This window comes from Streptomyces hokutonensis, assembly GCF_042751305.1.
Taxonomy (GTDB): Bacteria; Actinomycetota; Actinomycetes; order Streptomycetales; family Streptomycetaceae; genus Streptomyces; species Streptomyces hokutonensis_A.
The window spans coordinates 79554-135686 of record NZ_JBHYWD010000013.1 but is presented as its reverse complement, the minus strand read 5'-3'; the positions used below and the strand labels follow the sequence as shown (position 1 = coordinate 135686).

The window sequence follows — 56133 nt, the reverse complement described above, 5'->3', positions numbered from 1 at the left end:
TTGGCGACCGGCCTGGTCGCGGGCGCCGCGATCGTCTGCCTCGGCCTGATGCTCGACCGCGTGACCCAGCCGACCGAACGCCGCACCAGGAAGGGAGCCTGACATGCGAGTCCGTACGACCGCCGCCGTGGCGTCGCTGGTGCTGCTCACCGGTTGCGGCGCCGCCGACATGACCAAGCAGGCCTCGCCCTTCGCCAACGCGCAGGGCGCCAAGACGGTGACCCTCTCCGTCCAGTCCTGGGTGGGCGCGCAGGCCAACGTGGCTGTCGCGCAGTACCTGTTGGAGCACAAGCTCGGCTACCGCGTGGACACCGTCCAGGTCGACGAGGTCCCCGCCTGGGACGCGCTCAGCCAGGGCCGGGTCGACGCGATCCTGGAGGACTGGGGCCACCCCGACCAGGAGAAGCGCTACGTCGACGACAAGAAGACGATCACCCGCGCGGGCGGCCTCGGAGTCACCGGGCACATCGGCTGGTACGTCCCGACCTACCTGGCCAGGCAGCACCCCGACATCACCGACTGGAAGAACCTCGACAAGTACTCCTCGCTGTTCCGCACCGCCGAGAGCGGCAACAAGGGCCAGCTGATGGACGGTTCACCCTCCTACGTCACCAACGACAAGGCCCTGGTGACCAACCTGAAGCTCGACTACCAGGTGGTGTTCGCCGGTTCGGAGGCCGCGCAGATCACCCAGATGAAGCAGTTCGCCAAGGAGAAGAAGCCCTTCCTCACCTACTGGTACGCACCCCAGTGGCTGTTCAAGAAGGTCCCGATGACCGAGGTGAAACTCCCCGCCTACAAGGAGGGCTGCGACGCCGACGCGGCCAAGGTCGCCTGCGCGTACCCGCACACCCCGCTCCAGAAGTACCTCAACACCGACTTCGCCAAGAGCGGCGGCAAGGCGGCGGCCTTCCTGAAGAAGTTCAGGTGGACGACCGAGGACCAGAACGAGGTCTCCCTGATGATCGCCGACCAGAAACTCTCCCCGGCGGACGCGGCGGAGAAGTGGGTGGACAGCCACCCCGCCACCTGGAAGGCATGGCTGTCCTGAACCCGGTCACCGCTTCAGCTGCCGGGCCATCCCTTCCAACGCGCGTGCCGCCCACCGCTGCAGCCCCGGGCCGAACGTGACGCGCGTGGCCCCGAGTTCACCGAGTTCGGTGGGCGAGGGGCCCTCGGCGTCCAGCCGCGCGAACACGTTGAGCGGCCCCTGGATACCGGACCGCAGCAACGGCAGCACAGCGGTGGGCGCCTCGATCGGATAGACGCAGTCGGCACCCGCCGCGACATACAACGCGGCCCGCTCGATGGCCCGTTCGGGATCTCCGTCGCCGTGGAGGAAGGTGTCGACCCGCGCGTTGACGAACAACCGGTCCGCCGCCGCGGCCCGCACCTCGCCCAGCCACTCCGCGTGCTGCCGTGGGTCCTTGAGGACACCCCCGTTGGAGTCCTCAAGGTTGCACCCCACGGCCCCCGCCTCCAGGAGCCGTTCCACCAACTCCTTGGCAGGGAGGCCGTATCCGCCCTCGACATCGGCCGACACCGGCACGTCCACGGCCCGCGTGATCCGCGCGACCGCCGCGAACATCTCGTCCGCCGGAGTCTCCCCGTCCTCGTATCCCAACGAGGCCGCGACCCCGGCACTGGGCGTGGCCAGCGCCGTGTACCCGGCGTCGACGAACGCCCGCGCACTCGCGGCGTCCCAGGGCCCGGGCAGCACGAGCGGATCACCGGGCAGCCGCCGCAGATGCAGACTCCGGAACAGCTCGACCCCGCCGGCGTCCAACCCCCTTGTCCGCAAGGTCACTTGTGCTGTCCCGCCTTGTAGTGCCCCGGCACCATCCGCGCGCTGACCCCGAACCGGTTCCACGCGTTGATCACCGTGATCGCGGCGATCAGCTGGGTCAGTTCGGCCTCCTCGAACTGTGCGGCGGCCCGGTCGTAGACCTCGTCCGGCACGAAGCCGTCCGTGAGGACCGTGATCGCCTCGGTCAGTTCGATCGCCGCGAGCTCCTTCTCGGTGTAGAAGTGCCGCGACTCCTCCCACGCCCCCAGCTGGATGATCCGCTCCACGCTCTCGCCCGCCGCCAGCGCGTCCTTGGTGTGCATGTCGAGGCAGAACGCGCAGTGGTTGAGCTGCGAGGCGCGGATCTTCACCAGCTCCAGCAGCTTCGGGTCGAGCCCCCGGCGGGCCGCCGCGTCGAGACGGACCATCGCCTTGTAGACCTCGGGGGCGTGCTCGGCCCAGTTGAGACGGGGGCTGTGTTCGGGGGCGTATCGGGGGGTTTCGTCAGCGGTCATGCCTCGACCCTAGGCGAGTGGCGGCCCATGAGCATGGTCCAATTCGAGGGCGTGATCGTGTGCCAATTCGGGCAGGTGCGTCTCCCGGACGCCGGGTAATCGCACCGTTTCCCATTCCTGAATACAGTGAGTGCGGATAGAGTCGGGCCATGAGCAACAGTGATGCGATAACCCGTGTGGGACTGAAGAAAATAACCCCTGACGTGTCCGCCGCGATGGGATCCCTGCACGGCGCCGCCGTGACCGCGGCCCAGGACGCCAAGGTCGAACCGGAAATCCTGGAACTGATCAGGATTCGCGCCTCGCAGCTCAACGGCTGCGCCTTCTGCCTGGACATGCACACCAAGGACGCGCGTGCCGCCGGCGAGACCGAGCAGCGCCTCTACGCCCTGAACGCCTGGCGGGAGACCCCCTTCTTCACCGAACGCGAGCGCGCCGCACTGGCGTTGGCCGAGGCCGTGACCCTGGTCCACGACGGACATGTACCGGACGCGGTCTACGCCGAGGCGGCGGCGGCCTTCGACGAGGCGCAGGTCGCGGCACTGATCTGGGCAACGACCGTCATCAACGCGTACAACCGGATCGCGATCGCGACACGGATGGTGCCCGGGGGTTATCAGCCGGCCTAATAGGGGCTGTGCGGTAAAGGGAATACGGTAAACGACCCGGTAAAGGGAAATGGCGAATACGGGCATCGGCGGTAGTGGCCGATGCCCGTTCTTTTTCCGCTCGCCGCGGTTCGCTCGCCGCGTTTGGCCTGTCCTCGCGGTTCGCTATTTCTCCGGCAGTGCCTCCGCGGTGTTCTCCAGCCACCGCTGCCATTCCGGCGCCCGCTCGGCCGGTGCCGTCCGGAGCAGCCCGCCCATCCAGGCCGTGACCGGTCGGATGCCGTGCAGCGCGTTCACCAGCCACACCTCGCGGCCGTCCAGCTCGGCCACCTTCCGCTCGGGGTGGGCGACGCGGATGCCGGTGCGCAGGGCGCGTTCCTGGATGAGGGCGGCGGTCACTCCGGGCAGGACCGGCAGCTGTGGCGAGGGCAGGCACAGCGTGTCGTGCTCCCACCACAGCACGCTCGCGGTGGCCGCCTCCAGGACGAAGCCGGAGGGCGTGACGAGCACCGCCTCCTCGGCGCCCTCCTCCGACGCCCGCCTGCGGACCTCGCCGAGGGCGTCGAGGTCGGGACCCTTGCGACGGGGGACGATCCGGGGATCGTGCTGGCCCGCCGCCCAGACCCGCACACCGGACCCGAGCGGTGGCGCGGGCCGCAGCAGGAATCGCAACTCCAGTGAGCCGGCGGTGAGTTCGACACGAGGGAACCAGTCGCCGGTGCGTGGCAGCGCGCCGGTCATGTCCCGCCAGAACTGGAGCAGCCAGCTCAGCGGTGGCCCGCCGGCCTCGCCGCAGGCGTGCAGGAACCGCTCCTGATGCCGTTCCAGGTCACGCACCCTGCCGTCCCGCACCAGCCAGGAGTCCGCGGCGAGCAGTCGCCCCCCGGACGCCCCGGCAGGAGTCAGACCCTGACCCGGCGACCACGTCGACAGACCTTCCACGATGACGGATTGAGTCACAACTGCCCTTTCTGTTCTCAGTACTTGCGGCCCGCAGCGGCCGGCGCCCCGTGCCGCGGTCCGTACGGCGCGTGCTCCAGCCACGATCCGCACCACGGCAGTACGGGCGCGAGCGCCGCGGCCGTGCGCTGCTTCACCCGGACGATCCGGCGCCGGGGACGAAGGTGGTCCAGGGCGGCTCCGGCCGCCGCGCTGTTGAACAGCGCGGCGGAGCGTCGTACCTCGGAGAAGGGTTCGACCGCCCCGGTGGCGATCGCCTCCGCCGCTGCCGCCGCGTCGGCGATCCCGCTGTTCATCCCGCGCGCCCCGAACGGCGGGAAGAGATGCGCCGCCTCGCCGACGAGCAGCACCCGCCGGTGGCGGTCCGTGAAGGTGGCGGCCACCTTGCGCAGGAAGCGGTACGTCGACACCCACAGGACACGCTCGGCGTACCCCTCGCCCACGACCGCCGGGAGCCAGTCCCGTACGGCCTCCTCGGTCCCGAACTCCTCCTGCGCGTCGTCGTCCCGGCACTGGAGGTCGATCTGGAAGCCCCCGGTGAACGGCACCCGCATCACGCTGCGTCCGCCGACGCCGGGATGCTCGTAGTGGAAGACGCGCTCCAGCGGCAGTTCGGCGCCGGGGACGTCGGCCACGTCGACGACCACATGGAAGCCCTCGCCCCTGCTGCCCTCCATGGCGATGCCCAGCGAGCCCCGGACGGTGGAGCGGGCGCCGTCGGCGGCGACCGCGTAGGAGCACTCCCGCTCCCGTCCGTCCGCGCAGCTCAGCGAGACGCCCGTCGGTGTCGTGCGGACGTCCGTCACGCGCGCGTCCCAGGCGAACTCCACCCCGGCCTGCTCGCAGGCCGCCCGCAGGAAGCGCTCGGTGTCCACCTGGCGCAGACTGGTGAAGGGCGGCGGACCGGACGGGGACGGAAAGGTGCGGGAGTACACCTCGCGGCCCCGGTAGAGGGTGCGGCGCGTCTGCCAGGTCCGCCCGTAGGAGGTGATCTCGGCGGCGAGTCCCGGCAGCATGCCGTCGAGCAGCGCGAGGGTCTCCCGGTGCACGAACAGGGCCCGGCTGCCCGGGCGTTCGCGGTCCTTCGCGTCCGACTCCAGCAGGACGACCGGCAGTTCACGCGCCCGGAGCGCGAGAGCGGCCGAAAGACCGACCGGTCCCGCGCCGACCACCACGACCGGGTTCACGCGCGCACACCCGCCGTCAGCATCCGGGTGATCTCGACCCGCTTCACCTTCCAGGTCGCGGTCATCGGCAGCTCCTCGAACCGCCACTGCCGGGGCTCGGCCATCGCCGGCAGGTCCGCCGTGGCCTTCCGCCAGCGCTCGGGGTCCAGGGGCTTCTCGCCGCGCACACACACCACCGGCACGGGCTCCCGGTCCGCGCCGGGCACGATGACCACCTCGCGCAGCTCCTCCAGCCGGTCCATCAGGACGTCCTCGACCTCCAGATTGCTGTGCACGGAGTCGATCCGGTCGATCTCACGGTCGATCAGGTACAGCGCGCCCAGTCGGCTGCGGTAGCCCATGTCGCCCATCTCCCACCAGCCGTTGTGGAGTTGACGGTCGTAGCGGTCCTGCAGGCCGAGGTAGGTGAGGATCCGGCCCCGGGTACGGGCCTCGATCCGGCCGGGTGTCCCGGATGCCGCGGGCCGGCCGTCGGCGCCGGTGACCCGGACGCGCGTGAAGCCCGGTATCCCGATGCCGACCCGTCGCCCGTCGGCCCGCGCCGCGCTGCGCCGGGTGAACCACTGGAAGGCGACGGGGCCCGTCTCGCTCTGCCCGTAGAGCTGGAGCAGCCAGGGGGCGCGCCGGGTGGAGGCGTCCAGCAGCCGCCGTACCGTGCGCGGGTGGATCGCGTCGAACGTCGAGCCGTAGGACCGCACCCGCGACAGCGGTGCGCCGGGTGCGTCGGCCAACTCCTCCCACAGGACGAAGGTGTTGGGGTGGGTCTCGACGATGCCGGGGCGGTGCCGGGCCAGCAGCGGTGCCACCGCCGCCGGGTCCGGGTCGGTGATGAGCACCAGCGGGCTGCCGAAGCGCAGCAGCACGCCGAGTAGATGGTAGAAGCGCGAGTGCACGAACGACATGTGCAGCGCGGCCGTCTCCCCGCGCGTCGGCCAGCCCATCGCCTGCTGCGGGATCAGCCGGTTCCACATGGTGTTCGCGCAGTGCACGGCGAGCTTGGGCAGGCCGGTGGTGCCCGAGCTGTGCGTGATCAGGGCGGGCTCGCGGGGGTGCAGGCGTACGGCCTCGGGCCGCTCGGCACCCGCGTACTTCGTGAGGGACTCGGCCCCCGGTGCCTCGTCCACGGACAGGACGCCCCGCACCGGGAGTTCCGACTCCTGGAGCGGTCCGTCCAGTTTGGCCCGGTCGGTGATCAGCCACGGACGGCGCAGCGTTCCGACCAACTGGGCCACGACCGGTCCGGCCAGTGCGGGGGAGAGCAGCACAGGTACCGCGCCGATCCGGGAGACCGCGCAGGTCAGCAGCACGATGTCGACGTTGTCGGTCTTGTGGACGACCACCCGCTCGGAGGGCCGTACGCCCGCTTCCCACAGCCGGCCGGACAGGTCCTCGACGATGTCCGCGAGATCGGTGTAGGTGAGGTCGACGCCCCGTGCGGGATGGGTGTCCAGGGGGCGGTCCAGGGTGACGTGGACGGCTCCGTGGCGCTCGGCCGCGCGCCGGAAGATCGGGCCCAGGTAGAAGCCGCGGTCGGTGAGCGGGGAGTGCTGCTCGCGCATCTGGCCGTTCCTTTCTGTCGTGGTCACCAGGCGCCCTGGCGGACCAGGTGGCGGCGGAGCTTGCCGGTGGAGGTGCGGGGGAGGGACGGGACGAGGCTCACGCTGCGCGGCACCTTGAAGGCGGCGAGTCGCGCGCGGGCCAGTTGAAGCAGGTCGTCCTGGAGGTGTTCGGGGGCCCGGGCGACCGGGACGACGAAGGCGCGCAGGCGGCTGGCCCCGGCCCCGTCGGTGACGGCCGCGACGGCGACCTCCTTCACCGCCGGATGGGTGCGCAGTACGGCCTCCACCTCCAGCGGGGAGACGGTGATGCCGCCGACCATCTCCATGTCGTCGGCGCGGCCCAGATGCCGGAAGGATCCGTCCGGCTCGCGGACCGCCCGGTCGTGGGTGGCCAACCAGCCGCCGACCAGGGTGCGTTCGTTCTCCTCGGGCCGGTGCAGATAGCCGGGGGTCACCGTCGGGCCGCGCACCCACAGCTCGCCCTCGGCGCCGTCGGGCACCGGGCGGCCCGCGCCGTCGCGCAGCTCCACCTCGAAGCCGGGCACGGGGCGGCCGACGGTGCCGGGGTGGTTGTGCCCGAAGCTGTTGGCGCAGAAGGCGTGACCGGCCTCGGTGGAGCCGATCTGCTCCAGCACCGGTGCCCCGAGCAACTCGGCCATCTGTGCGCCGAGTTGCTCCGGAAGGCCCTCGCCCGCCGACACCGCGGCACGTACCGAGGCGAAACAGGCCTCGTGCCCGCTGCCCCGGTCGGCCACCAGCGCGGCGTACGCGGACGGCACGGAGTAGAGCAGGGTCACCCGGTGCCGGGCCACCAACTCGTCCACGGCCGCCGGGTTCGGGCGCCGGTCCACCAGGACGGCGGAGGAACCGGAGAAGAGCGGGAAGACGAAGGCGTTGCCGAAGCCGTAGGCGAAGTACAGCTTGGACACCGACAGCGTGACGTCGTCCTCGGTGATCCGCAGCAGCCGCCGTCCGATGAGGTCGTGGTAGGCCTTCGGGTCGCCGTGCGTGTGCACGGCACCCTTGGGAGTGCCCGTGGTGCCGGAGGTGTACTGGACGTACAGCGGCGCGTGCGCGTCGACCGGGTGGGCGGGGGTCGGCCCGGTGGTGGCGGTGAGCGCGAGCAGTTGATCGGCTCCGAGACGGGGCCGGTCGGGGAAACGGTTCTCCAGGCCCGGTCCGGTCACGCAGAGCACGGCCTCGGCGTCCGCGGCCATGAACTCCTGGTCGGGCGCGGGGAGTTCGGGATTGACCAGTACCGCGACGGCCCCGAGCCGGGCGGTCGCGAGGAACGCCGTCACCCAGGCGATGCCGTCGGGCAGCGCCAGCACCACCCGGTCACCGGGCCGTACACCGTGACCGGCGAGCACGGTGGCGGCCCGCGCGGCGAGCGCGTGCACCTCGCCGTGGGTCCAGGTCCGGTGCCCTTGATGGAAGGCGGCGCGCCCGTCCCAGCCGCGCCGCTCGGTCAGCCCGGCGAGCTGGGCGGCGAGGTTGCCAGGGGCCTCGGCGTCGGCCGGCGGGAGCACGGTCTGCGGAGTCGTCATCGCACGGGCTCCTCAGCGACGGTCTGCTCGCCGCGGACACGCTCGGCGCGCAGGGCGGCTCGGGTCGCCGTATGGTCGCCCTGCTCGCGGATCCGGTTTCCGGTGTACTGGTGCAGGGCCCGCATCTGGGCCGCGGTCTTCAGGAGCATCTCGTCGTACTCGTCGGCCGGATCGGAGTCGAGCACGATCGCGCCCCCGGCGCCCAGGTGCATCAGCCCGTCGGCGAGAACGGCCGTACGGATGACGATGTTGAGATCCGCTCCCCCGCTGCACCCGAGATAGCCGAGGGCGCCGGAGTACGCGCCTCGCGCCTCGGTCTCCAGTCGGTCGATGATCTCCATCGTGCGCAGCTTCGGCGCCCCGGTCATCGAACCGCCGGGAAAACAGGCCCGCACGCATTCCACCGCGTCGGTGTCCTCCCGCAGGCGGCCCTCGACGGTGGAGACCAGTTGATGCACGGTCGCGTACGTCTCGGTGGCCATCAGCCGGGTCACGCGCACCGACCCGGTCCGGCAGACCTGGCCCAGGTCGTTGCGGAGCAGATCGACGATCATCAGGTTCTCGGCGCGCGTCTTGGCGTCCGAGGCGAGCGCCTCCCGCAACCGGGCGTCCTCTTCCGGATCACCGCCGCGTGGCGCCGTGCCCTTGATGGGGCGTGCCTCGGCGATGCCGTCGCGGGTGATCCGCAGGAACCGCTCGGGGGACGAACCGGCCACGTCCACGTCGCCCAGCCGCAGGAAGGCCGCGTACGGGGCCGGGTTGACCCGGCGCAGCTCGCGGTAAAAGGCGAAGGGGTCCGGCGGTGCGGGTAAACGGGCCGCGTTCGTGAGGCAGATCTCGTAGCTGGTGCCCGCCCGCAACTCCCGCTGACAGGACTCGATGTCCGTTAGATACGTCTCCCGGTCCCGCACCAGCCACGGCTCGGCGGCGCCGAGGTCGGACTCGGCCCGGGTGGGCAGTGGCGGGCGTCCGGTCCCGGTGGCGACGAAACTGAGCTGGGTCAGCGCGCTCTCCAGCCAGTCGGCGGCCTCCCACGTGGCCGACGGGGTGTCCTCGGCGAGACAGACCGCGTACGTGAACCCCTTGAGATGGTCCACCGCGATCAGCCGGTCCGCGAACAACCAGCAGGCGTCCGGTATTTCGGACGAGTGCCGGTTCGGTGAGCCGCAGTCGGCCTTGGTCTCGTACCCGAAGTAGCCGACGTATCCACCGGTGAAGTCGAAGGGCAGGTCTCCCGCGTCGACATGACGGGTCGTCAACTGTCGTTTCAGGTAGTCGAAGACGCTCGCGGTGACCTTGCGGGTGGGCCGCCCCGCCCGCTCGATCTCACAGGTGCCGGCCTCGACGTCGTAGCGCACGAACTCCGCGAGCGGACCGCTGTCGTCCCCGAAGAACGAGAACCGTGCGAGGCCCTCCTCGACCAGGGCGCTGTCCAGCCAGAAGGCGCGGCGCGACGCTCCGTACATCCAGGCGAAGGCGGCCTCCGTGTCGACCGCGCCGGCGATGCGCCGGGTGTGCAGCCGGTAGGTGGGGCGGGGCGCTTGCCGGGGACGCGGTATCGCGGCGACGGTCGGCGTGACGGCGGTGTTCTTCGTGCGGGGTCTGCCGGCTCGTTCCGCGGTGAGATTGCGGAAGTTGACGAGCATGCGGTGGCCGTACTCGGTCAGCACGGACTCCGGGTGGAACTGCACGCCCCACAGCGGCCGGTCGCGGTGCCGCAGCCCCATCAGGACGCCGTCCTCGGCCCAGGCGGTGGCCTCCAGGGTGTCCGGCAGTGGCTCGGGCACGGCCAGCGAGTGGTAGCGGACGGCGGTGAAGTCCTGCGGCAGCCCGCGGAACAGATCACGTCCGTCGTGCCGGACCGTGGACATGTGCCCGTGCCGGGGTTGCGGTGCGGCCGTCACCCTGGCGCCCTCGCCGAGGGCGATGCCCTGGTGGCCCAGGCAGACGCCGAGCACGGGGAGCGGGGAGTCGGTGAGCACGGCGGTGGCGATGCCGAAGTCACGTGGCTCGCCCGGGTGCCCGGGCCCGGGCGACACCACGACATTGTCGAAATCCGCGAGATCCGGAATTCCGTCCGGCGCGTCATTGCGGATCACGACCGGTTCCTCGCCGTTGACCTCGGCGATCAGCTGGAACAGGTTGTACGTGTACGAGTCGTAATTGTCGATGAGCAGGGTCTTCACCCGCCCACCTCCCTTGGTTCGCGGCGGACCTATGCAGTCCGTCTTTTATGCCGTCCACGAAATGCCTGGAGCGGTGGATACAGCCATTTCTTGAGGAAACGCTGGAGCCGTGGCATGAGAATCCAGGTGACGAGAGCCGTCACGCAGAGACACAACAGAAATGTACGGACGAGCGGATTGAGGCCGCCAAGATAAGGAAGAATGATCAGATTGAACAGGAGTACCGGCGGAAAGACCGCGCTCATGTTCACGAACCACAGCTTCCATTTCGCCGGCGGAGTGAGTGTCTTCGGTGCGGCGGTCTGTGAGTCGAACCACACCTTGGAGCCCTGGACGCTCCTGCGTCCCGTCTGTCGGGCGAAGTCCGCGGCCCGGACGTCCCATTGGGCCCTGGCGGAGGAGTCCTCCCAGGCCAGGGCTGTCCCTTCGCTGGCGAAGCGGTAGACGACATGCCACTCCGCCTCTCGGTCGACAAGGACACCACCTCCCATGAAGCCCGGCTGCTGAGCGCTCGCGTTCAGCATCGACCACCCCCACGAATGGAAGTCGGGTTCACGGCCCGACGCCACGTGATAAGCCACGGTCACCGTGACGGGATGACTGGTCACGGGGACAAGTACGCAGCTTCTTCACAGCACGTTCAAATCTTCAACGAATTTTTTTCGATTGCCCGTATCGTTACCCTTTATCATCCTTTCAGTCGCCTTTGCGCATTCTGTCGAGACGTACTCGGGGTAACCTTTCCTAAATCTCGGGAAGCGCTTGCGGGCTGGACTTGAATTGCTGCACGATCGCTCTCCCGATCGAAGGAGAATCATGTCCAGGTACGACTGGGATATGCGGCACGAGGGAATCGACAAGGCTCGTTCGGTGATCGAGCAGGCGCGGAAAGAAGTGACCGCGCACCCGATTTACCATCGCATCGACAGTCGCGAGAACATGGCGACGTTCATGGCGCACCACGTCTTCGCGGTATGGGACTTCATGTCCTTGCTGAAGTCTCTGCAACGTGAACTCACCTGTGTCGACGTCCCTTGGGTGCCGCGGGGGTCGGAGGTCAGCCGACGACTCATCAACGACATCGTGCTGGTCGAGGAGAGCGACGAACTCAACGGTGGTTTCACGAGTCACTTCGAGCTGTATCGCGCCGGCATGACCGAGGCGGCTGCCGATACGACCCGGATCGACGCGTTTCTCGCCCTGCTGATCGAGGGTCACGGCGTGCCGGCGGCACTGCGTGGCGCCCAAGTCCCGGGCCCCGCCTCCGAGTTCGTCCGCACCACCTTCGGCATCATCGAGGACCGCCCACTGCACTGCCGCGCCGCCGCCTTCGCCTTCTCCCGCGAGGACCTGATCCCGGACATGTTCGACCAGGTGATCAAGAAGGAGGGCACGGAACGCTTCCCGCTGTTCTGCGACTACCTCGCCCGCCACATCGAGGTCGACGGCGAGGAACACACCCCTATGGCCATGCAGATGGTCGCCGACCTCTGCGGCACGGACGACGCCCGCTGGGAGGAGGCGGTGGAGACGGCGACAGCGGCGCTGGAGGCGAGGGTACGACTGTGGGACGGGATCGTGGAGGCGATGGACTGAGGGGGGACGGGGTGGGGCATGGCGGGGTGGGGCGGGAACGGGCGCGGGTCAAGGGAGCGCCGAGACGGCCGGTGGTCGGCTGCCGGCGGCCAACGGGCAAGGACGGCCAAGGCGTGGCAGAGCACTGGCGCCGATGGTGTGCTGGACGGGCATCGTCCCTGGGTAACGGCCGGCGTACGCGATCGGCCGTGCTGGACGCCGTGTGCGCGCGGATCGAGCTCTGGTCAGGGGCGAGAAGGGGGGCGACGGGGCGAGACGGGGCGTCAGGACGAAGGGGCGAACGGGCGTCGGGGTGCGGCTGACGACCCTTGCGTCGAGTCGGCGACCGGGGCGCAGGCCGCCAGGACTCAGCCCGTCCGGCGTTTGAGGACGAGGCCCCTTGAGGGTCGAAGCCGGGGTTTGGGGGCGCGGCCCCCAGGGACGCTCACCCCAACTCACCCGCACCAGCACCCGCTTCACCGCCGGGGGCAGGTTCACCAAACCGCGCCAATGCCAACGCTCCGGCCACCGCCACCAGAAACCCCAACACCGCCAACCACTCCAACCCGCCCCGCGTGCGGTCCCCGAGCCACACCACGCCCACCGCCGCCGGCCCGATCGTCTCCCCGATCACCAGCCCCGCCGTGGCCGTCGTCACCGACCCCCGCTGAAGAGCCGCCGTCAGCAGCAGGAACGCGGCGCCCCCACCAACGAGCAGCGCGTACGTCGCCGGATTGGCGACCAGCGACGACGGGGACAGCGAGTCGATCAGCCGCACCGCCACCTCGACGACCCCGAACCCGAACCCCGCCCCCAACCCCAGCGTCAACGCCCGCCCCCGCTCCGGCAGTCGCCCACCGACCAGCCCGAGCAGCAGCACCGCGACGGCCGTCCCCAACATCGCCCACTTCAACGCCGTGGATCCGGCCCGGTCCCCCTCCGCCCCGGACGCCAGTCCCAGCATCGCGAGGCCCGCGCACACCACCCCGACGGCCGCCCACTCCACCCCGCTGAGCCGCACCTTCAGCAGCCGCGCGGCCACCACCGCCGTCACCGCTAGGCTCGATGCCAGGGCCGCCCCGACCGCGTAGATGGGCAGCGACCGCAGCGCCGCGATCTGGAACACGAACCCCAGCGCGTCCAGCGCGAGCCCCGCCATGTACCGCCACTGCCGCAGCGCCCGCAGCAACAGCGCCGCGTCCCCGCCCCCACCCGTCGTCGCCGCCCGCGTGGCGACCGCCTGAAGGACCGTCGCCGTACCGAAGCAGATCGCCGCGCCGAGCGCGCACACCATTCCAAAGAGCACAAAGGGACTCTAGGGGAGGGGAGATCGCCACCCGCCTCCCGTGCAGGCCCCCTCACCGATCTCTAGGCCCCCAACACCGAGCGCAGCCCGGCCAGTCCCCAGTCCAGGTCCTCCTCGCTGATCATCAGCGGCGGCGCGATCCGGATCGTCGACCCATGGGTGTCCTTCACCAGGACGCCCCGCTCCAGCAGCCGCTCCGAGACCTCCCGGCCGGTCCCGACCGCCGGAGCGATGTCGACCCCGGCCCACAGCCCCCGCCCACGCACCGCCGTCACCCGCCCGGTGGCCGTCAACTGCCTTAGCTCCCTGTGCAGATGCTCCCCGAGCTCCGCCGCCCGCGCCTGGTACTCGCCGGTCCGCAGCATCGCGATCACCTCCAGCGCCACCGCACAAGCCAGCGGATTCCCGCCGAACGTCGACCCGTGCTCCCCGGGCCGGAACACCCCCAGCACCTCCGCGCTCGACACCACCGCCGACACCGGCACCACCCCGCCGCCCAGCGCCTTGCCCAGCACGTACATGTCGGGCACGACCCCTTCGTGCTCGCACGCGAACGTCCGTCCCGTCCGCCCGAGCCCCGACTGGATCTCGTCGGCGACGAAAAGCACGTTCCGCTCCCGCGTCAACTCCCGTACCCCCGCCAGATATCCGGCCGGCGGCACCAGCACCCCCGCCTCGCCCTGGATCGGCTCCAGCAGCACGGCCACCGTGTTCTCGCTGACCGCCGCCCGCATCGCGGTGAGATCCCCGTACGGCACGATCTCGAAGCCCGGGGTGTACGGTCCGAAGTCCGCCCGCGCCTCCAGGTCGGTCGAGAAGCCGACGATCGTCGTCGTACGGCCGTGGAAGTTGTTGCCCGCCACGACGATCTTCGCCCTTCCGTCGGGCACCCCCTTGACCTGGTACCCCCACTTCCTGGCCGTCTTCAGCGCGGTCTCCACCGCCTCCGCGCCCGTGTTCATCGGCAGCACCAGCTCCATGCCGCACAGTTCCGCCAACTGCTCGCAGAACGCGCCGAACCGGTCGTGGTGGAACGCCCGCGACGTCAGCGTCACCCGGTCCAACTGGGCCTTCGCCGCCGCGATCAGCCGCGGGTTGCCGTGCCCGAAGTTCAGCGCCGAGTACCCCGCGAGCAGGTCCAGATAGCGCCGCCCTGCCACGTCCGTCATCCACGCGCCCTCGGCGGTGGCGATCACCACCGGCAGCGGGTGATAGGTGTGCGGGGTGTGCGCGTCGGCGGCGGCGATGAGTGCTTCCGTACTGGTCACGGCGTCTCCCGGGGGTGAGGGTGCCCCTTTCCTATCCTCGCCCGCATGGTGGACGCGGGAGCCGCACCGTCAGGCCCGCCCGGTAGGCTGACCGGCGGGCCGTGACTGGCGCGCTGGGATGGGACCGACCATCGGGGAGCGGCCCGAGCTGCAATGTGTGCCGTGCGCCTGGGCCGTACCGTGAACGCCGAACGCCACGTCCGGAGGTCCCCATGCCCGAGAATTCCGCGCCCCTTTCGAACGAGTCCACCGCCTATCGCGCCGCCCTCGACGTGATCCGTGCCGTCGAGCCGCGCGTCGCCGACGCCATCGGCCAGGAAGTCGCCGACCAGCGCGAGATGCTCAAGCTGATCGCCTCCGAGAACTACGCCTCCCCGGCCACCCTGCTGGCCATGGGCAACTGGTTCAGCGACAAGTACGCCGAGGGCACCATCGGCCGCCGCTTCTACGCCGGCTGCCGCAACGTCGACACGGTGGAGTCGCTGGCCGCCGAGCACGCCAAGGCGCTGTTCGGTGCCCGCCACGCCTACGTCCAGCCGCACTCCGGCATCGACGCCAACCTCGTCGCCTTCTGGTCGGTCCTCGCCGACCGCGTCGAGGTCCCCGCCCTCGCCAAGGCGGGCGTCCGCCAGGTCAACGACCTCTCCGACGCCGACTGGGCCGAACTCCGCCAGGCCTTCGGCAACCAGCGCATGCTCGGCATGTCCCTGGACGCCGGCGGCCACCTCACCCACGGCTTCCGCCCGAACATCTCCGGCAAGATGTTCGATCAGCGCTCCTACGGCACCGACCCGGCGACCGGCCTCATCGACTACGACGCCCTGCGCGCGTCGGCCCGCGACTTCAAGCCGCTGATCATCGTCGCCGGCTACTCCGCCTACCCCCGCCTGGTGAACTTCCGCATCATGCGCGAGATCGCCGACGAGGTCGGCGCGACCCTCATGGTCGACATGGCGCACTTCGCGGGCCTGGTCGCGGGCAAGGTCCTGACCGGCGACTTCGACCCGGTCCCGCACGCCCAGATCGTCACCACCACCACCCACAAGTCCCTGCGCGGCCCGCGCGGCGGCATGGTCCTGTGCGACGACTCCCTCAAGGACCAGGTCGACCGCGGCTGCCCGATGGTCCTCGGCGGCCCCCTCCCGCACGTCATGGCGGCCAAGGCCGTCGCCCTCGCCGAGGCCCGGCAGCCCTCCTTCCAGGACTACGCCCAGCGCATCGTCGACAACTCCCGCGCGCTGGCGGACGGCCTGATGCGCCGGGGCGCGACCCTCGTCACGGGCGGCACCGACAACCACCTCAACCTGATCGACGTGGAGACGTCGTACGGCCTCACCGGCCGCCAGGCCGAGTCCGCGCTGCTCGACTCGGGCATCGTCACCAACCGCAACGCGATCCCGGCCGACCCGAACGGCGCCTGGTACACCTCCGGCATCCGCATCGGCACCCCCGCGCTGACCACGCGGGGCCTGGGCACGGCGGAGATGGACGAGGTCGCCGCCCTCATCGACCGCGTCCTCACGACCGCGGAGCCCGGCACGACGAAGTCGGGCGCGCCGAGCAAGGCGTCCCACGTCCTGGACGAAAAGGTCTCCGACGAGATCTCCCGCAGGGCGACGGACCTGGTGTCCGGCTTCCCCCTGTACCCGGAGATCGACCTCGGCTGACAGCCGGCACAAGCCCTCTGTCGAGTTGTCAAAGATCGGCGACTCTCAGAGATCGATGAGTTCCTGTCGTGGTTCCTCGCGCGGCGGTCCGGCCTCACGCCGGCCCGCCCCGCGGCGTATCAGCAGCGTGCCGCCGGCTCCGACGGCCAGACCCGCCGCCGCCCACCAGACAGGTGCGGGCGTACCCTTCCCGGCTCCCGCTCCGGTATCGCCCCCGACCCCACCGAGCAGCCCCGCCCGCTCCATCCGCGTGAAGACAGGGAGCGGTACCCGATGCCAGCGGATGTCGTCGTCCGCCACCTCCGGCGCCGGATCCGTCCGCACCCACGGTGTGCCGTCCCCGGCGACGAAGAGCTGGTCCTCCCGCTCCACCGCCACATCACCACCCGGAGCCCGACTCGTCCGAGGCCAGCCCCCGACCCCGGTCAGCCCCCACACCACGGTGATCCGCACCGCCGGATACCGGCCCGCCTCCCACTCCTGCGGCACCCGCTCCGTCCCCGCGTACGTCGGCTGCAACAACGTCCACAGGCGCCCGAACGACGGCTCCCCGGAGTGCCACGCCTCCGTCCGGCCCGTGTCAGCGGTCACGACCAGCGCCAGATCCGGGATGTCCCGGCGCGGATCCTGAACCTGCGCCTGATCCATCCCGACAGCCTGGACCCGAGCCGATCCGGCCAGAGCCATCACCACCGACGCGCCCACGAGCAACGCGCCCCGCAAGCTCCCGCGTTCCATCCCGCGCCCGCCACCCCTCACACGTCCCGCAACTCCTGCCTGGGCCCCGGCTCCCGCCCCTTCCACCACCGGTTCGGCGGCAGCCGCACGGCGAACGACCGCAGCACGAGGGCCAGTACCGCCCCGGTCGCCGCGCCCGGTATCGCCCACCACCAGTCGGTGCTGTCGTCGTCCTTGTCCCTCAGGGTCACCTGTATCGTGCTGGTCCCCGTGTCGGGGTCAGGTACGGCGATGGCCGGAGCGGACGCGGTCGGCTGCCACGGTGCCGGGAAGACGCCCGAATAGCCGCCGGACCCTGTGCCCGTGCCCGTCACTCCCAACTTCCGCAAGAGAGCACGCAGTTGGGCCGGATGCTCGGCGCGATGCCAATAGCCGTTCAGATTCGCGTTCCCCGGTACATCGGCCGCCGTGTGGATCCACACCGCCTGCGGACGGGACTCGACGGGAAAGACCCGGTCGACCCGCCACGGCGATATGTCGTGCGCCAGCCAGGTGACGTTGATCTGGCGGGCGTGGGTCAGATCGGCCTCGGGCGGCTTGTCGCGGGTGCCCCTGCCCTCGGGGCCGAGCAACTCCTGGAGCTTTCCGTACCGTTCGTCCGAGTACTACAGCGCCGCGGCCTGTCCGCTCGTCGGCGAGGTGACGAGCACGCTGGTCGGGCCGCCCGCCGCCGCCTCCGACGAGCCCCACACCATCAGAGACAGCGTCATCGCCAACGCCCCGCCCAGAGCTGTCAGTTCGCGCATCCCGCCCCCGCTTGTCCTGACCGCACTTCCGACTCCGGACATCCGAACCCCCAAACAGCCGATCCCCGTACGGCCCGCCCGCGAGCCGCCTGTCACTTCTGGTACACCGCCCGACCCGCCGGGGTTCCCACTCCGCCGCCCTATTCGCCCGACTCGTTCCGGTCGAGCGACTTGGCGATCTCCACAGCCCGCTGCTTCGACGCCACCCCTTCCAGACGGAACGTCAGATCACCACCGGGAACTTGGCCGACCGGACGCGTCCACAGCAGCGTCGGACCGGCCGTCCGCTCCGCCCGCGTATAGCGGTCCCCGTCCGCGTCCACCAGCCAGAAACTCAGCAGATGCGGCCGCGCGAACCACAGCGCCGGGTCCTGTATGCCGTCCGGCGAGACGGACGCGTCCAGCGACAGCCATTCCGGCGGTCGGCTCACCGTCTTGGCGAAGCCGATGTCCAGTCGCGCCGGATACTCGTCGACCCGGACCGTGTGCCCGCCCTCCCGCCAGCACAGGCTGACCAGAAACCGCCCACGCGGTTCGCCGGTCACCGTCACCGCGTCCGGAACACCCAGCGCGTCCGGCACCAGCGGCTCGAACCCCGCCTGCCGGCGAGCCTGCGCCAAGGTCACCGACCGGCCGCACCCGGGCACCGCGGCACCGGCCGAGGGCACCGCGGACGGGTCGTACCGCACCTCGACCCCGCCGAAGCCGAACCAGTCGAAGACCGCCGCCCGCACCGGAGGCGTGAGTACGAGCACCGTCAGCAGACCGCACAGGGCCGCCGTCAGCGCGCGCCGCCGCAGCCGAGCCCAGTGCCGCACGGCGCGCAGCCGCGCCCGGACCCCGCCCGGCCCGGCCTCCTGGACGGGGACCGGGATCTGTTCGGCCAGTATCTGCGCCAGCACCCGCTCGACCATCGACTCGGGCCCGGCGGCACCGCCCTCACCACCGCCCCGCGCGTCCAGCGAACGCCCCAGCGCCCGCAGCTCCTCCGGCAACCGAGCGGCGGCGGCGCCCTCGCCCTCGTAGGACTCCCGTCCGTCACTCACACTCATCACCCCCTTCCCGGGGCCGGAAATCCGGCAGCAGTCGACCGAGTTTCTTCAGCGCGCGGCTCAGCCGGGACTTCACCGTGCCGCGCGGCCAGCCCAGGGCCTGGGCCGTCTCCGGCTCGTCCATCTCCAGGAGATAGCGGTAGGTCACGACCAGGCGGTGCTCCTCGCTCAGCTGCTCCAGGGCGGACAACAGGGCCGCGCGGCGCTCCGTCTCCAGCGTGGCGACCGCCGGATCCGCCGATTCCGGTATCAGCGGCTCGGCCTCCGCGAACGCGGCCTCCCGGCCGGCGAGCGTGCGCTGGCGTGCCGCCGTACGCACGGTGTTCCTCGTCTCGTTGGCGACGATCGACAACAGCCACGGCTTGAACGCCGAGCCGTCCCGGAACCTGCCCAGCGCGCAGTACGCCTTGACGAAGGCCTGCTGCACCACGTCCTCCGCGTCCGCACCCGCCCCGAGTGCCGCGGCCGCCCTGAGCGCGATGCCCGTGTGGGCCCGCACCAGCTCCGCGTACGCCTCCGGCTCTCCGGCGCGTACGCGTGCGATCACCGCGACCTCGTCGACGATGCGGCCCCCCTCCCGCGTCTTCACATATCTGGTACACCGCCCGAGGCGGATCGGTTCCCACCCGTGCCGCGGCTCTTCCGACCCGGTTCCGACCGGTTCCTGACCGGGTCCCGGGACCTGAGAGAATGGTGAACATGGCCTCAGACAGTCCCCGCGTGCTCTCCGGAATCCAGCCCACCGCAGGCTCGTTCCACCTCGGCAACTACCTCGGCGCCGTGCGCCAGTGGGTGGCCCTCCAGGAGTCCCACGACGCGTTCTACATGGTCGTGGACCTGCACGCGATCACCGTCCCGCAGGACCCGGCGGACCTGCGTGCCAACACCCGGCTGGCCGTCGCGCAGCTGCTGGCCGCCGGACTCGAACCGGAGCGCTGCACGCTCTTCGTCCAGAGCCATGTCCCCGAGCACGCCCAGCTCGCCTGGGTCATGAACTGCCTGACCGGCTTCGGCGAGGCCGCCCGTATGACCCAGTTCAAGGACAAGTCCGCGAAGCAGGGTTCGGACCGCGCCTCCGTCGGCCTGTTCACGTACCCGATCCTTCAGGTCGCGGACATCCTGCTCTACCAGGCGAACGAGGTCCCGGTCGGCGAGGACCAGCGCCAGCACGTCGAGCTCACCCGCGACCTCGCCGAGCGCTTCAACGGCCGCTTCGGCGAGACCTTCACGATCCCGAAGCCGTACATCCTCAAGGAGACGGCGAAGATCTACGACCTTCAGGACCCGTCGATCAAGATGAGCAAGTCGGCGTCCACGCCGAAGGGGCTCATCAACCTCCTCGACGACCCGAAGGCGACCGCCAAGAAGGTCAAGAGCGCGGTCACCGACACGGAGACCGTGATCCGCTACGACGCCGAGAACAAGCCGGGCGTCAGCAACCTCCTCACCATCCAGTCGACCCTCACCGGCAAGACGATCGCCGAGCTGGAGCAGGAGTACGAGGGCAAGATGTACGGCGCGCTCAAGACGGATCTCGCCGAGGTCATGGTCGAGTTCGTGACGCCGTTCCGGGAGCGCACCCAGCAGTATCTGGACGACCCGGAGACGCTCGACGCGATCCTGGCCAAGGGCGCGGAGAAGGCGCGGGCCGTCGCCGCAGAGACGCTCGCCCAGGCGTACGACCGGGTGGGCTTCCTGCCCGCCAAGCACTGAGGCGCACGACCGCACCCGGGCACCGACCGCGTACCACTGGACAGAGCGCTGCACATCACTACGGTTGCGCCTGCCCACAACTCAGGTGTGGCCGTACAGTCGATAGCCGGGTGGCCGCGCGCGTGGCCGCCCCGCTCGATATCGGGACCACCGGACAGCACCGTCACGACCACCGACAGGACGACAGGAGACGACGTGGGGACCGTAACGATCGGCGTGTCGATCGCGGTCCCGGAGCCTCACGGCAGCCTGCTCCAGGAGCGGCGCGCGGGCTTCGGCGACGCCGCTGCGCACGGCATCCCCACGCATGTCACGCTGTTGCCGCCCACCGAGGTGGACGCCTCGCGGCTGTCCGAGGTTGAGGACTACCTGGTCTCGGTCGCCGCAGCCGGCCGCCCCTTCCCGATGCGGCTGTCCGGCACCGGTACGTTCCGGCCGCTGTCCCCGGTCGTCTACGTCCAGGTGGTCGAGGGCGGCTCCGCCTGCACCTGGCTGCAGAAGCAGATCCGTGCCGCCTCCGGGCCGCTGGCGCGCGAGCTGCACTTCCCGTACCACCCGCACGTCACCGTGGCGCACGGCATCGACGACGAGTCGATGGACCGCGCGTTCGAGGCGCTCGCCGACTACTGCGCCGAGTGGTCCTGCACCGGTTTCGCGCTCTACGAACAGGGCGCCGACGACGTCTGGCGCAAGCTCCGCGAGTTCACCTTCGGCGGCGCCGTCGTACCACCCCAGGCAGCCCGCACGGATCGTGGAACGATCCCCAGCCACTGACGCGGTCAGACCGCCAGTCGTCTGAATAGGCCCCGCGGCAGGTGCCGTAGCACCGACGTCACCACGCGCAGGGTCCCCGGCACCCACACCGTCTCCGAGCCCCGTCGCAGGCCGAGTTCGATCGCGGTGGCGACCGCCTCGGGGGTGGTCGTGAGCGAGGCCGCCCTCGGGTCGGCCATGGTCCGTGAGCGGACGAGCCCGGGGCGTACGACCATGACGTGCACGCCCGTGCCGTGCAGCGCGTCGCCCAGGCCCTGCGCGAAGGTGTCGAGGCCGGCCTTGGTGGAGCCGTAGATGAAGTTCGTGCGGCGGGCCCGTTCGCCGGCCACCGAGGAGAGCACCACCAGCGAGCCGTGGCCCTGGGCCTGCAGGGCGCGGGCGCTGATCAGGCCGGACGAGACGGCGCCGGTGTAGTTGGTGTGCGCGACCCGCACCGCGGCGGCCGGATCGCGCTCGTCGCGGGCCTGGTCGCCGAGGGTGCCGAAGGCGAGCAGCACCAGGTCGACGGAGCCCTCCGCGAAGACCTTGCCGAGCACGGTCTCGTGGGAGCCGGGGTCGAGCGCGTCGAAGGCGACGGTGTGCACCTCGGCCCCCAGGGTGCGCAGTTCCGAGGCGGCACTCTCCAGGGCGGGCGAGGGGCGGCCCGCGAGCCACACCGTGCGGGTGCGGCGGGCGATGAGTCTGCGGGCGGTGGCCAGTGCGATCCGGGACGTACCGCCGAGGACGAGGAGGGACTGTGGAGGACGCATGCCTGTGACCGTATCGCCCGATTATGGGCGTTTGGTCGTGCGGCGTCGGCGGCCTCCCTGAGATGGGCGATTAATCGGATGCCGGGCAATATGGCGCCACGCACCCGCGTTCGCGGGGTACGCGCACATCGGTGTCAGTGGTCGGGGGCAGAATCGGATCATGGACTGGCTGAAGAAGCTCCCCCTCGTCGGGCCGCTGGTGGTGCGCCTGACGGCCACGCACGCGTGGCGGTCGTACGAGCGCCTCGACCGGGTGAAGTGGTCGCAGCTCTCCGCGGCCATGACCTTCATCAGCTTCATCGCGCTGTTCCCGCTGCTGACCGTGGCCGCCGCGATCGCCGCCGCCACCCTCAGCACCGACCAGCAGCACGAACTCCAGGACAAGATCGCCGAGCAGGTCCCGGGCATCTCCGACCAGCTCAACATCGGTTCCCTGGTGGACAACGCGGGCACCATCGGTCTCATCGCCGGCGCCGTCCTGCTGTTCACCGGCATCGGCTGGGTCGGCTCGATGCGGGAGTGCCTGCGCGCGGTGTGGGAGCTGCCCGACCGCGACGAGAACCCGCTGCTGCGCAAACTCATCGACACCGGGGTGCTGATCGGCCTGGGCGGCGCCGTCCTCGCGACGATCGCCGTCTCCACGGTCGCCTCCGCACTGGTCGACTGGATCAACGGCCAACTGGGCATCGCCCAGGGCGGCTGGGGCGGGATCCTGCTGCGGATCGCCGCGTTCGCCGTCGCGGTACTCGCCGACTTCCTGCTCCTGCTGTACGTCCTGACCCTGTTGCCCGGCGTCGAGCCCCCGCGCCGCCGGCTCTTCGTGGCCGCGCTGATCGGCGCGGTCGGCTTCGAACTGCTGAAGCTGCTGCTCAGCGGCTACATCCAGGGCGTGGCCGCGAAGAGCATGTACGGCGCGTTCGGCGTCCCCGTGGCGCTGTTGCTGTGGATGAACTTCACCTCGAAACTCGTCCTGTTCTGCGCCGCCTGGACGGCGACCCCGAGCAGTCCGGACGAGGACGACGACTACGTCCCGGCCGACGAGACCGGAGACCCCAAGGTCAGGGACGCGGGCGACGACGGACCAGATCCGGCAGCGGCCAGCGCCGGTTGACCAGGAAGACAGCACCGGCCAGCAGCACCAGCAGCCCGCCGACGATCGCGAGCGCGATCCCGACCCCGCCCGAACCGTCCTCCTCGGCGGCCACCGGGCCGGCGGACGCGGCCGGTTTCGTGCCCGCCGTGTCGCCGCCCGCCTCCCCGCTGGCCGTCGCACCCGGCTGGGCGCTCGTCTGCGCCGCGTTCTTCGGCGCGACCAGCTCACCCACCGGCTGCACCTTGCCGTCCGCCTGGAAGCCCCAGTCGAGGATCTTCGCGGCCTCCTTGTAGACCTCGTTGTGCTCGTCCTTCTCCGGGTTCATGACCGTCACCAGCAGCACCTTGCCGCCGCGCTCGGCGACCCCGGTGAAGGTGGCCCCCGCGTTGGTGGTGTTGCCGTTCTTGACGCCCGCGATGCCCGGGTACACCGACACGTCCGAGTCACCGCTCAGCAGCCGGTTGGTGTTCTGGATCTCGAAGGTCCCGCGGACCGACTTGCCCTTCTTCTTCGTCGTCTCGCCCGGGAACTTCGCGCTCACCGTCGAGCAGTACTCCCGGAAGTCCTTCTTCTGCAGCCCGGAACGCGCGAACAGTGTCAGGTCGTACGCCGACGAGACCTGCCCCGGCTCGTCGTAGCCGTCCGGCGTCACCACGCGCGTGTCCAGCGCCTGGAGGTCCTGGGCGTGCGCGTTCATGTCGGCGACGGTCCGGTCGACGCCGCCGTTCATGTGGGACAGGACGTGCACGGCGTCGTTGCCGGAGCGCAGGAAGACACCTAGCCACAGGTCGTGGACCGTGTAGCTCTCGCCCTCCTTTATCCCGACCAGGCTGGAACCGGCGCCCATGCCGGCCAGGTCGGACGCGACCACCTTGTGCTCGGTCGTCTTCGGGAACTTCGGCAGCACGGTGTCCGCGAACAGCATCTTCAGGGTGCTCGCCGGAGGCAGCCGCCAGTGCGCGTTGTGCGCGGCGAGCACCGCGCCCGACTCGGCGTCGGACACGATCCACGACCGCGCGGTCAGGTCCTTCGGCACGACCGGCACACCGGACGCCAGATTGACCTGCGTCCCGGCCTGCGCGAGCCGGGCGCCGCCCACCGACGACATGTTCGCCGGGGGAGTGGCCGTAGGACTCGCCGACGCGCTTGTGGTGGCGCTCGGAGTGGGCGTCGGACTCGGAGCCGCGAGGGCGAGCGGCGCGGTGAGCGCGAGGGACGACAGGGCGGCGGAAAGCACCAGCAGGGATCGCCTGATGGTCTGCTGTGGAGCGGGCACGCAGGTGAACGTACATGCCCCGGGACCCGAAGTCCCGTCACCGGCCCCACCCCGGCCACCGGCCCCGGAGGACGACGGCGATACTGGACTCATGAAGCTCAGCCGCCCCGTCTCCTGGTTCCTGCTCGCCTTCGGGGTGTGGAGCTGGGTCATCTGGATCACTTTCGTCAAGAATCTCGTCGCGGACGGCAGCGGACTGGCCTTCGACGACGGCCGCCCGACGGCGTACTTCTGGGTGCATCTGACCCTGGCCGTCGTGTCCTTCGTATTGGGGACGGTCATCGGGGGCCTCGGGTTGCGTGGCCTGCGCGCACTGCGCGAGACGTCATAGAGAAGTGGCCATCGTCGTCATCGCCCTCGTCGTCCTGGTCGCGGTAGCCGTCCTGGGCGGCGCGCACTGGTACGTCTGGCGCCGCCTGGTCCGCGACACCACGCGCGCGTGGGGCCCCGCCCGGGTCACCGGCACGGCCGTACTGATCGCCGGCCCGGTCCTGATGATCGCGGCCCTCGCCGCCGAACGCGGCGGCGCCCCCTTCTGGCTCCAGCGCGTCCTGGGCTGGCCCGGCTTCCTGTGGATGGCGCTGGCGATCTACCTGCTGCTCGCCGTCCTCGCGGGAGAGGTCCTGCGGCCGCTGCTGCGCCGGTTCGTCGAACGGCGCGGGCAGGCCGAGACGGCCGTGGAAGAGACCGAAGCCCCGGTTCCCGAAGCGGCCCCCTCCCGTCGGCTCTTCGTCTCCCGGGTCGTCGGAGGCGCGGCCGCCGCTGCCGCCGTGGGGACCGTCGGCTACGGCACCTACGGCGTCCTGCGCGGCCCGAGCGTCAAGCGGGTCACCGTGCCGCTGGCCAAACTGCCGCGGTCCGCCCACGGGTTCAGGATCGCGGTCGTCAGCGACATCCATCTGGGGCCGGTCCTGGGGCGGGGTTTCGCGCAGAAGGTCGTCGACACGATCAACTCGACGCAGCCCGATCTGGTCGCGGTCGTGGGCGACCTGGTGGACGGGAGTGTGAAGAACCTGGGGCCGGCGGCGGCTCCGCTGGCCGGGCTGAAGGCGCGGCACGGCAGCTTCTTCGTCACCGGGAACCACGAGTACTTCTCCGGCGCCGAACAGTGGCTGGAAGAGGTCCGCAGGCTCGGGATCCACACCCTGGAGAACGCCCGTACCGAACTGCCCTGGTTCGACCTCGCCGGGGTCAACGACCTCCAGGGCGAGAGCGAGGGCCAGGGACCCGACTTCGGGAAGGCGCTCGGGGACCGTGACACCACGCGCGCGTGCGTGCTGCTCGCGCACCAGCCGGTGCAGATCCACGAGGCCGTGAAGCACGGCGTCGACCTCCAGCTCTCCGGGCACACGCACGGCGGCCAGTTGTGGCCCGGCAACTTCATCGCCGCTGCCGCCAATCCGACGGTCGCGGGCCTGGAACGTTACGGCGACACCGAGCTGTACGTCAGCCGGGGCGCGGGCGCCTGGGGACCGCCCACCCGGGTGGGGGCGCCTTCGGACATCACGGTCGTCGAACTGGCGTCGAAACAGGCCTAGTTGGAGGTGTCGGGCAGATCCGCGAAGTGGCTGAGAGTCGCCTGTGAAACGGGCAATTAACACTCGTCGGTAAGTTCTTTCTCATCTCGGCAGAACCCTCTTCCCCCGGATGAAACTCCTGTGGTTAGGTGATCCGCGCCACTAGGGGAGTGGCATATGCGCAGGAACCCGGGAGGGTTCTGGGGAGGGCACACCGATGCGGTCGGTTCGCATACGGATTCTCGCGACTCTGCTGGTTCTGGCGGCCGTGGGAGTGGGCGGCTGGCAGTTGCTGCCGTCGGACGGGAACAAGAACAAGACGATCACGGTGGGGACGACCGACGCGGTCACGTCGCTCGACCCGGCCGCCGCGTACGACGCGGGTTCCTGGGCGTTGTACAGCAACGTCTTCCAGTCGCTGATGACGTTCGACTCGGGCGGTACGAAACCCGTCCCGGACGCGGCCAAGAGCTGCGGCTTCGTGGGCAGCGGGCTGACGACGTACCGCTGTGTGGTGCGCGCAGGGCTCACCTTCCCGAGCGGGCGCGCGATGACCGCCGCGGACGTGAAGTACTCCTTCGACCGGGTCAAGAAGATCAACTCGGACGTCGGCCCGTCGTCCCTGCTCTCCACGCTCGGCTCGGTCACCGCCTCCGGGATGACCGTCACCTTCCATCTGTCGTCGCCGGACGCCACGTTCCCGTTCAAGGTGGCCACCGGTGCCGGTGCGATCGTCGACAGCAGCAAGTACCCGAAGGACGCGCCGCGCAACGGGTTCCAGGCCGACGGCACCGGGCCGTACACCCTGTCGACGTATACGAAGGGCAAGCTGGCCGTCCTGAAGCCCAACAGCCACTACAAGGGCGCGGTCAAGAACACCGGGAGCCCGATCGAGCTGCGGTACTACGCCGACTCGGACGCGCTGCAGAAGGCGTACAAGGCGAAGCAGGTGCAGGTAGCCACCCGGCAGCTGCCGCCGAAGATGCTCTCCGGGCTCTCCGCCAGCGACCCGAACCAGCGGGTGTCGGAGGCCGACAGCTCCGAGACCCGCAACCTGTACCTCAACACCCGTAAGGGCACGCCCCTGCACGACGTCCTCGTCCGGCGGGCCATGGCCTGGCTGGTCAACCGCGACGAGCTGGCCGCCACGGTGTACGACGGCACGGTCGACCCGCTGTACTCGCTGATCCCGGCCGGCATCGTCGGCCACACGACGTCCTTCTTCGACGCCTACCCCTCCGAGAGCGTCAGCAAGGCGAAGGCCCTCCTCCAAGAGGCGGGTGTCTCCGTCCCGGTGCACTTCACCTACGGCTACGGCATCGGGCACGGTTCCGGCGCCGAGGAGGCCGTCGCGCTGAAGAAGCAGCTGGAGGCGGGCGGCCTGTTCAAGGTGGACGTCAAGGGCTACGAGTGGACCGACTTCCAGAAGCGCTGGGCCACCGGCAAGCTGGACGCGTGGGCGGTCGGCTGGGTCGCCGACTACCCCGACCCGGACACCTTCGGCTCCGCGCTGGTCGGCACCGGCTCCACCATGAACACCGGCTACAGCAACAAGATCGTCGACCAGCTCATCCTCAACAGTCAGCAGTTCGCCGACCGCAGCCGCGTCGACGAGGACTTCCGCGAGCTCCAGACGGACGTGGCCCAGGACGTGCCGCTGATCCCGCTCTGGCAGCGCAAGGAGTACGTCGTCAGCAGCGAGGACGTCGGCGGCATCTCCTATCTCACGGACGGCACCGGCGTGTTCCGGCTGTGGGCGCTGGACTGGATCTGACCCCCGCCCGCAGGACCCGGCCCCAGCCGAGTGACGCCGCACGGCCCGCGCACGCAGCACCATGTGACGGAGGTGTGCGCGGGGTGAGGAGCCGACGTGGTCAGACGCAACTCGTTCCGGCTGCCCCGGCATCCGGCCTCGGTGGGGCTCGCCCGGCGCCGGGTCCGGGACCATCTGGCCGACTGGGGGCACGCGGGCGACGATCCCGCGCTCCAGGACGCGGTGCTCCTGGTGTCCGAGCTGGCCACCAACGTCGTACGCCACGGGCCGCTCCTGGAGCGGGAGTTCGAGGTCGCGGTGACGGCCCTCGCGGACGGCTCGTGCCTCATCGAGGTGTCGGACGAGGGCCGGGTCGAGCCCCGGCTGCGGGTCGTGACGGACGAGGCGGAGGCCGGCCGCGGTCTGCTTCTCGTGGAGAGCGTCGCGGCGGCCTGGGGCGTGTGGAGCCGCGGTGCGCACGGCAAGACGGTGTGGGCCCTCCTCCAGACCGACATCCCCTGACAGGCCCGGTGTTCTACGACGGCACGGGCGTCCGCGCCGGCAGTGTCACCGTCACCGCGAGCCCCTCGCCCGGCGCGGTCCGCACCGCCACGTCCCCGCCGTGCGCCTGGACGACGCCCTGCACGATCGCCAGCCCCAGTCCGCTGCCCGCACCGCCGCCCGCCCGGAAGAAGCGGTCGAAGATCCGGGCCGCGTCGTCCTGGCACAGCCCCGGGCCCCGGTCCGCGACACACAGCCGTACGACCCCGTCCTCGCGCTCCAGACCGAGCCGCACGGGCACGTCGGCGGGGGTGTGGGTGCGGACGTTGGTCACCAGGTTGCCGAGTATCTGGCGCAGGCCCGACTCGTCGGCGCGCACCAGCAGGGAGCCGTCGGCGCCGACCGTGACCGGCCGCTCCGGCTGCTGCACCCGCAGGTCCTCGGCGGCGTCGCGCACCAGGCGGCTCAGGTCGACGTTCTTGAAGCGCAGCTCGGGCCGCTGGTCCAGGCGGGCCAGGGTGAGGAGTTCGTCGACGAGGCGGCCCATGCGGTCGGCCTCCGCGTTCATCCGGTCCCAGGCGCGTCTGCGCTCGTCGGGCTCGGTCAGCATGCCCTTGTCGTAGAGCTGGAGGTAGCCGCGTATCGCCGACAGGGGGGTGCGCAGTTCGTGCGAGGCGTCGGCGACGAAGCGGCGGAGCTGGGCCGCCGTGCGCTCGCGCGTGCGGTACGCCGACTCCACCTGGTGGAGCATCGAGTTGAGGGCGAGCCGCAGCTGCTCGACCTCCTGGGTCGGGTGGTGGCTGGAGGGCACGCGTCGGGTCAGGTCGCCCTCAGCGATCGCCGTCGAGGTCTCCACCATGTCCTCCAGGGGCCGCAGCCGCCGCCGCACGCTGACCATGGTGAGCGTGGCGAGCAGCACCAGCAGCAGGCTGCCGAAGGCGAGGTCCAGCTTGAGGGCCTTGGCCATGCCGTGGTGGAGGCCGCCGGTGGAGGCGGCGATCAGGATGTACGTGCCGTCGGTGAGTTGGGTCCCGGTGGCCCGGTAGGAGTCGCCGCGCAGCGAGATGTCGCGCGGTGTGCGGTCCTTGGTGAGCCCCGCCGGGTCGCCGAAGGCGTCGGCGAGGGCCCGCTGGGTGGCGGTCGGGGCGTACCCGGCGATGGTGAGCACCTTGCCCTGGCCGTCGACCGCCGCGAACACCGTGTCCGGTTTCGGGGAGCCGGGCTGCTGCTGGGGCACCAGCCGGTCGCCGATGCCGGCCAGGGAGCTCAGTACGTTGATCTGCTCCATGGTGAGCTGCGAACTGCTCAGCGAGTCACGGGACTTGGTGAGCTCCGCGTCGACCTGGGCGAGCAGGTAGTGCCGCATGCCCATCAGGCTGACGGCGGTGGCCATGACGATGCCGAGGGCGAGCAGCGCGAGGTTGGCCAGGGTCAGTTTGGCGCGCAGCGAGTGGGCGCCGCGCTCGCAGTTCGGCAGCCGGAACTTCATGCGAGCCCGTATCCGACGCCCCGCCGGGTGGTGATCACCGGGGCTCCCAGGGTCTCCAGCTTGCGCCGCAGATAGCTGATGTAGGTCTCGACGACGGTCGACTCGGGCGGGGTGTGCTCGTACTGCCAGACATGGCGCAGCAGTTGCTCCTTGGGCACGATCCGGCCGCCGTTGCGCACCAGGAAGCGCAGCAGGGCGTACTCGGTGGGGGTCAGCTCGACCGAGCGGCCCTCGCGGTGCACGGAGTACGTCGTCTCGTCCAGCTCCAGGTCGCCGTAGCGCAGGGGAGGGCGCTGGGGGAGGACGTCGTCAGGGCGGGTGCGGCGCAGGACGGCGGTGATGCGGGCGACGACCACGTCGATGTCGAAGGGCTTGGTGATGTAGTCGTCGCCGAAGCCGAGGGCGCCGACGATCTCGGCCGGCGCGTCCCGCGCGGTGAGGAAGACGAGCGCCAGGTCGGGCCTGCGGGCGCGCAGTTCCTGCCCGAGGGCGCGGCCGTCGCCGTCCGGGAGCATCACGTCGAGCAGCGCGCAGTCCGGGCGGGTGCGCTCGGCCAGCGCGAGCGCCTCGCGGACGGTGCCCGCGGTCATGACCTCGAAGCGGTGGTAGCGCAGCGCGATGGCGAGGACGTCGGCGATGCTCGGTTCGTCCTCCACCACCAGCACGGTTCCTGGAGCCGTCATGCCCCCAGTATCGGCGGCACCACTGACATCGGGCCCGTCCGGTCTTTGGAGTTCCTTGAGAGTCATGGCCAGGACGTGTCCACGCGCGCGTGCCACCGCCAATTGTGTAGCCCAGGACCTGGGGGACCATCCGACCGATCGACCGAGTCAACTCGGTTTCGAATAAGGAGCGTTGAGCGTGGCGGCATTGGCACGGTGGTGCTATCGGCACCGGCTGGTGGTCCTGTTGCTGTGGGTGGGGGCACTGTTCGGCCTTGGCTTCTCGGCGACGACGGCGGGGACGGACTACGCGAACGTCTTCTCCCTCCCGGACACGGACTCCAAGAGCGCGTACGACCTGATGCAGAAGGCGTTCCCGAACAGCTCGGGCGACACCGACACGGTGGTCTGGAAGGTCGACTCGGGCTCGGTCAAGGACCAGTCCGTACAGACCCGCATCCAGCCCGCCCTCGACAAGATCGCGGGCATGAAGGGCGTCGGCGAGGTCACCGGCCCCTACTCCGGCGCCCGGGGCGCGGCCCAGATCAGCTCCGACGGGAAGATCGCCTACGCGCAGATCACCTTCGCCGAGCAGGCGAACGCGGTCCCCAAGGAGCTCGTCCAGAAGGTCGTCGACACCGCGCAGGCGGCCCGACAGGGCGGCCTCCACGTCGAGCTGGGCGGCCAGGCCGTCCAGCGGGTCGAGGAGCCGCCGGGCGGTATCGCCGAGGGTGTCGGCATCCTCGCGGCGGCCGTCGTCCTGTTCCTGGCCTTCGGCTCGTTCTACGCCGCCCTGCTGCCGATCGGCATCGCGATCTTCGGCGTCGGCACCGGCCTGTTCTCCACGCAGCTCCTGAGCCACGCCACCGACATCCCCGACCTGGCGCCCCTGCTGGCCACCCTGATCGGCCTCGGCGTCGGCATCGACTACGCGCTGTTCATCGTCACCCGGCACCGGCGCGGCCTCCAACGGGGCATGGATCCCGAGGAGTCGGCGGTCGTCGCCCTCAACACCTCGGGCCGCGCGGTGCTGTTCGCCGGCGGCACGGTGTGCATCGCGCTCGCCGGCATGCTGGTGACGCAGCTGCGCTTCCTGGACGGCGTGGTCATCGGCACCTCGCTCACGGTCGTCCTGAGCGTCCTCGCGGCCACGACCCTGCTGCCCGCGCTGCTGGGCTTCCTGGGCCCGCGCGTGCTCAGCCGCAAGCAGCGCCGCAAGCTGGCGGACGGTCCCGAGCCGGAGCGCACCGACAACCTCGCGGTCCGCTGGTCGGCCGCCGTGCAGAAGCGCCCGCGCCGGATCGCTGCCCTCGCCCTCGTCGTCATGGCCGTCCTCGCCTTCCCGGTGCTGTCGCTGCGCCTCGGCGCCACCGACCAGGGCAACGACAACGCCTCGACGACCACCAGGAAGGCCTACGACCTCCTGGCCGAGGGTTTCGGGCCCGGCTTCAACGGCCCGCTCCAGGTGGTCACTTCGAGCGGTGACACGGCCACCCTGGTCAAGGACATCGAGGCCACGAAGGACGTGGCCCGGGTCGCCGCGCTGCCGCCCACGGGCGGGGTGACGATCATCCAGGTCGTCCCGAAGACCTCACCGCAGTCCGTGGAGACCGACGACCTGATCGACACTCTGCGGGACAAGGTGATCCCCGAGGCCGGCGCGACCGGTCACGTCGGCGGGGTGACGGCCATCTCCAAGGACTTCGCGTCCGTCACCGGCGACCGGCTCCCGCTCTTCGTCGCGACGATCATCGGCCTGAGCTTCCTGCTGCTCCTGCTCGCCTTCCGCTCGCTCGTGGTCCCGCTGACGGCCGCCCTGATGAACCTCATCGCGGCGGCGGCCTCCTTCGGTGTCCTGGTGGCGATCTTCCAGTGGGGCTGGGGCCTGGACATGCTCGGCCTCGGCAAGGAGGGCCCGATCAACGCCTTCCTGCCGGTCATCATGCTGTCCCTGCTCTTCGGCCTCTCCATGGACTACCAGGTGTTCCTGGTGAGCCGGATGCACGAGGAGTGGGTCCACACCAAGGACAACGCCCGCGCGGTCCGCGTCGGCCTCGCGGAGACCAGCCGCGTCATCAACTCCGCCGCCCTGATCATGGTCTGCGTCTTCCTGGCCTTCGTCCTGAGCGGCAACACGGGCGCGGCGACGGCGGGCGTCGGCCTGGCCGCCGCGGTCGCCCTGGACGCCTTCATCCTGCGTACGGCCCTGGTGCCGGCCGCGATGCACCTCCTGGGCAACTCCAACTGGTGGCTCCCGGCCTGGCTCGACAAGAGCCTGCCGCACCTCGCGGTGGAACCCGCGGAGGAGCCCGCTCCGGCCGCCCCCGACGGCCCGTCCTCGGCCGTCCACGGCTTCGTCCGTACGACCGACGGGGAGCCCGTGGAGGGCGCCGCCGTCACGTTGCTGACGGCGGGCGGACGCCAGCTGGACCGCGTCGAGTCCCTGGCCGACGGCTCGTACATCGTGTCGGTGCCCGGCCCGGGGACCTACCTCCTGGCGACGACGGCACCCTCGTACGGCTCGGTCGCCCGGCACGTGGCGGTGACCGACGATCCGCTGGTCTACGACGTCGAGCTGGCCGAGGGCGAGGTCGACGCCGTCAACTGACCCGATCGCTCAGGGGCGTTCGTCGTCGGCGGTTCCGGCGGCGGGCGCCCCGCGCTTGTCCTTCTCCTTGTCCTTCTTCTTCGCCGGGTCGGGCAGTGCGTGGGTCATGCCCGGCAGGAAGTCCGTGAACAGCTCGTGCACCTCCAGGACGAGCGGGCGCAGCACCCGGAAGCGGGCCAGGGAGACACCGCGCGCGGTGAGCCGGGCCCCGCGCTCGGCGAGCCGGTAGCTCCGCTCCCGCCCCTCGGTCCGGTCGAACACCCAGTACAGGACAAGCCCCATCTGGGAGAGCCACATCAACTCCGGGAGCACGTCCCGCAGTTCCGGCGCCACCTTGGTCTTCGCGCCGAACAGCACTTCCTTGTGGACGTCGATGGCCTGCACGCGCGCGTGCTCGCTCTCCGGGGAGAACGGGCTGAGCGGGCTGTCCGGGTCGGCGGCGTTCTTGAAGAACTGCACCGCGAACTCGTGGTAGGGCGTCGCGATGTCGAGCCACACCCGGAGCACGCCCGCGAGCCGCGCCTCCAGATCGGTCTCCCGGTCCAGCTCCTCGCGGACCGCGAGCCGGTGCTCCTCGGCGATCCGGTCGTAGAAGCCCTGGATCAGGTGCTCCTTGCCGGCGAAGTAGTAGTAGGCGTTGCCTACGGAGACGCCCGCCTCCTTGGCGATGGCCCGCATCGTCGTCTTGTCATAGCCGTGCTCCTGGAACAGCCGCATGGCCGTCTCCAGGATGAGCGCGCGGGTCTGCTCGGACTTGCTGGGGGTGGCGCCGTCGTCGGGGCCGTCGTTGTTCGCGGGCACGGGGACAGAGCCTATCCAGTGGGGCAGGAACCGCCGACGCAGCCCGGCCCGGTGTAGGACCACCCGCGGCTCGGGTCGTACGTCCACCCGTCGCTCTGCCGGTACACGCCACCGCCCCACCTGCCGGGGCCCCACTGCGCGCCGCGCCACTTCGCGGCGGCGAGCACGGCGCCCTTGGCGAGCCGGGCGCCGGCCGGGGTGCTCAACCGGTGCGCCAGGGGCCGTTGTTCGCGCAGCGCCCACAGGGTGACGATCCAGGCGGCGGCGCCCCGGTAGACCTGCCCGGAGTCGCCGACGACGGTGATCTCGTCGAGGGTGGTCCGGTGGTCGAGCCCGGGGAAGCGCCGCCGCGCCTCTTCGGAGGACGCCGGTACCAGCTCCAGGGGCACCAGCTGCGACTGCCGTACGAGCCAGTCGCGCAGGAAGGTGCACAGCGCGCAGTCGGCGTCGTACAGGACGGTGAGCCGGCGGACCGGGGTCGCCCGGTCCGCCGGGGCGGCCGGCACCGCGCTCACGCCCCGACCCAGTCCTGCGGCGCGACGGGCGGCACCTGCTCCCGCTCCATGATCCCGCGCCGCCGGATCTTGTTGAGCACGTACACGTTGCCCAGGTGCATCACGCCGAGCACCAGCAGCACCACGCCCACCTTGGTCGACAGGGCCTCGAAGATGCCCCGGGTGTCCTCGATGGTGCCGTCCCCGCTGAGGTACAGGGCGACGAACCCGAGGTTCACGAGGTAGAAGCCCACTACGAGGAGGTGGTTGACGGCCTCCGCGAGTTTTTCGTTCCCCCGCAGGACGTCGGCGAGGAAGATCCGTCCGTTGCGGCTGAGCGTGCGGGCCACCCAGACGGTGAGTCCGATGCTGACGATCAGATAGATGACGTAGGCGACGACCGTGCGGTCCATGCGCCTCCCCCTTCTTGAACGCGTTCAAAAATGCTGACAAGGAGAATGTAGGCGCACTTTTGAACACGTTCAACTCGCCCGTGCTGGGACCTGCGTCACACCCGCCGAGCCAGCTCCGGGCGCTTCGTGTAGTCCGTGAACCCGATGACGTTGCCCCAGGGGTCGGCGATCTCGACGGTCCACCCGGTGGCCACGGAGAACGGCGCGTCGAGCAGCGCGACACCGGCGCCGCTGAGGCGCTGCGCGGCCTTCCGTGCGTCCGGGACCTCCAGCCACACGCGGGGCGCGGGCCAGGGGGGTGGTCTGTGCCCCAGTCCGTCTTCGTGTCGCAGGAGCACTCCCGGCGTCTCGCCGCCGACCCTCAGGATCGCGATACCGGCCTCGTCGAGCCGGAACCCGACGGTGAATCCGGCACGTTCGTAGAAGGGGACGGCCTCGGCGAGGTCCCCCACGGGGAGGAGGACGTTGTCGAAGCCGAGCAGTTCGTACGACTCTTCATCTGACATTCCGTCAGATTAGGTGGGTGGAGGTGGGTGTCATCGGGAGGCGACCGCGGGCTGACCATGTGATCACTCGTTGAGGTGAAGCACTCCTGATCCCGACTGGGTAGGCTGAGTGGACACGCGAGACTCCGCCGCATGGGAGCACTGATGAGCGCCGGATCCGAGGACGGGCTGGACGGCGAGCCGGCGTACCGCTGGCCGATCCCGCCCGCCGAGGGCTGGACCGCGGACGACCTCGACCGGATTCCGGGCCTCCCGCCGCACACGGAGTTGATCGACGGGAGTCTCGTCTTCATGAGCCCGCAGACCGCTTTTCACGGACGCTGCATGCGTCTGCTGGAGAACAGCCTCCTGGAGCAGGCACCGGACCATATTGACGTCATGCGAGAAATGACGATCAAGCTGGACAGCAGGAATCGGCCCGAGCCCGATGTCCTGGTGTTCCCGGTGGAAGCAAATACGGGACCGGGGCAGACCTGGTACAAGCCAGAGGACATCCTGCTGGCTGTCGAAGTGGTTTCCGTCGACTCTCTCGAACGTGACCGTGAGGTCAAGCCCCGCAAGTACGCGGCGGCAGGCGTACGCCACTACTGGCGCGTCGAGCAGGACGAGAACAAGGGCCTCCCCGTCGTCTACGTCTACGAACTCGACCCCGCCACCAAGTCCTACGGCCTCGCCGGGATCTTCCACGATCGGCTCAAGCTCTCCGTTCCCTTCGACATCGAGATCGACTTGGCGGCGATCAACCGACGGCGCCCCTGACCGACGCGGTCTCACCGGCCGAGACGGCGCCGAGTTCGGCCTCGGCCCGGCGGCACCGTGAAGGACGAGTCCCAGCCGGCCGGGAGCGGGACGATGGTGCTGAAGTCGTAGCGGGCGGCCTCGATCAGGCCGTCGAGGCTGTCGACCCGGCTGCGCAGGGTGAACAGGTGGTCGGCCACGACGGATCCGCTCGGCAGGACGCCGGAGGCTCCGTACTCGTCCAGGATCTGGTCGACCCGCAGGATCTGACCGAGCACTCCCTCGTACGCCGCCTGCACATGCTCGAACGCTGCGGGCAGCGACCGCATCCTCTCGCCGTACATGCCCTCCAACCGCGAGGACAGGGCCACCCGCAGCGGAGGCAGTGCCTGCCCGGAGCGGGCCACGTCGACGTAGTACTCCAGCGTGCGCAGTTCCTGCGCGATGAATGTCCTGACCGAGATGGTGGTGTCCGTGGCCGCGCGCAACTCCTGCAGGTTCGCCTGGCGTTGGTCGTGATCCCGGCCGTCGCGGGCGGTACTGCGCGTCTGCGCGTAGGCCAGGGCACCCACGAACGTAGCGGCGACGGCACCGACATAGGCGGCAACGACCTCTGGTGACACGAAAGTTGCCACCAGAGCCCCCTCCGCGTCCGCCGCCTCCGACACAGATTCTAGAAGCAGCGACCATCGGGGAACCAGGTGCTCGTGCTTCGGCCGGGGCCACGGTCAGGGACTGTCCCGCAGCTTGTCCGGCAGGCCCATGCGGGACGTGATGCCCAGCTTGGTGTAGGCGTTGCTGAGGTGGAACTCGACCGTCTTGACGCTGAGGACGAGTTGGCGGGCGATCTGGCGGTTGGTCAGGCCGGATGTGGCCAGGCGGGCGATCACCAGTTCCTGGGGGGTGAGGGGGGAGTCGGGCGTGGTCGCGCCGCCGCTGGCGGCCAGTTCGCGTTCGCAGAGAGCCGCGCTGGGGGCGGCGCCCAGGTCGGTGAAGGTGCGCAGGGCCCGGCGCAGCTGGCCGGTGGCGTCGGTGCGCCTGCCCGCGCGGCGCAGGAACGCGCCGTAGGCGAGCTGGACCCGGGCCCGCTCGAAGGGGTCCGGCACCTGCTCCGCGTGGCCCAGCGCCGTGCGGAACGACAGCTCCGCCGCACCCGGCGACCGGCGCGCCGCCAGCAGGGTGCCGCGCGCCCGGGCCGCGGCCGCCAGCCGGGAGTGCCGGCCCCGGTGGGCGGCGGGCGCGTCGAGGCCGTCCAGGATCCGCTCGGCCTGCCGGTGTTCCCCGAGCGCGGTGAGCGCGTCCACCAGCAGATCACGCCACGGCGCGACGAGCGTCCGTGCCACCGGCTCCCGCTCCAGCAGGGGCAGCAGCGCGCCCGCGACCTCGTCCGGCGCTCCCCGGACCGCCGCCAACTGGGCCCGCGCCCTTGCCGCATGGGCGAAGCCCGAGGCGCCGTGGCCGTATCCGCCACTGCCCACGGCCTTCGCGAGGTACTCGGCGGCACGCTCGGTCCGCCCGCGCAGCGCGAGCGTCGCCGCCGCGTCCGCGCAGGCGATCGGTTCCAGCCAGCCGAGGCCGCGGGTGACGGCGGTCTGCGCCGCCGCTTCGAGTTCGCGCAGGGCCACGTCCCAGTTCCCGAGGCGGAGTTCGGTCTCGCCCAGGAGGAGCTGGGCCGTCGCGCGCAGGGGTGCGGGACCGTTCCGGCACAGTGGCGCGGCCGAGCGCAGGTCCGCCCGGCTGCCCTCCAGGTCGTCGAAGCCGAGCCTGAGCGCACTGCGGCCGAGCAGCAGGTCCACGTCGCCGGACTGGACGAGCACCGACTCCGGCAGCCCGGCCGCCCGTTCGATGCCCTCCTCCACGGCGTCCGTCAGGCCGAGGGCGGCCAGTTGGGCGTAGCGCAGCATTCCGCCGGTGAACGGTACGGGCGGCAGCGCCCCGGCCCGCCGCGCCCACCGTACGGCGGCCGCCGCCTCGCCCTGGACGAGGCCGACGAGGGCGAGCCGTTCCGCGATGCGCCGGGCCAGTGCCGGGTCCAGGGCGGGGTCGCAGTGCCGCCACGCGTCGTCCAGGAGCACCCGGGCACTGGGCGTCTCGCCCCGGACGAACGCGAGATGGCCGTGCACATAGCGGTGGGCGGCCCGCGCGCTGTCGCCCGGCAGCGCACGCGCCAGGTCGGCGGCCTCCTCCGCCCGCCCGTCGCAGAGCAGCGCGTCCGCCGCCTCTACGGTCAGCCGCTCACGTTCGGGCCGGGTCGTCGCCAGCCGGGAGGCGTGCGCGGCCATCGACGCGGCCCTCGACCAGTGACCGGCGGCGGCCTGCCGGCGGGCGCCGGTGGCGAGGTCGGCGACGAGTGCCGGGTCCGGGCTGCGGCCCGCGAGCAGCTGGTGCCAGGTGCGGCTGGCGGCGTCCTTGCTGGCCCGCACCGCCCCGGTGTGCAGCGCGGCCCGCCGGGCCGGGCCCAGCTGGTGGTAGACGGCGGCCTGGACCAGCGGGTGCGGGAAGGCCAGTTCGGGCGGGCCGCCCGCCGCGCACTCCTCCAACAGCCCCTGTCCCACGGCCTGTTCGACGGCGGGCAGCGGGTTCTCCAGACCGGCCAGCTGTGCCACCCGGTGCAGCGGCGCGCGCGGTCCGAGCACACTGGCCGCGGCCACCAGGTCCCGGGTCGGAGGGTCGCAGTGGGCGAGGTGGTCCCGGACCAGCGACTGGTACGAACGGGGCGCGGGCAGCGGGGAGTCGGAAGCGGCCAGGACCTCCGGCTCCACCTCCCGGATCAGCGCGCGTAGATACAGCGGATTGCCGCGGGTGTGGGCGTGCAGTCGGCCGACGGCGTGCGGCGGCAGGCCCGTGGGGAGCAGCCGGTCGCACAGCGCGCCGGTCTGCTCGGCGGTCAGGCCGTCGAGCGCGAGGCGCAGGGTCTGGTCGTCCGCCAGCAACCTCCCCAGTCCCTTGGGGAGTTGGGCATCGGCGGGCGCGTGGACGGCCAGCACGGTGAGGACCGGCTCGGACAGCAGCCGGCGCAGCACGAAGGTGAGCGCGTCCAGCGACGGCGCGTCCGCCCAGTGGGCGTCGTCGATGACGAGCACCACGACGGTGTCCGAAGGGATCCGGTGGGCGAGGGCGAGCAGCCGCGCGCCGACCGCGCCGGGCTCGTCCCGCGGCCCCGGCGCCTCCTCGCCCACCGAGGTCCGACTGAGGAGTTGAGTGAGTACGCCGTAGGCCAGGGCCGTCTCGTTCTCGGCGCCGCTGGCCTCCAGTACGCGCACCCGGTCCGCCGTACGCAGGAAGCGGCGGACCAGGGCGGTCTTCCCGATGCCGGGCGGACCCTCGACGACCATCAGACGCGAGGCCCCGGCGCGGGCCTCGCGCAACCTGTCCTCCATTTCCCTGAGTTGCGGCTCCCGGCCGTAGAACGACGGTTCCCCGGCCTCGGCCGGTCGGTGCGCATGGTGTGTCAGTGTGTTCACCGGCATGTCGACGTCTACCCCCGTAGTTGCGTCGGTGTTCCGGGCCATGATGCTCGCCCCGTCATGGCGGTTCAACGCGTGTGCCGTTGAGCGGTCCGGTAGGTCGGAGTCCGCGGCTCACCCCGCCAGGACACGCACCGCCGGGACCGGCAGCGCGGCGAGCCTGCGCTGGACGAAGAACGTGTTCGAGTTCTGGTCCAGGCCCGCCACGGGGCCGATCCACCGCCAGCCCATCCTCGCGGCGTACTGCTCGGTGAAGCGCCGCCACTCGTCGGGGTTCGGATACCTCCGGTTCGCGTCGTGGAAGTAGACGTACGTCGATCCGAACTCCGTGGCGTTGCCGATCGGGTTGGCGATCGCCCCGCCGAGCGCCCGCACGGCCACCGACCTTGCGGCGGACGGCAGTTGGGCCCAGGGCCGTTGCTGGAGGTCCAGATAGGCGCGGCGCTGACCGCGCGGGATGCCGGGCGGGGCGGGCGGTCCGAAGGTGCCGCCGGTGCGGACGAAGTCGGCGCGGTCCATGTTCCGTTTGCTCGCCCCCCAGCTCTTGAGGACCGGTTGCAGCGGGGTCGAGTAGGCCCGCAGGAAGGCGTTGAACGTCCGGTAGTAGGGGCGGGTGAGCAGCGCGTACCGGTTGAACATCGCCCAGATGACCGCGTGGCTGTCGGCGTCGTCCCGGCCGCCGGACTCTCCGATGACGAAGCGTGCGGTCCATTCGACGTCCTCGGTGGTGAACTGGTACGGCGCCTTGCCCTGGGCGGTCAGGACGCCGGGGCGCGCTGGAGGCACCGTGATGACCCCGCGGGCCGGTGGGGGCTGGTCGCGCAGTTCCCCGCGCCCCTTGCGGGGCGCTGTGCTGCCCGGGACTTCCAAAGCCGGGCCGGGGTTCCTGCGGGCGGCGGGCGACGGCGGTGTTGGCGACGGCGGCGCGAAGCGCACATGCAGATGGTTGTCGTGGTTCTTCTGGGGCAGCACGCCGTGTATCTCCGGGTCGTTGAAGAAGATCGCGTGGACCGGCAGCACGCCGTTGTTCCGCAGCAGGTCGACGAGTTCCTGGGTGAGCGCCCGCGAGTAGGAGGGGTGACGCCAGTTCGTCGGTCCCTGGCGGCGGTCGGACTTCACCGGGCGGAGGTCCGCCTCGAGGCCGAGCCGGTGCGAGGCGCGCCCGGTCAGCGGGCCGCCGCCGCTGCGGCCGAGATCCCGGATGTCGAGCACCGGCCCCTGCGGATGGGCCCGGTGCCAGGCGGCGGCGACGGCCAGCAGGGCACGGGCGGTCTCCGGCCGCCCGAACCGGTGCGTGGGCCGGCCCGTCACGCGGAAACCGGGTCCGTACTCGGGGAGTTGACGGCTGATGGCCGGGTCCCCGGCCACTCCCGCGGCGGTGCGCAGCAGCGCCCAGGTGGCGGGCCCGATGAGACCGTCCGCCGGTGAAATGCCGTACGCCGTCTGCCACTTCAACGTCGCGGAGCCGAGCGCCGCCCAGTCCCAGTCCGTGCGGTGCGGGTCCAACACCCGCCGGACGGCCGGGAGATGGGCCTCCCAGCCGAGCGAACGGGCGTAGGCGCGGTTGCGGGCGGTGGTGCCGGCCAGGTGCCCGGCCCGGGCCGGCGGCGGGTGCCCCGTCCCGTTCCGTACGGTGGTCGAGGTCGTCGGCATGACCTCACTCCCCTTCCGGGCGGCCGCGCCGGGCCGAGGTGGAACGCCCCGGCGGGAGGCCGGCGGGGCGGCGCTCGGGCTGCCGGCCGCGCGGCAGTTCCTGCGGTGCCCGGGCGGCGCGCGGCAGTTGGGCCCTGGGCTCGGACCGGTTCAGGGATTCCCTCGGCTCGGGTCGGCCCAGCTGCCGTGCGCCGCGCTGGTCGGAGCCCGCGGCGACGGCGTGCCGGCCCTGCTGCTCCAGCAGCCTGCGGCGCAGATGTACGGCGGGCATGGTGGCGTCGACGCGCCCGTCCGTGCGCTCAAGACCGAGGTCCACGCCCGTCACCGAGCGGTACGAGTGCAGGTACCCCTGGATCTCCGAACGCCAGTAGCGGGCCCAGTTCGCCGCCTGCGTACGGTCGTTGACCGCGTTCCAGTTGCCGTAGCGGATCGACAGGAGCAGCTGCTCGCCGAACCGGCCGAGGTCGCGGAAGTGGATGACGGTGTCCGGGGTCCAGCCCTGGAGCCGCTTCATGGTGTCGACGCGGTCCATCCACTGCTCGGGGTAGGCGACCATCGTGCGGCCGGGCAGGAACTCGCGCATCTCCGGGCGGGCCAGCAGCCACTCCTCCATCAGCATCTCCTGGCGGGCGGTCCAGGACAGGTCGCCGTACTGGTTGTGCTGGCCCTCGGTCAGCAGCAGATGGACGTCCTTGAGCGCGTTGAGCACCGGGAAGCCGTCCGCGATGATCGTGGTGTCGTCGTCCTCGCGGAAGAACACGGACGTCAGACTCAGCAGGGTGTGGAAGGCCTCCAGGAACCGCGGCCGGCTGTCCACCGGCCTGATCGGCGGTGTGCCCGGCGCCAGTTGGGTGACCCCGTACTGGTGGTCGTACTCGTAGGCCCGGCGCAGCGGCGACAGCCGGTGCTGCTCGTCCTGCACATAGCCCCACAGCAGCTGGCTGAGGGCGCGCAGCGGATCGATGTCGACATGGGCCAGCGGGTCGTAGTCGCCGGGGCCGTGCACGTTCTGGAAACGCGCGGCGATCGCCTCGGCCGACTGGACCAGCATGCCCTCCTCGTGCCAGTACGACCAGATCAGTTCGAGGAAGCAGGGGAAGGTCAGCTTGTCGCGCAGGATGCCGAAGGCCTCCACACCGAACTTGTCCCCCTCCGTGATCGCCAGCTCGCCCAGCTTCAGCCGGATCACCCCGAGGTAGGGCAGCAGCGCCAAGTCCTGCTCGTCCGGGCGGCGTTCACCCGGCGAGTGGGCCGAGATGTAACGCAGCCAGCGCTGCTGGATGGCCCGCCCGAAGGCATCGCCGTCCACGTCGCCCGGCTCGCCGTAGCGGCGCCGCTCCTCCTCCAGGTCGACCCCGTCGAACGGGGACGTCAGGTCGGCGCTGTCGACGTGGACCCCGCAGCGCACGAGGAGGAACACCTCGGTGGCGACCTTCAGCAGCCGGTACGCGTCCACGCCGGCGAACGGCAGGGCGCGCGGCCCGATCTTCTTGCGCGGCTCACTGGGGTCGGGCAGTCCGGTGCCGGACATGAGCGGGTCGATGAAGGCGGTGTACTCGTTGAACGAGATGCGGTCGGTGGAGCGGCGGATCGCCGTCCACAGCGCCTGGTCGTCCGTCGGGTCCGAACCCGCCCTGCGCAGCTGGACGTTGATGCTGTCGCCGGCGGCGATCGGGCGCACCTGGACGGTGAGGTCGGCGGTGGCCACGTCGTCGGCGACATTCGGGCTGCGGAATGTCACCCGGGCGGTGTACGCGCCGGGCCGCTGGTCGTCGGGGACGTCCCAGATGGCGCGGGCGGGGTCCTGCGGGTCGCTCGGCAGCGGGCCGAAACCGAGGACTTCCCAGGTGACGGTGGCGTTCGGGTGACTGGACGTGGCGAACAGCGAGACGCGTCCGCCCTGTTGGATCTGCTGGGGCCGTACTTCGATCGTGGCCATGACGGCCTCCTCAACGTGTGCGCTCCGCTGGGTTTGCGGCTATGGGTTGTTGGATTTCTGCGGCGCCGTCGTGGCTGGTCGCGCAGTTCCCCGCGCCCCTGTCGGGCGCGAGGTTGTCGAGGGTGTTGGAAAGGGCCCAGTGGGTGATCAGCTCCCCCAGCAGGCCGCTCTCCTCCTCGGGTGTGATCAGGGACGCGGCCCTGGCCTGGCCCAGGACCGCCAGGACCAGCGTGGGCGGTGCGTTGCGCAGCAGTTCCGGCTGCCGTGTCCAGCGTCGGTAGCGGGACAGCAGCAGCGCGGGTGTACGGCTGGAGCGGGGCATCAGGTCGGCCAGCCGGGCGCCGCTCAGTGCGGGCGGGCGGTGGCCCACCAGCAGCCGTACGAAGCGGGGCATGGACCGTTCGAGGAGCCCGGTCAGCTCGCGCAGTTCGCGCGGGGCGCGGTGCGGCGGGTAGAGCGAGGCCCACAGCGCGCTCAGCTGCCGCCACTGCGGATGCGGGTACAGGGTGTCGCCCATGGCGCAGCTGAGCCGGACCCTGATGTACGGGAACGGATGCGGGTCGTCGAGCGCCGGTGCGAGCACCAGCCGGCGCGGCAGGCTCACCACGGCCATCAGACCCAGGGTGCCGCCGATGCCGAGCTTCCCGACGGCGAAGAGATCCGCGAGCACCTCGGAGAGGGTCAGCCCCCAGTAGTGGAAGGCCGTCCGCTCGGCCGCCGTGCCCGCCCGCCGCTCGATGTCGTAGAGGACGGGCCGCAGCGATCCGAGGAGCCCGAGCTGGGCTACCGCCTGGTGGCCGACCTCGTGGACCAGGGACGAGCCGATGCCGTACCCCACCATGCGTTCGCGGGGGATCCGGATCAGGGAGACCGGGCTGCGGCCGCCGCCGGGGATGCGGGTGTGCACCCGGCGGATCGCGCCGCCCGGGCCTCGGGCGAGGTAGCAGATGATGGGCGGCGGGTCGGCGAGCGGGGTGCCCGGTGTGACGAGCGCGTCGACCGCCGCGACGTCCAGCCCGGCGAGCTGCACCCCGACGTCGTGCTCGCTGCGCTGGGTGACGGCTTCCGAGAAGACGTCGAAGTGGCTGAGTACGGAGTTGAACTCCCAGCGCAGCAAGGAGAATTGGTGCTGCTGCCACTCGGGGTCCCGATCGCCGCCCGGCCCTTCCAGCCACTCCAGATACGCGCCGACCCGATGCCGGAGTCTGCTCCGCCCCTCCATGAGGAAGCGCTCGATCGCGCTCTGGGCGGCGGCGGACGGTGCGGCGGCAGGCACCATGGTCTCGTGCAGCGCGAACGGCCTGATCCGGTTCAGCCGGGTCAGCAGAGCGCGGGCCTCGCCTTCGAGCAGCGCGGTGGCTGCCGGCCGCAGGTCCATGGCGGTCAGGCCCCCATGATGACGATCTTGCGGCCCTGCCGGACCCAACGACCAGACCGGGCACGGCCGTTGTGGTGGCCCTCGTGATGGCCTTCGTGGTGGCCCTCGCGGTGCGTCCGCTCCTCGTGGCCCCAGCCCTCCTCCCGGCCGCGCCGCTCCTCCTCGGCGCGGCCCCACTCCTCCTCTTCCTCCTCGGCGTGCTCCCAGCCGCGCTCCTCACCGAACTCGCGCCTGGCCTCGCGCCGCTCCTCACCGAACTCGCGCCGCTCCTCGCGCCGTTCCTCGCGGTTGCCCCACTCCCCGCGCTGTTCCTCGCGGCGCCCCTCCTCACGCCGCTCCTCGCCGTGCCGCCACTCCTCACGCCGCTCCTCGCCGTGCCGCCACTCCTCCAGCGCCGGGGTGGCGCCCCACTCCTCCTTGGCGGCGGGGGCGGCGGCCGGTGCCACGGCCGGCTCCTCGACGGGCACGGGGAAGGGTTGTCCCGGCCAGAACCAAGCGGCCGGCACGGCGAAGGTCCTGAAGCGCCGGGCCACACCCGGTGCGTAGCGGCGCGCCGCCGAGTGGACGGCCTGCTGCGCCAGAGCCCGCGGAGCTATCCGGCGTGAGCCGAACGCGGCGTTCCGCGCGGCGGCACCGCTCAGGGCGACGAAGCGCCGGGCGGTCTCGAACTCGTACTCCTCGTGGTCGATGCCCTCGCCCTCGACCTCGAACAGGTTGCTCGCCCAGTCGCCCGCCTTGGCGCCGATCGCGGTGCCGATGCCGGGTCCGCCGATCGCCGTCCCGAGGGCGCCTGCGATGGCGGGCAGCGCCTGCTTGGCGACGTTCTTGAGGATGCCGCCGACCGCCTTGCCGGTCGCGGACCCCAGAAAGCCGTTGGCCTTCCGCGCGGCCGCCCTCAGCCATTTGCCCAGGAACTCCTCCAGCTCCTCCTCGGAGGTGACCCCCAACAGCTCTGTGGCCAGCTGGACTTCCTCCTCCTCGTCGAAGGGGCTCTCCAGCGACTCGGCCACCCGCTCCTCGCGGCGGCCCTCGGCACCGAACTCCTCTTCCTCCTCGCGGTAACGCCTTCCGTATTCCTCTTCGTACGGCTGCATGAGACCAGCCCCTCCCGGCAGTGAGCCGACGCGACCTGTCCAGACCCCCGAACCGGGGCCTGGAACCGCAACGTTGGCAGCGCGCCGGGTACGGCGTCGCCAGGGAGAGGGCTGGGGAAGACCCTTGACCCGCTCCTCCCCAGGGTCCCTGGGGACGGGTACGGCCGAGGGCCCCGTTCCCACCCGGGAACGGGGCCCTCATGGCCGTAGCGGAAGGAACCTCAGAAGCGGCGCGTGATCAGTGCCCGCTTCACTTCCTGGATCGCCTTCGTGACCTCGATGCCGCGCGGGCAGGCGTCCGTGCAGTTGAAGGTGGTGCGGCAACGCCACACGCCGTCACGGTCGTTGAGGATCTCCAGGCGCTGCTCACCCGCCTCGTCGCGCGAGTCGAAGATGAAGCGGTGGGCGTTGACGATGGCGGCCGGGCCGAAGTACTGGCCGTCGTTCCAGAAGACCGGGCACGAGGACGTGCACGCGGCGCACAGGATGCACTTCGTGGTGTCGTCGAAGCGCTCGCGGTCCTCCGCCGACTGGAGGCGTTCCCGGGTCGGCTCGTTCGTGTCCTTCGTGATGAGGAAGGGCATGACGTCGCGGTACGCCTGGAAGAACGGGTCCATGTCGACGACCAGGTCCTTCAGGACCGTCAGACCCTTGATCGGCTCGACCGTGATCGGCTTCTCGGGGTTGAGGTCCTTGATCAGGGTCTTGCAGGCGAGACGGTTCTTGCCGTTGATCCGCATCGCGTCCGAACCGCAGATGCCGTGCGCGCACGAGCGGCGGAACGTCAGTGTGCCGTCGATGTCCCACTTGATCTTGTGGAGCCCGTCGAGGACGCGCTCCTTGGGGTCGATCTCCAGCTGGAAGTCCTCCCAGACCGCTTCCGCCGAGACCTCGGAGTTGAAGCGGCGGACCCGGAAGGTGACCGTGATGTAGGGGGAGTCGGCGAAGCCGGGCTCGGGCTGGCCGGCCGCTTCTTCCTTGTCCAGAACAGGGGTAGCCATCAGTACTTACGCTCCATCGGCTGGTAGCGGGTCTGGACGACCGGCTTGTAGTCGAGACGGATGGACTCGGTGCCGTCGTCGCCGACCTCGCGGTACGCCATGGTGTGGCGCATGAAGTTGACGTCGTCGCGGTTCGGGTAGTCCTCGCGGTAGTGACCGCCGCGGGACTCCTTGCGGGCGAGCGCGGAGACCGCCATGACCTCGGCGAGGTCGAGCAGGTTGCCCAGCTCGATGGCCTCGAGGAGGTCCGTGTTGAACCGGCGGCCCTTGTCCTGGATCGAGACGTTCCGGTAGCGCTCGCGCAGCTCCGCGATCTTCTCGACCGCCGTCTTGATCGTCTGCTCGGTGCGGAACACCATGACGTTCGCGTCCATGGTCTCCTGCAGCTCGCGCCGCAGCACCGCCACGCGCTCGGTGCCGGTGGAGGCACGAAGGTGCTCGACCTGGTCGATCACCTGCTGCGCCGGGTTCTCCGGCAGCTCGACGTACGACGCCTTCTGGCTGTACTCCGCCGCCGCGATGCCCGCCCGGCGCCCGAACACGTTGATGTCCAGGAGCGAGTTGGTGCCCAGGCGGTTGGCGCCGTGCACCGACACACACGCGACCTCGCCGGCCGCGTACAGGCCCGGGACGACGGTGGTGTTGTCCGTGAGGACCTCACCCTCGACGTTCGTCGGGATGCCGCCCATCGCGTAGTGCGCGGTGGGCTGGATCGGGATCGGGTCCGTGTACGGCTCGATGCCGAGGTAGGTGCGCGCGAACTCCGTGATGTCCGGGAGCTTCGCGTCCAGCTGCTCCGGCGGGAGGTGCGTGAGGTCGAGGTAGACGTGGTCGCCCTCGGGGCCACAACCCCGACCCTCGCGGATCTCCGTGTAGATGGAGCGCGAGACGACGTCACGGGACGCGAGGTCCTTCATGACCGGCGCGTACTTCTCCATGAAGCGCTCGCCGTCCTTGTTGCGGAGGATGCCGCCCTCACCGCGGGCGCCCTCCGTCAGCAGGATGCCCATGCGCCAGATGCCGGTCGGGTGGAACTGGAAGAACTCCATGTCCTCCAGCGGCAGCCCGCGACGGTAGACCGCCGCCTGGCCGTCGCCCGTCAGCGTGTGCGCGTTCGACGTCACCTTGAAGAACTTGCCGCAGCCGCCGGACGCGTAGATCACGGCCTTCGCCTGGAAGACGTGGATCTCGCCGGTCGCCAGCTCGTACGCGACCACGCCCACCGACGTCTTCACGCCGTCGACGTCGGCGATCAGCTGGTCGAGGACGTAGAACTCGTTGAAGAACTCCACGCCCTCCTTCACGCAGTTCTGGTAGAGCGTCTGGAGGATCATGTGGCCGGTGCGGTCGGCCGCGTAGCAGGACCGGCGGACCGGGGCCTCACCGTGGTTGCGGGAGTGGCCACCGAAGCGCCGCTGGTCGATCGTGCCGTCCGGCGTGCGGTTGAACGGCAGGCCCATCTTCTCCAGGTCGAGGACGGAGTCGATGGCCTCCTTCGCCAGGATCTCGGCGGCGTCCTGGTCGACCAGGTAGTCACCGCCCTTGATCGTGTCGAAGGTGTGCCACTCCCAGTTGTCCTCCTCCACGTTGGCGAGCGCGGCGGCCATACCGCCCTGCGCGGCGCCCGTGTGGGAGCGGGTGGGGTAGAGCTTCGTCAGGACGGCGGTGCGGCTGCGCTTCGTCGACTCGATCGCGGCGCGCATACCGGCGCCGCCCGCGCCGACGATGACGGTGTCGTATTTGTGGATCTTCATCAGAATTCCTCAGTCCCTCAGCCCGGTGGCCTAGCGGATGTTCGGGTCGAAGGTGAAGATCACCAGCGTGCCCAGCAGGATGGTGAACACCGTGGCGGTGTAGAGCAGGCCCTTGAGCCACAGCCGGGTGTTCGCGCGCTCCGCGTAGTCGTTGATGACCGTGCGCAGGCCGTTGGCGCCGTGCAGCATCGCCAGCCAGAGCATCAGCAGGTCCCAGACCTGCCAGAACGGCGAGGCCCAGCGGCCGGCCACGAAGGCGAAGCCGATCTTGGAGACACCGCCGTCCAGCACGAGCTGGATCAGCAGGTGGCCGAGGACCAGGACGACCAGCACGACGCCCGACAGGCGCATGAAGAGCCAGCCGTACATCTCGAAATTGCCCCGGGTCGACTTCGGGGTCTTCTTGGTGCGCTTGCGGGGGGCCTCGATGAGGGGCGCCGGGTTGTCTACGTTGTAGACGGACGCGCTCTCGACGGGGCCGATGCCCGACGCCGCGGTTTCAGTCGTGGACATCTGCGTCAGCTCCCGAAAAGAACACGAGCGGCGTGGCCGAGCACGGGGTAGATCGCCCCGAGCATGAGCACGACCCACAGGCCCACGACCGACCAGAGCATCTGCTTCTGGTAGCGCGGGCCCTTCGACCAGAAGTCGACGGCGATGACGCGCAGGCCGTTGAGGGCGTGGAAGAGGATCGCGGCGACGAGGCCGTACTCCAGCAGTGCGACGATCGGCGTCTTGTAGGTGGCTACGACCTTGTCGTAGTCCTCGGGGGAGACACGCACAAGAGCGGTGTCCAGCACGTGTACGAACAGGAAGAAGAAGATGAGGACGCCGGTGACTCGATGAGCCACCCAGGACCACATTCCTTCCCGGCCGCGGTACAGCGTTCCAGCCGGCACGGAAGAACCCTCCGGGAGCGGGGATTTAGGGCCGCGCCGGCTTCTCTGTCGGTCGGGCCCGGCCGGGTACGGTCCACCGGCCCTCAGCATCGTAACCAGGTGCTGACACGGGTCTTACGGCGGGCCTGCTTGTGTGATCAAACTGGCACCCAAAGGTGCGCGTATGGGCTAGTTTCGGGCGGCTGGTCGGGTGCGGGTGCGTTGTGGCTGAGCGCGCCCACGCGGCGGAGCCGCAAACGGACACAGCCCCGCGCCCCTAGAAAACTCTGGCCAGCCGCCCTCGTGCGAGGCGCCGGAGTTCCTCTGCCACCACTACCCGCTCCTCCTCCGGATCGTTTGTCAGCCGTGACCGGATCTCTGCCAGCACGTGGTCCAGGACCTCGTCCGGGGGTACGGCGTCCGCGCAGATGACGAACACGTGGCCGAATCTCGCCTCGTACGCCGCGTGGGCCGCGTCGAGGGCCATGTGGGCCGCCTCGTAGGTGTCGTCCGGGAGGACCGGGAGGGACTCGCCGGCCAGGGCCTCCGCCAGGTCGCCCGCCGTGAGGTCGTACGCCGCCTCGTCGGACGCGGCGAGTAGGGCGTCGAGGTCGGGGTAGGGGCGGTGGTCGGTGAGACGGTGGGACCAGCGGTGGCTGTGGAGACAGGTGAGGAGGGTGTGGCGGGCGTCCTCGGGTGGCGCTGTGTTGAAGGTCGCCAGTGAATTCGGGGACGGCGAGGTGCGGGACTGCTCGGGCAGCGCCGGTATGGCCAGTCGGCCGGGAAGGTGGGGAAGGCGGTGCGAAGGCAGTGTGGATCCTCGCGTCACGGATGGTGCGGCAGGGGATGCGGTGAAAGGTGTTGTGAGAGGTGCGTCACCACGTTATCGGGAGTGGTCATGACGTGTCCGTTGGATGCCCGAATTTCACCCGGACGGGAGAGTTTCGGAACGTGTGGTGGACACTCGAGGTCCGCCCGGGGCCGTAGGTTGGCGCCGTGAGCCAGCACAGGCGCCGCTCGTCGGCGAAGCAGGTGAAGTGGAAGCAGAAGCCGGGGCTGATCGCGGTCGCCGCGGCCACTGCCGTGGTGGCGGGCGGGGTCGGTCTCGGGCTGTGGGCGTCGTCCGGGGACGACGGGAGCCCGGTCGGCGCCGCGCTGAGCCCCTCCGGCTCCACCTCCACCTCCTCGCGGGCCGTCAACTCCCGCACCCCCACTCCCACCCCGAGCCCCACCCGCGTCTACCCGCTGTCACGGACGCCCCGCACGATCCCCGCCGTCCGCTCGCACACCCCCGCGCGCGGCCCCGGCTGGCGCCCCGCCAAGGGGGAACGGGTCGTCGTCGACGACACCGACCTCGTCGACGAGGGGCGGCTGATCGCCGGTGAGCTGGGGCTGACGTACGCCGGCGAGGCGGGTGACGTGCGCGCCGGGGACGTACGACTGGCGCTGAACGACGACGAGGGCGCGAACCCGGAGTCGTACGCGATGACCGTGCGCGGCGGGCGGGTCACCATCAGCGGGCCCTCGGACTCGGGGGTGTTCTACGGCACCCGGACGCTCAAGCAGGAGGTGCACGGCGGTGGTTCGGCGCCGGAGGGTGTCGTGCACGACCAGCCGGCCAAGCCGCGGCGCGGGTTCATGCTGGACATCGCGCGCAAGCCGTTCACCGCGTCCTGGATCGAGGACCGGGTACGGGAGTTGGGCGACCTGAAGTTCAACGAGCTGGGCCTGCACTTCTCCGACGACCAGGGCTTCCGGATCGAGTCCACCAGCCATCCGGAGGTCGTGTCCAAGGACCATCTGACCAAGGCCCAGGTGAAGCGGATCGTCGATCTCGCCGCCGCCCGGCACATCACCGTCGTGCCCGAGATCGACTCACCGGGGCACCTGGGCGCGGTGATCGCCGCCCATCCTGATCTGCAACTCCGCAACGCGTCGGGTGTCGCCAGGCGCGGGGCCGTCGACATCTCCAAGGACGCCTCCGCCGCGATCGTCGACGAACTCCTCGACGAGTACGCCGGGTTGTTCACCGGCGACCAGTGGCACCTCGGCGGCGACGAGTACCAGGCGCTGACCGTCGCCAACCCCCAGGCGTCCTTCCCGCAGTTGGCCGCCGCCGCGACGAAGGCCTACGGCTCCGGCGGCACCGTCGCCGACCTCACCACCGGCTGGCTCAACGACCGCGCCGACACGGTCCGGGGCCACGACCGGACGATGCGGGTGTGGAACGACGGCTTCTTCGCGGGGACGTCCGTGCAGGCCGCCAAGGACCTCCAAGTGGCGTACTGGACGGGCAAGGAGATCGGCGCACGCCAGCCCGTCGCTTATCTGAGCGCGGGGCGCAAGGTCCTCAACTACAACGACGAGTACCTGTATTACGTCCTCGGCGAGCCGCAGACCTTCGTCTATCCGACCGGGCGGCGGATCTACGAGCAGTGGACCCCGCGCGTGCTGCGCGGCACCCGGGCGGTCCCCGCGAAGTACGACGGCCAGATCCTCGGCGGCTCCTTCGCGGTCTGGTGCGACCTCGCCAACTCGCAGACGCAGGCGCAGGTCGCGGCCGGGATCCGGATGCCGTTGCGGGCCACGGTCCAGAAGCTGTGGGACCCGGGAACACCGGCCCTCACCTGGACTCAGTTCAAGTCCCTTGCGGACAAGGTGGGTTGAGCGGGCGGTCGGCTTCCGTCCCGTTGGCTGAAAACCACTTGTTCCCTTTTCTTGACCTGCGCGAGGTCGTCCCGTGTGACACTCCCGGGGTGCGGCACGCAGTCAGGGGAAACGCGGGCCTCATAGGGGAGGGGCCCCGTCGAGGGAGGTTCGGATGACTCTGGTGGAACTGATCGCTCGGGCCGACGAACGCGCGCTGGCCGTCAGCGGGCTGGCTTGTTTGGACCGGTGCGTGCCGCTGCTGGGCGGTGGTGACGAGGTGCTGCGGCCGTTGTGGTCCGGCCTCGCGGACGGCGCGGTGGGGGAGGAGTGGGGCGAGCGGCTGGAGAAGGCGCGCGGTGAACTGCCCGCCCTCTTCGAGGAACCCGGTGAGGACCTGGCCGCGCCGCTCGCCCGGCGGATGCTCGACACCGCCCCGGACGTCCCGGCCGAGCCCGCGGTACGGGAGTGGGCCGACGCCTGCTCTCTCGCCTCGCTGCGGATCCACCAGCTCCTCGACCCCGCCGACGACGGCTCCCCGGTCGACGCCCGCCGGGCCGGCCGTACGGACGGGGTCTCGCCGCTCGTCGCCGCCGAACTGCGCCGCCAGATCACCGTGCTCGAACTCCTCTCCGGCCCCGCCCCGGGCGGACTCCGCCAGGTCCTGGCCGTGTCGACGGAGGGCCGCCGGGTACTCCGTGCGGTGGTGTCGCGCCGGGCCCGCGGACGACGATGAGGGGAATCCCGTTTCCGCGCGGTCTGTGAGCGTGGTGCGGTGAGGATGGGGCGGTCCTGCGCCGGTCCGGGGGAATGTCCGGATCGTGGTGCCGGAAGAGGACCCGGCCGTGGTTCTCCTGGTGTGGTGACAGAGCTGATGAGAGAGCGGTCGCGCCCCAGGGTCGCCGCGCAGCCCGTGCGGTGGGCCGCGGACGCGGTGGCGATGATGCGCGAGGGCGCGCGGGTGCGCCTCGACTACTCGGCGCGGAGCCTGTGGCGCGTCGACCGGATGATCGAGGAGATACGGCGGGAGGGCGCGCCGTACGCCGCCGTGGAGAGCGAGTTGCGCGGATTCGGGGCGTACGCCGGCGAGGTGATCGTGCGGCAGACCGGTGCCGAGTGGTGGGCGACCGGCGGTGAGCACTGGCTGCGTACTCCGGACGGGCGCCTGTGGGACCCCGTCGACGAGGCGCGGCGGTGTTTCGGCGGTCACGGGTCGCTGCGGCTGCTGTGCCGGGACGCGGTGAACGGCGCACCCCGGTAACGGGGGAGTCCGACGGTTCCCGCGCTCGGCAAAATCGGCGTAATTAGAGACGCCTGCGTTCCCCAGCCGGGAGCTCCGGGAGGACGATTGGGAGCAACTGCCGGACCGGGGAGGGCACATGGCCGAGAACCGTCGTTGGTGGGCGCTGGTCGTCATCGCGCTCGCGCAGTTGATGGTCGTCCTCGACATGACCATCGTCAACATCGCACTGCCGTCCGCCCAGACCGACCTGGGGATGTCGGACGGGAACCGGCAGTGGGTGATCACCGCCTACACCCTCGCCTTCGGCGGACTGCTGCTGCTCGGCGGCCGGATCGCGGACCTCGCCGGACGCAAGAACACCTTCATGATCGGCCTGATCGGCTTCGCCGCCGCGTCCGCGCTGGGCGGTGCCGCCGCCAACCAGGGCATGCTGTTCGGCGCCCGGGCGCTGCAAGGAGTCTTCGCCGCCCTCCTCGCACCCTCCGCGCTGTCCCTGCTCACGACGACGTTCACGGACCCGAAGGACCGCGGAAAGGCCTTCGGCGTGTTCGGCGCGATCGTCGGCGCCGGCGCGGCGGTCGGTCTCCTCGCGGGCGGCTTCCTCACCCAGTACCTGGACTGGCGCTGGTGCCTCTACGTCAACGTGCCCATCGCGCTGGTCGCGTTCGCCGGCGCCTGGGTGCTGCTCAGCGACAGCTCGCGGCACCCGGAGGCCCACCTCGACATCCCCGGCGCCCTCCTCGGCTCGGGCGGCATGCTCACCCTCGTCTACGGCTTCTCCGAGGCGGAGTCGCGGAGTTGGGGCGACGGACTGGTCCTCGGCCTGCTCGCCGCCGGAGTCGTGCTGCTCGTCGCGTTCGGGTTCTGGCAGACCCGGGCCCGGGTTCCGCTGCTGCCGATGACGGTGGTGAAGGACCGTCAGCGGATCGGGGCGTTCCTCACCATCCTGTTCGTCACCATCGGCATGTTCGGCGTGTTCCTCTTCCTCACCTACTACATGCAGCGCGTCCTCGGCTATTCGCCGGTCAAGACGGGCGTCGCCTACCTCCCCATCACCGTCGGCATGATCACCGGCTCCACACAGATCGCGGCCCGGCTGGTGTACCGGGTCCCGCCGCGCACCCTCATGGTCCCGGGCCTGCTGATCGCGGCGGGCGCGCTCGCGCTGATCGCCCAGGTCGGGGTGGAGCCCGCGTACGCCACGTACATCCTGCCCGGCATGCTGATGCTCGGCCTCGGCATGGGTACGGCGATGATGACCTCGGTCTCCCTGGCCACCGGAGGCGTCGCACCGCGCGACTCCGGCGCGGCCTCCGCCACCTTCAACACCGCCCAGCAGGTGGGCGGTTCGATCGGTACGGCCCTCCTCAACACGATCGCCGCCACGGTCACCACGCGCTACGCCACCGCCCACGCCGGCCCCGGCGTCAACAAGCAGCTCCTCGGGGCCAAGGCCGCGGTACACGGCTTCAACGTCGCCACCTGGTGGGCGATGGGCTCCCTCCTGCTGGCCGCCCTCATCGCGGGCGTCCTGGTGAACACTGACCGGGTACCGACACCGGGCGCCGTTCCGGCGGAGACACCCCAACAGCCCGTGGAAACCGCCCTTTAGCGCTGCTGGCCCCGCCCGAAACAGGCGGGCGGCGCCGGGGCGAGGGGCGGCACCTCGCGCGGGGTGCCGCCGCAACCGCGCGGCGACCGGTGAGGTGCCGGTGCGGCCCGCCGTGCCGTACGAACCGCGGGAACTCGTCGGCCGACAGCGGGTCGGCACCGCCGTGTTCGCCCGCCTCCCCGACCCTCCGTCCCGGCGTGCCCGTCCTTCGCGGGAACGCTGTGACACTTCCGTGAGGTCCGGCGCTGATGGCGATGGGGGGTGCGGGGGACCGCCGCGCCCGGTAGGGATTCTTCGCGTACGGACGAGGACAGTCCTTGGGCCAGACAGGCGAGCCCCGCCGCGGGCACGCGCACGACGGGGAACTGGGTGCCGCCGTCGCGCGCGCCCAGGAGGGCGACGACGGCGCTTTCGCGGTCGCGTACCGGATCGTGCAGCCCGGGCTGCTCGGGTATCTGCGCGGGCTGGTCGGCGACGAGGCGGAGGACGTGGCGGCCGACGCCTGGCTGGAGATCGCCCGCGACCTCGGCCGCTTCCGGGGCGACGGGGCGGGCTTCCGCGGCTGGACGGCGACCATCGCCCGGCACCGGGCACTCGACCACCTGCGCAGACAGCGGGTGCGGCCCCGGTCGGCGGCGCTCGAACAGGACGTGCTCGAACTCCCCGGTCCGCACAGCACCCATGACCAGGCACTGGAGTCCCTCTCCACCGAACATGCCCTCGGCCTGGTGCGCGGCCTGCCCCGCGACCAGGCGGAGGCGGTCCTGCTGCGCGTCGTCGTGGGCCTCGATGGGCCGTCCGCCGCCCGGGTGCTGGGGAAGCGGCCCGGCGCGGTGCGTACGGCGGCCTACCGTGGGCTGAAGCGGCTGGCCCGTGAACTCGCCGCGGAGGGTGTGACGGATGCCGGTACCAGGACGCTGGGGGAGTCGGACGACGGTTCGGCGAGGGATGGACACGGACATGACTGAGCAGCGGAACGGCGACGGCTTCCCGGCCCTGCTGGGCGCCGCGTTGCGCGATGTCGTCGTGGACGACGAGGCGGAGCGGCGGGCGGTGGCCGCGTTCCGGCTGGCCAGGGATTCCGGCGACCGCGCGACCAGCCCCCGCCGCGAGGACGACTGGCGCCCCGGCTCCGCGTGAGGCCGTGACTGCCCGGCGCCCCCAACCGGCCTGCCCCGCTTGACGATCCGGCCCTTCTGCATGACCAGCACCACGTTCGCCGGATCCCCGAGCAGACCGATGTCGGCGACCGGATCCCCCTCGCACACCACCACGTCGGCGATCTTCCCGGCCTCGACCGTGCCCAACGACTCGTCCAGGCCGAGGAGTTGGGCGGCGTTCAGAGTCCCCGCGCGGATGGCGTCCAGCGGGGACAGGCCCAACTCGACCATGTGGCCCGGCTCCTGGAGGTTCCGCGCGTGCGGAACGGCGCCCGCGTCCGTGCCGAGCGCCACCTTCACCCGGCGCCGTACCGCCTCGCTCAGCCGGTTCGCCGCCGCCTCCGCGAGCCGGGCCTTCTTCTCGTGGGCGGCGGGCGTGAAGCGGTCGAGCTCGACATGGAAGGTCGACAGCGTCGGGACCAGGAACGTGCCCTTCGGTGGCCGGGACACAGACGCGCGGGGCGGCGCGGCGCGGGGCCGCCCCCCCGCCGCCCCGCGGCCGCCCGGGCGCGCGCGGGCGC

Annotated in this window: 54 protein-coding genes, 1 pseudogene and 1 riboswitch (1 of these 56 cut by a window edge); of the genes and pseudogenes, 20 read left to right on the top strand and 35 right to left on the bottom strand. The window is 71.0% G+C overall.

The features are described 5' to 3' along the window. On the top strand, window positions 1–102 hold the end of the coding sequence (locus ACFXC1_RS31200) for an ABC transporter permease (RefSeq protein ID WP_381248761.1). 1845 nt of this gene lie to the left of the window's left edge; only the last 102 of its 1947 coding nucleotides appear in the window; the start codon falls outside the window, past its left edge; its stop codon occupies window positions 100–102. 1 nt (window position 103) lies between these two features. Further along, window positions 104–1051 (top strand): ABC transporter substrate-binding protein, encoded by a 948-nt coding sequence (locus tag ACFXC1_RS31195; protein WP_381248758.1) that lies wholly within the window; start codon window positions 104–106, stop codon window positions 1049–1051. Window positions 1052–1057: 6 nt separating this feature from the next. Here the strand turns inward: ACFXC1_RS31195 and ACFXC1_RS31190 are convergent, their stop codons facing one another. Both ACFXC1_RS31190 and ACFXC1_RS31185 read right to left on the bottom strand, forming a co-directional pair. Then, a complete protein-coding gene (locus ACFXC1_RS31190; RefSeq protein WP_381248755.1) occupies window positions 1058–1807 on the bottom strand; it encodes an isocitrate lyase/PEP mutase family protein in 750 nt (249 codons plus the stop codon). After that, window positions 1804–2301 carry a carboxymuconolactone decarboxylase family protein gene (locus ACFXC1_RS31185; RefSeq protein WP_381248752.1) on the bottom strand — a complete coding sequence of 166 codons (498 nt, stop codon included), beginning with the start codon at window positions 2299–2301 and terminating at the stop codon, window positions 1804–1806. Before ACFXC1_RS31185 ends, ACFXC1_RS31190 begins: the two co-directional genes overlap by 4 nt. Window positions 2302–2450: 149 nt before the next feature. On the opposite strand from ACFXC1_RS31185, the gene ACFXC1_RS31180 reads away from it, so the two are divergent. Beyond that, entirely contained in the window at window positions 2451–2930 is a 480-nt protein-coding gene (locus tag ACFXC1_RS31180) for a carboxymuconolactone decarboxylase family protein (RefSeq protein WP_381248749.1), read from the top strand. 144 nt (window positions 2931–3074) lie between these two features. Here the strand turns inward: ACFXC1_RS31180 and ACFXC1_RS31175 are convergent, their stop codons facing one another. From ACFXC1_RS31175 to ACFXC1_RS31150, 6 genes are read right to left on the bottom strand one after another with little or no spacing between them, the layout of a single operon-like run. After that, window positions 3075–3869: an aminotransferase class IV gene (locus tag ACFXC1_RS31175; protein WP_381248746.1), complete on the bottom strand. Its 795-nt coding sequence runs from the start codon at window positions 3867–3869 to the stop codon at window positions 3075–3077. Window positions 3870–3886: 17 nt separating this feature from the next. Next, the gene (locus ACFXC1_RS31170; RefSeq protein WP_381248743.1) at window positions 3887–5056 is read right to left on the bottom strand and encodes an FAD-dependent monooxygenase; all 1170 of its coding nucleotides are present in this window, start codon (window positions 5054–5056) and stop codon (window positions 3887–3889) included. Beyond that, window positions 5053–6615, bottom strand: a complete 1563-nt coding sequence (locus tag ACFXC1_RS31165; protein WP_381248741.1) for a class I adenylate-forming enzyme family protein — start codon at window positions 6613–6615, stop codon at window positions 5053–5055. Before ACFXC1_RS31165 ends, ACFXC1_RS31170 begins: the two co-directional genes overlap by 4 nt. A 23-nt stretch (window positions 6616–6638) precedes the next feature. Continuing rightward, window positions 6639–8162, bottom strand: a complete 1524-nt coding sequence (locus tag ACFXC1_RS31160) for an AMP-binding protein (protein WP_381248738.1) — start codon at window positions 8160–8162, stop codon at window positions 6639–6641. Then, a complete protein-coding gene (pabB, locus tag ACFXC1_RS31155) occupies window positions 8159–10348 on the bottom strand; it encodes an aminodeoxychorismate synthase component I (protein ID WP_381248735.1) in 2190 nt (729 codons plus the stop codon). Before pabB ends, ACFXC1_RS31160 begins: the two co-directional genes overlap by 4 nt. A gap of 29 nt (window positions 10349–10377) precedes the next feature. After that, window positions 10378–10956: a putative antibiotic biosynthesis monooxygenase gene (locus ACFXC1_RS31150; protein WP_381248732.1), complete on the bottom strand. Its 579-nt coding sequence runs from the start codon at window positions 10954–10956 to the stop codon at window positions 10378–10380. A gap of 208 nt (window positions 10957–11164) precedes the next feature. Here ACFXC1_RS31150 and ACFXC1_RS31145 point away from each other — a divergent pair, with 208 nt between their 5' ends. Beyond that, window positions 11165–11944, top strand: coding sequence for a DUF3050 domain-containing protein (locus ACFXC1_RS31145; RefSeq protein ID WP_381248729.1), 780 nt, complete (start codon window positions 11165–11167; stop codon window positions 11942–11944). A 424-nt stretch (window positions 11945–12368) separates the two neighbouring features. Here the strand turns inward: ACFXC1_RS31145 and ACFXC1_RS31140 are convergent, their stop codons facing one another. Next, window positions 12369–13217 carry a hypothetical protein gene (locus tag ACFXC1_RS31140; RefSeq protein WP_381249030.1) on the bottom strand — a complete coding sequence of 283 codons (849 nt, stop codon included), beginning with the start codon at window positions 13215–13217 and terminating at the stop codon, window positions 12369–12371. A gap of 74 nt (window positions 13218–13291) precedes the next feature. Beyond that, complete coding sequence (gene rocD, locus ACFXC1_RS31135; RefSeq protein ID WP_381248726.1) at window positions 13292–14497, bottom strand: ornithine--oxo-acid transaminase; 1206 nt, start codon at window positions 14495–14497, stop codon at window positions 13292–13294. Between the two features lie 91 nt (window positions 14498–14588). Beyond that, window positions 14589–14678, top strand: a riboswitch (ZMP/ZTP riboswitch). 31 nt (window positions 14679–14709) lie between these two features. Here rocD and ACFXC1_RS31130 point away from each other — a divergent pair. Further along, a complete protein-coding gene (locus ACFXC1_RS31130) occupies window positions 14710–16164 on the top strand; it encodes a glycine hydroxymethyltransferase (protein WP_381248723.1) in 1455 nt (484 codons plus the stop codon). 45 nt (window positions 16165–16209) lie between these two features. On the opposite strand, the gene ACFXC1_RS31125 is transcribed toward ACFXC1_RS31130, so the two are convergent. The 5 genes from ACFXC1_RS31125 to ACFXC1_RS31105 form a co-directional block, all read right to left on the bottom strand. After that, window positions 16210–16812 carry a hypothetical protein gene (locus ACFXC1_RS31125; RefSeq protein WP_381248720.1) on the bottom strand — a complete coding sequence of 201 codons (603 nt, stop codon included), beginning with the start codon at window positions 16810–16812 and terminating at the stop codon, window positions 16210–16212. Between the two features lie 107 nt (window positions 16813–16919). Further along, window positions 16920–17474, bottom strand: a complete 555-nt coding sequence (locus ACFXC1_RS31120) for a hypothetical protein (protein ID WP_381248717.1) — start codon at window positions 17472–17474, stop codon at window positions 16920–16922. Between the two features lie 33 nt (window positions 17475–17507). Next, window positions 17508–17648, bottom strand: coding sequence for a hypothetical protein (locus ACFXC1_RS31115; protein ID WP_381248714.1), 141 nt, complete (start codon window positions 17646–17648; stop codon window positions 17508–17510). A gap of 140 nt (window positions 17649–17788) precedes the next feature. Further along, window positions 17789–18700, bottom strand: a complete 912-nt coding sequence (locus ACFXC1_RS31110) for a hypothetical protein (RefSeq protein ID WP_381248711.1) — start codon at window positions 18698–18700, stop codon at window positions 17789–17791. Then, a complete protein-coding gene (locus tag ACFXC1_RS31105) occupies window positions 18687–19289 on the bottom strand; it encodes an RNA polymerase sigma factor (protein WP_381248708.1) in 603 nt (200 codons plus the stop codon). Before ACFXC1_RS31105 ends, ACFXC1_RS31110 begins: the two co-directional genes overlap by 14 nt. Window positions 19290–19399: 110 nt before the next feature. On the opposite strand from ACFXC1_RS31105, the gene trpS reads away from it, so the two are divergent. Beyond that, on the top strand, window positions 19400–20413 hold the full coding sequence (gene trpS / locus ACFXC1_RS31100) for a tryptophan--tRNA ligase (protein ID WP_381248705.1): 1014 nt from the start codon (window positions 19400–19402) through the stop codon (window positions 20411–20413). A gap of 195 nt (window positions 20414–20608) precedes the next feature. After that, window positions 20609–21187, top strand: a complete 579-nt coding sequence (locus ACFXC1_RS31095; protein WP_381248702.1) for a 2'-5' RNA ligase family protein — start codon at window positions 20609–20611, stop codon at window positions 21185–21187. Window positions 21188–21192: 5 nt separating this feature from the next. Here ACFXC1_RS31095 and ACFXC1_RS31090 read toward each other — a convergent pair whose 3' ends face one another. After that, the gene (locus tag ACFXC1_RS31090) at window positions 21193–21936 is read right to left on the bottom strand and encodes a decaprenylphospho-beta-D-erythro-pentofuranosid-2-ulose 2-reductase (protein ID WP_381248700.1); all 744 of its coding nucleotides are present in this window, start codon (window positions 21934–21936) and stop codon (window positions 21193–21195) included. A 160-nt stretch (window positions 21937–22096) separates the two neighbouring features. Between ACFXC1_RS31090 and ACFXC1_RS31085 the strand changes: the two genes are divergently transcribed. Next, window positions 22097–23047 carry a YihY/virulence factor BrkB family protein gene (locus ACFXC1_RS31085; RefSeq protein WP_381248698.1) on the top strand — a complete coding sequence of 317 codons (951 nt, stop codon included), beginning with the start codon at window positions 22097–22099 and terminating at the stop codon, window positions 23045–23047. Here the strand turns inward: ACFXC1_RS31085 and ACFXC1_RS31080 are convergent. Beyond that, window positions 22995–24305: a D-alanyl-D-alanine carboxypeptidase family protein gene (locus ACFXC1_RS31080; protein ID WP_381248695.1), complete on the bottom strand. Its 1311-nt coding sequence runs from the start codon at window positions 24303–24305 to the stop codon at window positions 22995–22997. The genes ACFXC1_RS31085 and ACFXC1_RS31080 overlap by 53 nt on opposite strands. 91 nt (window positions 24306–24396) lie before the next feature. Between ACFXC1_RS31080 and ACFXC1_RS31075 the strand changes: the two genes are divergently transcribed. The 4 genes from ACFXC1_RS31075 to ACFXC1_RS31060 all read left to right on the top strand — a co-directional run bounded on the left by ACFXC1_RS31075 (window position 24397) and on the right by ACFXC1_RS31060 (window position 28097). Further along, window positions 24397–24636 carry an SCO4848 family membrane protein gene (locus ACFXC1_RS31075; RefSeq protein WP_026178254.1) on the top strand — a complete coding sequence of 80 codons (240 nt, stop codon included), beginning with the start codon at window positions 24397–24399 and terminating at the stop codon, window positions 24634–24636. A gap of 4 nt (window positions 24637–24640) precedes the next feature. Then, a complete protein-coding gene (locus ACFXC1_RS31070; protein ID WP_381248692.1) occupies window positions 24641–25843 on the top strand; it encodes a metallophosphoesterase in 1203 nt (400 codons plus the stop codon). Between the two features lie 196 nt (window positions 25844–26039). Continuing rightward, the gene (locus tag ACFXC1_RS31065) at window positions 26040–27596 is read left to right on the top strand and encodes an ABC transporter substrate-binding protein (RefSeq protein ID WP_381248690.1); all 1557 of its coding nucleotides are present in this window, start codon (window positions 26040–26042) and stop codon (window positions 27594–27596) included. A 96-nt stretch (window positions 27597–27692) separates the two neighbouring features. Beyond that, entirely contained in the window at window positions 27693–28097 is a 405-nt protein-coding gene (locus ACFXC1_RS31060; protein ID WP_381248687.1) for an ATP-binding protein, read from the top strand. Window positions 28098–28110: 13 nt separating this feature from the next. On the opposite strand, the gene ACFXC1_RS31055 is transcribed toward ACFXC1_RS31060, so the two are convergent. After that, window positions 28111–29565, bottom strand: coding sequence for a sensor histidine kinase (locus ACFXC1_RS31055; protein WP_381248684.1), 1455 nt, complete (start codon window positions 29563–29565; stop codon window positions 28111–28113). Then, entirely contained in the window at window positions 29562–30248 is a 687-nt protein-coding gene (locus ACFXC1_RS31050; protein ID WP_381248681.1) for a response regulator transcription factor, read from the bottom strand. The genes ACFXC1_RS31055 and ACFXC1_RS31050 overlap by 4 nt, the downstream gene beginning before the upstream one ends. Window positions 30249–30435: 187 nt before the next feature. Between ACFXC1_RS31050 and ACFXC1_RS31045 the strand changes: the two genes are divergently transcribed. Next, window positions 30436–32835 (top strand): MMPL family transporter, encoded by a 2400-nt coding sequence (locus ACFXC1_RS31045; RefSeq protein WP_381249028.1) that lies wholly within the window; start codon window positions 30436–30438, stop codon window positions 32833–32835. 9 nt (window positions 32836–32844) lie between these two features. Here the strand turns inward: ACFXC1_RS31045 and ACFXC1_RS31040 are convergent, their stop codons facing one another. The 4 genes from ACFXC1_RS31040 to ACFXC1_RS31025 form a co-directional block, all read right to left on the bottom strand. Then, window positions 32845–33636 carry a TetR family transcriptional regulator gene (locus tag ACFXC1_RS31040; protein ID WP_381248678.1) on the bottom strand — a complete coding sequence of 264 codons (792 nt, stop codon included), beginning with the start codon at window positions 33634–33636 and terminating at the stop codon, window positions 32845–32847. Window positions 33637–33647: 11 nt separating this feature from the next. Next, the gene (locus ACFXC1_RS31035) at window positions 33648–34151 is read right to left on the bottom strand and encodes a thiol-disulfide oxidoreductase DCC family protein (protein WP_381248675.1); all 504 of its coding nucleotides are present in this window, start codon (window positions 34149–34151) and stop codon (window positions 33648–33650) included. Then, on the bottom strand, window positions 34148–34543 hold the full coding sequence (locus tag ACFXC1_RS31030; RefSeq protein WP_381248673.1) for a hypothetical protein: 396 nt from the start codon (window positions 34541–34543) through the stop codon (window positions 34148–34150). The genes ACFXC1_RS31035 and ACFXC1_RS31030 overlap by 4 nt, the downstream gene beginning before the upstream one ends. Window positions 34544–34638: 95 nt before the next feature. Further along, complete coding sequence (locus tag ACFXC1_RS31025) at window positions 34639–35049, bottom strand: VOC family protein (RefSeq protein ID WP_381248671.1); 411 nt, start codon at window positions 35047–35049, stop codon at window positions 34639–34641. Window positions 35050–35193: 144 nt separating this feature from the next. Here ACFXC1_RS31025 and ACFXC1_RS31020 point away from each other — a divergent pair, with 144 nt between their 5' ends. Next, a complete protein-coding gene (locus tag ACFXC1_RS31020; RefSeq protein ID WP_381248668.1) occupies window positions 35194–35808 on the top strand; it encodes a Uma2 family endonuclease in 615 nt (204 codons plus the stop codon). Window positions 35809–35819: 11 nt separating this feature from the next. Here the strand turns inward: ACFXC1_RS31020 and ACFXC1_RS31015 are convergent, their stop codons facing one another. The 11 genes from ACFXC1_RS31015 to ACFXC1_RS30965 form a co-directional block, all read right to left on the bottom strand. Next, complete coding sequence (locus ACFXC1_RS31015) at window positions 35820–36422, bottom strand: hypothetical protein (protein ID WP_381248665.1); 603 nt, start codon at window positions 36420–36422, stop codon at window positions 35820–35822. A gap of 93 nt (window positions 36423–36515) precedes the next feature. Beyond that, window positions 36516–39257, bottom strand: coding sequence for an ATP-binding protein (locus tag ACFXC1_RS31010; RefSeq protein WP_381248662.1), 2742 nt, complete (start codon window positions 39255–39257; stop codon window positions 36516–36518). A 111-nt stretch (window positions 39258–39368) separates the two neighbouring features. Further along, window positions 39369–40907: a penicillin-insensitive murein endopeptidase gene (locus ACFXC1_RS31005; protein WP_381248660.1), complete on the bottom strand. Its 1539-nt coding sequence runs from the start codon at window positions 40905–40907 to the stop codon at window positions 39369–39371. A gap of 4 nt (window positions 40908–40911) precedes the next feature. After that, entirely contained in the window at window positions 40912–42846 is a 1935-nt protein-coding gene (locus ACFXC1_RS31000) for a carbohydrate-binding protein (RefSeq protein ID WP_381248658.1), read from the bottom strand. A 10-nt stretch (window positions 42847–42856) separates the two neighbouring features. Then, window positions 42857–44224 (bottom strand): hypothetical protein, encoded by a 1368-nt coding sequence (locus tag ACFXC1_RS30995; RefSeq protein WP_381248655.1) that lies wholly within the window; start codon window positions 44222–44224, stop codon window positions 42857–42859. Window positions 44225–44229: 5 nt separating this feature from the next. Further along, complete coding sequence (locus tag ACFXC1_RS30990) at window positions 44230–45318, bottom strand: hypothetical protein (RefSeq protein ID WP_381248652.1); 1089 nt, start codon at window positions 45316–45318, stop codon at window positions 44230–44232. A gap of 221 nt (window positions 45319–45539) precedes the next feature. Continuing rightward, entirely contained in the window at window positions 45540–46319 is a 780-nt protein-coding gene (locus ACFXC1_RS30985; protein ID WP_262056085.1) for a succinate dehydrogenase iron-sulfur subunit, read from the bottom strand. Continuing rightward, window positions 46319–48073, bottom strand: a complete 1755-nt coding sequence (gene sdhA, locus ACFXC1_RS30980; protein ID WP_362975037.1) for a succinate dehydrogenase flavoprotein subunit — start codon at window positions 48071–48073, stop codon at window positions 46319–46321. Before sdhA ends, ACFXC1_RS30985 begins: the two co-directional genes overlap by 1 nt. Before the next feature lie 30 nt (window positions 48074–48103). Then, window positions 48104–48586: a succinate dehydrogenase hydrophobic membrane anchor subunit gene (locus ACFXC1_RS30975; RefSeq protein ID WP_381248647.1), complete on the bottom strand. Its 483-nt coding sequence runs from the start codon at window positions 48584–48586 to the stop codon at window positions 48104–48106. Window positions 48587–48591: 5 nt separating this feature from the next. After that, complete coding sequence (gene sdhC, locus ACFXC1_RS30970) at window positions 48592–48972, bottom strand: succinate dehydrogenase, cytochrome b556 subunit (protein WP_037750247.1); 381 nt, start codon at window positions 48970–48972, stop codon at window positions 48592–48594. Window positions 48973–49228: 256 nt separating this feature from the next. Further along, window positions 49229–49780: a 2-oxo-4-hydroxy-4-carboxy-5-ureidoimidazoline decarboxylase gene (locus tag ACFXC1_RS30965; RefSeq protein ID WP_381248644.1), complete on the bottom strand. Its 552-nt coding sequence runs from the start codon at window positions 49778–49780 to the stop codon at window positions 49229–49231. 203 nt (window positions 49781–49983) lie between these two features. On the opposite strand from ACFXC1_RS30965, the gene ACFXC1_RS30960 reads away from it, so the two are divergent. From ACFXC1_RS30960 to ACFXC1_RS30935, 6 genes are all read left to right on the top strand, one after another. Then, complete coding sequence (locus ACFXC1_RS30960) at window positions 49984–51618, top strand: beta-N-acetylhexosaminidase (RefSeq protein WP_381249026.1); 1635 nt, start codon at window positions 49984–49986, stop codon at window positions 51616–51618. 154 nt (window positions 51619–51772) lie between these two features. Then, entirely contained in the window at window positions 51773–52333 is a 561-nt protein-coding gene (locus ACFXC1_RS30955) for a hypothetical protein (RefSeq protein WP_381248641.1), read from the top strand. Between the two features lie 138 nt (window positions 52334–52471). After that, a complete protein-coding gene (locus tag ACFXC1_RS30950) occupies window positions 52472–52858 on the top strand; it encodes a hypothetical protein (protein ID WP_381248639.1) in 387 nt (128 codons plus the stop codon). 118 nt (window positions 52859–52976) lie between these two features. Continuing rightward, on the top strand, window positions 52977–54452 hold the full coding sequence (locus tag ACFXC1_RS30945; RefSeq protein ID WP_381248636.1) for an MFS transporter: 1476 nt from the start codon (window positions 52977–52979) through the stop codon (window positions 54450–54452). Window positions 54453–54769: 317 nt separating this feature from the next. Further along, a complete protein-coding gene (locus ACFXC1_RS30940) occupies window positions 54770–55420 on the top strand; it encodes an RNA polymerase sigma factor (RefSeq protein ID WP_381248633.1) in 651 nt (216 codons plus the stop codon). Continuing rightward, window positions 55413–55592: a hypothetical protein gene (locus ACFXC1_RS30935; protein ID WP_381248630.1), complete on the top strand. Its 180-nt coding sequence runs from the start codon at window positions 55413–55415 to the stop codon at window positions 55590–55592. The genes ACFXC1_RS30940 and ACFXC1_RS30935 overlap by 8 nt, the downstream gene beginning before the upstream one ends. 101 nt (window positions 55593–55693) lie before the next feature. Here ACFXC1_RS30935 and ACFXC1_RS30930 read toward each other — a convergent pair. Next, window positions 55694–55906: pseudogene (locus ACFXC1_RS30930) on the bottom strand (amidohydrolase family protein); the annotation flags it as partial. Between the last annotated feature and the right edge of the window lie 227 nt (window positions 55907–56133).

What these genes read in the sequence shown, in the direction of transcription:
- ACFXC1_RS31090 (WP_381248700.1), bottom strand. Translation starts at nt 21,936, where the DNA reads ATGCGTCCTCCACAGTCCCTCCTCGTCCTCGGCGGTACGTCCCGGATC.
- ACFXC1_RS30945 (WP_381248636.1), top strand. Translation starts at nt 52,977, where the DNA reads ATGGCCGAGAACCGTCGTTGGTGGGCGCTGGTCGTCATCGCGCTCGCG.
- ACFXC1_RS30990 (WP_381248652.1), bottom strand. Translation starts at nt 45,318, where the DNA reads ATGCAGCCGTACGAAGAGGAATACGGAAGGCGTTACCGCGAGGAGGAA.
- ACFXC1_RS31065 (WP_381248690.1), top strand. Translation starts at nt 26,040, where the DNA reads ATGCGGTCGGTTCGCATACGGATTCTCGCGACTCTGCTGGTTCTGGCG.
- ACFXC1_RS31000 (WP_381248658.1), bottom strand. Translation starts at nt 42,846, where the DNA reads ATGGCCACGATCGAAGTACGGCCCCAGCAGATCCAACAGGGCGGACGC.
- ACFXC1_RS31025 (WP_381248671.1), bottom strand. Translation starts at nt 35,049, where the DNA reads ATGTCAGATGAAGAGTCGTACGAACTGCTCGGCTTCGACAACGTCCTC.
- ACFXC1_RS31055 (WP_381248684.1), bottom strand. Translation starts at nt 29,565, where the DNA reads ATGAAGTTCCGGCTGCCGAACTGCGAGCGCGGCGCCCACTCGCTGCGC.
- ACFXC1_RS31075 (WP_026178254.1), top strand. Translation starts at nt 24,397, where the DNA reads ATGAAGCTCAGCCGCCCCGTCTCCTGGTTCCTGCTCGCCTTCGGGGTG.
- ACFXC1_RS30975 (WP_381248647.1), bottom strand. Translation starts at nt 48,586, where the DNA reads ATGTCCACGACTGAAACCGCGGCGTCGGGCATCGGCCCCGTCGAGAGC.
- ACFXC1_RS31020 (WP_381248668.1), top strand. Translation starts at nt 35,194, where the DNA reads ATGAGCGCCGGATCCGAGGACGGGCTGGACGGCGAGCCGGCGTACCGC.
- trpS (WP_381248705.1), top strand. Translation starts at nt 19,400, where the DNA reads ATGGCCTCAGACAGTCCCCGCGTGCTCTCCGGAATCCAGCCCACCGCA.
- ACFXC1_RS31125 (WP_381248720.1), bottom strand. Translation starts at nt 16,812, where the DNA reads ATGGATCAGGCGCAGGTTCAGGATCCGCGCCGGGACATCCCGGATCTG.
- ACFXC1_RS31130 (WP_381248723.1), top strand. Translation starts at nt 14,710, where the DNA reads ATGCCCGAGAATTCCGCGCCCCTTTCGAACGAGTCCACCGCCTATCGC.
- ACFXC1_RS30935 (WP_381248630.1), top strand. Translation starts at nt 55,413, where the DNA reads ATGACTGAGCAGCGGAACGGCGACGGCTTCCCGGCCCTGCTGGGCGCC.
- ACFXC1_RS31005 (WP_381248660.1), bottom strand. Translation starts at nt 40,907, where the DNA reads ATGCCGACGACCTCGACCACCGTACGGAACGGGACGGGGCACCCGCCG.
- ACFXC1_RS31195 (WP_381248758.1), top strand. Translation starts at nt 104, where the DNA reads ATGCGAGTCCGTACGACCGCCGCCGTGGCGTCGCTGGTGCTGCTCACC.
- ACFXC1_RS31115 (WP_381248714.1), bottom strand. Translation starts at nt 17,648, where the DNA reads ATGCGCGAACTGACAGCTCTGGGCGGGGCGTTGGCGATGACGCTGTCT.
- ACFXC1_RS30955 (WP_381248641.1), top strand. Translation starts at nt 51,773, where the DNA reads ATGACTCTGGTGGAACTGATCGCTCGGGCCGACGAACGCGCGCTGGCC.
- ACFXC1_RS31160 (WP_381248738.1), bottom strand. Translation starts at nt 8,162, where the DNA reads ATGACGACTCCGCAGACCGTGCTCCCGCCGGCCGACGCCGAGGCCCCT.
- ACFXC1_RS30985 (WP_262056085.1), bottom strand. Translation starts at nt 46,319, where the DNA reads ATGGCTACCCCTGTTCTGGACAAGGAAGAAGCGGCCGGCCAGCCCGAG.
- ACFXC1_RS31145 (WP_381248729.1), top strand. Translation starts at nt 11,165, where the DNA reads ATGTCCAGGTACGACTGGGATATGCGGCACGAGGGAATCGACAAGGCT.
- ACFXC1_RS31110 (WP_381248711.1), bottom strand. Translation starts at nt 18,700, where the DNA reads ATGAGTGTGAGTGACGGACGGGAGTCCTACGAGGGCGAGGGCGCCGCC.
- ACFXC1_RS31180 (WP_381248749.1), top strand. Translation starts at nt 2,451, where the DNA reads ATGAGCAACAGTGATGCGATAACCCGTGTGGGACTGAAGAAAATAACC.
- ACFXC1_RS31185 (WP_381248752.1), bottom strand. Translation starts at nt 2,301, where the DNA reads ATGACCGCTGACGAAACCCCCCGATACGCCCCCGAACACAGCCCCCGT.
- ACFXC1_RS31010 (WP_381248662.1), bottom strand. Translation starts at nt 39,257, where the DNA reads ATGCCGGTGAACACACTGACACACCATGCGCACCGACCGGCCGAGGCC.
- ACFXC1_RS31030 (WP_381248673.1), bottom strand. Translation starts at nt 34,543, where the DNA reads ATGGACCGCACGGTCGTCGCCTACGTCATCTATCTGATCGTCAGCATC.
- ACFXC1_RS31050 (WP_381248681.1), bottom strand. Translation starts at nt 30,248, where the DNA reads ATGACGGCTCCAGGAACCGTGCTGGTGGTGGAGGACGAACCGAGCATC.
- ACFXC1_RS31085 (WP_381248698.1), top strand. Translation starts at nt 22,097, where the DNA reads ATGGACTGGCTGAAGAAGCTCCCCCTCGTCGGGCCGCTGGTGGTGCGC.
- ACFXC1_RS30995 (WP_381248655.1), bottom strand. Translation starts at nt 44,224, where the DNA reads ATGGACCTGCGGCCGGCAGCCACCGCGCTGCTCGAAGGCGAGGCCCGC.
- ACFXC1_RS30950 (WP_381248639.1), top strand. Translation starts at nt 52,472, where the DNA reads ATGAGAGAGCGGTCGCGCCCCAGGGTCGCCGCGCAGCCCGTGCGGTGG.
- ACFXC1_RS31165 (WP_381248741.1), bottom strand. Translation starts at nt 6,615, where the DNA reads ATGCGCGAGCAGCACTCCCCGCTCACCGACCGCGGCTTCTACCTGGGC.
- sdhA (WP_362975037.1), bottom strand. Translation starts at nt 48,073, where the DNA reads ATGAAGATCCACAAATACGACACCGTCATCGTCGGCGCGGGCGGCGCC.
- ACFXC1_RS31140 (WP_381249030.1), bottom strand. Translation starts at nt 13,217, where the DNA reads ATGGTGTGCGCGCTCGGCGCGGCGATCTGCTTCGGTACGGCGACGGTC.